The 48143-nt window shown below is 66.5% G+C and carries 36 protein-coding genes and 4 pseudogenes; 24 read left to right on the top strand and 16 right to left on the bottom strand.

Features of this window, described 5'->3' with window-relative positions; translation table 11 throughout:
- The 4 genes and pseudogenes from DL990_RS33005 to DL990_RS32990 all read right to left on the bottom strand — a co-directional run.
- Window positions 1-229 (bottom strand): annotated as a pseudogene (locus DL990_RS33005) (IS256 family transposase); the annotation flags it as partial.
- Between the two features lie 255 nt (window positions 230-484).
- Window positions 485-832, bottom strand: coding sequence for a hypothetical protein (locus tag DL990_RS33000; protein WP_125787177.1), 348 nt, complete (start codon window positions 830-832; stop codon window positions 485-487).
- A 446-nt stretch (window positions 833-1278) separates the two neighbouring features.
- Window positions 1279-1596, bottom strand: coding sequence for a contact-dependent growth inhibition system immunity protein (locus tag DL990_RS32995; protein ID WP_125801024.1), 318 nt, complete (start codon window positions 1594-1596; stop codon window positions 1279-1281).
- Complete coding sequence (locus tag DL990_RS32990; protein ID WP_125801023.1) at window positions 1583-8962, bottom strand: RNase A-like domain-containing protein; 7380 nt, start codon at window positions 8960-8962, stop codon at window positions 1583-1585. The genes DL990_RS32995 and DL990_RS32990 overlap by 14 nt, the downstream gene beginning before the upstream one ends.
- Window positions 8963-9508: 546 nt before the next feature.
- Between DL990_RS32990 and DL990_RS42240 the strand changes: the two genes are divergently transcribed.
- Entirely contained in the window at window positions 9509-9640 is a 132-nt protein-coding gene (locus DL990_RS42240) for a hypothetical protein (protein WP_255431400.1), read from the top strand.
- Window positions 9641-9723: 83 nt separating this feature from the next.
- Here DL990_RS42240 and DL990_RS41575 read toward each other — a convergent pair whose 3' ends face one another.
- From DL990_RS41575 to DL990_RS32970, 3 genes and pseudogenes are all read right to left on the bottom strand, one after another.
- Window positions 9724-11487, bottom strand: coding sequence for a hypothetical protein (locus DL990_RS41575; RefSeq protein WP_199746699.1), 1764 nt, complete (start codon window positions 11485-11487; stop codon window positions 9724-9726).
- A gap of 191 nt (window positions 11488-11678) precedes the next feature.
- Complete coding sequence (locus DL990_RS32980; protein ID WP_233620646.1) at window positions 11679-12455, bottom strand: hypothetical protein; 777 nt, start codon at window positions 12453-12455, stop codon at window positions 11679-11681.
- 255 nt (window positions 12456-12710) lie between these two features.
- Window positions 12711-13594 (bottom strand): annotated as a pseudogene (locus DL990_RS32970) (integrase); the annotation flags it as partial.
- Here DL990_RS32970 and DL990_RS32965 point away from each other — a divergent pair.
- The 8 genes and pseudogenes from DL990_RS32965 to DL990_RS32930 all read left to right on the top strand — a co-directional run.
- A pseudogene (locus DL990_RS32965) lies at window positions 13574-14200 on the top strand (helicase HerA domain-containing protein); the annotation flags it as partial. The pseudogenes DL990_RS32970 and DL990_RS32965 sit on opposite strands and share 21 nt — an antisense overlap.
- Window positions 14201-14900: 700 nt before the next feature.
- Window positions 14901-15383 (top strand): NUDIX hydrolase, encoded by a 483-nt coding sequence (locus tag DL990_RS32960; protein ID WP_125801021.1) that lies wholly within the window; start codon window positions 14901-14903, stop codon window positions 15381-15383.
- A gap of 123 nt (window positions 15384-15506) precedes the next feature.
- Window positions 15507-15764, top strand: coding sequence for an SUKH-3 domain-containing protein (locus DL990_RS32955; RefSeq protein ID WP_125801020.1), 258 nt, complete (start codon window positions 15507-15509; stop codon window positions 15762-15764).
- Between the two features lie 49 nt (window positions 15765-15813).
- Window positions 15814-16440 (top strand): hypothetical protein, encoded by a 627-nt coding sequence (locus DL990_RS32950; RefSeq protein ID WP_125801019.1) that lies wholly within the window; start codon window positions 15814-15816, stop codon window positions 16438-16440.
- 102 nt (window positions 16441-16542) lie between these two features.
- Window positions 16543-17928: pseudogene (locus DL990_RS32945) on the top strand (CHAT domain-containing protein); the annotation flags it as partial.
- A gap of 49 nt (window positions 17929-17977) precedes the next feature.
- Complete coding sequence (locus DL990_RS42235) at window positions 17978-18463, top strand: CHAT domain-containing protein (protein WP_158632677.1); 486 nt, start codon at window positions 17978-17980, stop codon at window positions 18461-18463.
- A 252-nt stretch (window positions 18464-18715) separates the two neighbouring features.
- Window positions 18716-18859, top strand: coding sequence for a hypothetical protein (locus tag DL990_RS41565; protein WP_199746698.1), 144 nt, complete (start codon window positions 18716-18718; stop codon window positions 18857-18859).
- A 262-nt stretch (window positions 18860-19121) separates the two neighbouring features.
- Window positions 19122-19553 carry a hypothetical protein gene (locus tag DL990_RS32930; RefSeq protein WP_125801017.1) on the top strand — a complete coding sequence of 144 codons (432 nt, stop codon included), beginning with the start codon at window positions 19122-19124 and terminating at the stop codon, window positions 19551-19553.
- A 17-nt stretch (window positions 19554-19570) separates the two neighbouring features.
- On the opposite strand, the gene DL990_RS32925 is transcribed toward DL990_RS32930, so the two are convergent.
- Window positions 19571-20728, bottom strand: a complete 1158-nt coding sequence (locus tag DL990_RS32925; RefSeq protein WP_125787167.1) for an NADH:flavin oxidoreductase — start codon at window positions 20726-20728, stop codon at window positions 19571-19573.
- Window positions 20725-21297, bottom strand: a complete 573-nt coding sequence (locus DL990_RS32920; protein ID WP_125787166.1) for a TetR/AcrR family transcriptional regulator — start codon at window positions 21295-21297, stop codon at window positions 20725-20727. The genes DL990_RS32925 and DL990_RS32920 overlap by 4 nt, the downstream gene beginning before the upstream one ends.
- A gap of 83 nt (window positions 21298-21380) precedes the next feature.
- On the opposite strand from DL990_RS32920, the gene DL990_RS32915 reads away from it, so the two are divergent.
- Window positions 21381-22781 carry a DUF4303 domain-containing protein gene (locus tag DL990_RS32915; RefSeq protein ID WP_199746697.1) on the top strand — a complete coding sequence of 467 codons (1401 nt, stop codon included), beginning with the start codon at window positions 21381-21383 and terminating at the stop codon, window positions 22779-22781.
- A gap of 152 nt (window positions 22782-22933) precedes the next feature.
- On the opposite strand, the gene DL990_RS32910 is transcribed toward DL990_RS32915, so the two are convergent.
- Entirely contained in the window at window positions 22934-23920 is a 987-nt protein-coding gene (locus DL990_RS32910; protein ID WP_125787164.1) for a hypothetical protein, read from the bottom strand.
- Window positions 23921-24068: 148 nt separating this feature from the next.
- On the opposite strand from DL990_RS32910, the gene DL990_RS32905 reads away from it, so the two are divergent.
- Window positions 24069-24482: a hypothetical protein gene (locus tag DL990_RS32905; protein WP_125787163.1), complete on the top strand. Its 414-nt coding sequence runs from the start codon at window positions 24069-24071 to the stop codon at window positions 24480-24482.
- A gap of 361 nt (window positions 24483-24843) precedes the next feature.
- Here DL990_RS32905 and DL990_RS32895 read toward each other — a convergent pair whose 3' ends face one another.
- From DL990_RS32895 to DL990_RS32885, 3 genes are all read right to left on the bottom strand, one after another.
- Window positions 24844-28947, bottom strand: a complete 4104-nt coding sequence (locus DL990_RS32895) for a hypothetical protein (protein WP_158632676.1) — start codon at window positions 28945-28947, stop codon at window positions 24844-24846.
- 356 nt (window positions 28948-29303) lie between these two features.
- Window positions 29304-30092 (bottom strand): LLM class flavin-dependent oxidoreductase, encoded by a 789-nt coding sequence (locus DL990_RS32890; RefSeq protein WP_125787161.1) that lies wholly within the window; start codon window positions 30090-30092, stop codon window positions 29304-29306.
- A gap of 43 nt (window positions 30093-30135) precedes the next feature.
- Complete coding sequence (locus tag DL990_RS32885) at window positions 30136-30831, bottom strand: GntR family transcriptional regulator (RefSeq protein WP_125801015.1); 696 nt, start codon at window positions 30829-30831, stop codon at window positions 30136-30138.
- A gap of 84 nt (window positions 30832-30915) precedes the next feature.
- On the opposite strand from DL990_RS32885, the gene DL990_RS32880 reads away from it, so the two are divergent.
- From DL990_RS32880 to DL990_RS32870, 3 genes are read left to right on the top strand one after another with little or no spacing between them, the layout of a single operon-like run.
- Complete coding sequence (locus DL990_RS32880; protein WP_125801014.1) at window positions 30916-31752, top strand: enoyl-CoA hydratase/isomerase family protein; 837 nt, start codon at window positions 30916-30918, stop codon at window positions 31750-31752.
- Window positions 31749-33914, top strand: coding sequence for an acetate--CoA ligase family protein (locus DL990_RS32875; protein WP_158632675.1), 2166 nt, complete (start codon window positions 31749-31751; stop codon window positions 33912-33914). The genes DL990_RS32880 and DL990_RS32875 overlap by 4 nt, the downstream gene beginning before the upstream one ends.
- Before the next feature lie 9 nt (window positions 33915-33923).
- Window positions 33924-35252 carry an MFS transporter gene (locus tag DL990_RS32870; protein ID WP_125787157.1) on the top strand — a complete coding sequence of 443 codons (1329 nt, stop codon included), beginning with the start codon at window positions 33924-33926 and terminating at the stop codon, window positions 35250-35252.
- Window positions 35253-35607: 355 nt separating this feature from the next.
- On the opposite strand, the gene DL990_RS32865 is transcribed toward DL990_RS32870, so the two are convergent.
- Window positions 35608-37368, bottom strand: coding sequence for a pectate lyase (locus DL990_RS32865; RefSeq protein ID WP_125801012.1), 1761 nt, complete (start codon window positions 37366-37368; stop codon window positions 35608-35610).
- Window positions 37369-37537: 169 nt separating this feature from the next.
- Between DL990_RS32865 and DL990_RS32860 the strand changes: the two genes are divergently transcribed.
- The 10 genes from DL990_RS32860 to DL990_RS32810 all read left to right on the top strand — a co-directional run bounded on the left by DL990_RS32860 (window position 37538) and on the right by DL990_RS32810 (window position 47460).
- Window positions 37538-38599 carry a polysaccharide lyase family 1 protein gene (locus DL990_RS32860; RefSeq protein ID WP_233599010.1) on the top strand — a complete coding sequence of 354 codons (1062 nt, stop codon included), beginning with the start codon at window positions 37538-37540 and terminating at the stop codon, window positions 38597-38599.
- Between the two features lie 399 nt (window positions 38600-38998).
- Window positions 38999-39796, top strand: coding sequence for a hypothetical protein (locus tag DL990_RS32855; RefSeq protein WP_233599009.1), 798 nt, complete (start codon window positions 38999-39001; stop codon window positions 39794-39796).
- Window positions 39797-40048: 252 nt separating this feature from the next.
- On the top strand, window positions 40049-40258 hold the full coding sequence (locus tag DL990_RS41340; RefSeq protein ID WP_158632674.1) for a hypothetical protein: 210 nt from the start codon (window positions 40049-40051) through the stop codon (window positions 40256-40258).
- 319 nt (window positions 40259-40577) lie between these two features.
- The gene (locus tag DL990_RS32845) at window positions 40578-41921 is read left to right on the top strand and encodes an MFS transporter (RefSeq protein WP_125801011.1); all 1344 of its coding nucleotides are present in this window, start codon (window positions 40578-40580) and stop codon (window positions 41919-41921) included.
- Window positions 41922-41946: 25 nt separating this feature from the next.
- Window positions 41947-42417 carry a hypothetical protein gene (locus DL990_RS32840; RefSeq protein ID WP_233620644.1) on the top strand — a complete coding sequence of 157 codons (471 nt, stop codon included), beginning with the start codon at window positions 41947-41949 and terminating at the stop codon, window positions 42415-42417.
- Window positions 42418-42788: 371 nt separating this feature from the next.
- Window positions 42789-43748 carry an NAD(P)-dependent oxidoreductase gene (locus DL990_RS32830; RefSeq protein WP_125801010.1) on the top strand — a complete coding sequence of 320 codons (960 nt, stop codon included), beginning with the start codon at window positions 42789-42791 and terminating at the stop codon, window positions 43746-43748.
- A gap of 417 nt (window positions 43749-44165) precedes the next feature.
- The gene (locus tag DL990_RS32825; protein ID WP_125801009.1) at window positions 44166-45236 is read left to right on the top strand and encodes a family 43 glycosylhydrolase; all 1071 of its coding nucleotides are present in this window, start codon (window positions 44166-44168) and stop codon (window positions 45234-45236) included.
- Window positions 45237-45331: 95 nt separating this feature from the next.
- On the top strand, window positions 45332-45622 hold the full coding sequence (locus DL990_RS32820) for a hypothetical protein (RefSeq protein WP_125801008.1): 291 nt from the start codon (window positions 45332-45334) through the stop codon (window positions 45620-45622).
- 272 nt (window positions 45623-45894) lie between these two features.
- Window positions 45895-46647, top strand: a complete 753-nt coding sequence (locus DL990_RS32815; protein WP_125801007.1) for a hypothetical protein — start codon at window positions 45895-45897, stop codon at window positions 46645-46647.
- 228 nt (window positions 46648-46875) lie between these two features.
- Window positions 46876-47460 carry a MepB family protein gene (locus tag DL990_RS32810; protein ID WP_199746696.1) on the top strand — a complete coding sequence of 195 codons (585 nt, stop codon included), beginning with the start codon at window positions 46876-46878 and terminating at the stop codon, window positions 47458-47460.
- A gap of 58 nt (window positions 47461-47518) precedes the next feature.
- Here the strand turns inward: DL990_RS32810 and DL990_RS32805 are convergent, their stop codons facing one another.
- A complete protein-coding gene (locus DL990_RS32805; protein ID WP_125801006.1) occupies window positions 47519-47782 on the bottom strand; it encodes a hypothetical protein in 264 nt (87 codons plus the stop codon).
- Window positions 47770-47967 carry a hypothetical protein gene (locus DL990_RS32800; RefSeq protein ID WP_233599006.1) on the bottom strand — a complete coding sequence of 66 codons (198 nt, stop codon included), beginning with the start codon at window positions 47965-47967 and terminating at the stop codon, window positions 47770-47772. Before DL990_RS32800 ends, DL990_RS32805 begins: the two co-directional genes overlap by 13 nt.
- Between the last annotated feature and the right edge of the window lie 176 nt (window positions 47968-48143).

The following is a 48143-nucleotide window of genomic DNA, read 5'->3' as shown; positions in this document are numbered from 1 at the left end:
CCGGGTCGTGCTTGTCATAGCCGAGGTGATCGGTGATCTCGCCCTCGAGCGCGGACTCCAGCATCAGCTTGGTCAGCTGCTGCAGCACCCCGCCCTCACCGGTCAGCTTCAGCCCGCTGGCCTTGGCACTGCTCAGCAGCTGCGCGACGAGCTGCTCATCCAGGCCGTCCAGGCCGGTCCCTGGCTTCGAGTCCTCGGCGTTCTCCACGCCGGACATCCTGTCGGTCATCAGGTGCACTACCATGATCGGGAGTTACACCGAACGTTTTACAGTCCCGACCGGACCGCCAGAGCATCCATTCCCAGCGATAGCGCTCAGTTCGTAGAACTTGGTGCCGAGGGGGCCATGATCGAGCGGGATGTTCGTAAGCCAGCGCCGGATGTGCCCTTCCGAGTAGGCAAGGTCTGGTCGCGCAAGTACCACCCCGCCGGGCCCAGGAGCCGCCTCGCGAAGGATGGCGTCCGGGTAACCCCACACCATGTACTAGCAGCCGGCGTGGACATGGAAGCGACTGACGGAGAACGGCGACGGGTAGTCGCCGGGTTCTAGCCGAAGGAGAGCAACGTCCTCAGCTGGGTGTTCCTCGATCCCCTGCACCGCAGCTAGCTGCCAAGTGCCGTTTCGATTGAACATAACTGCCGCTTCGCCGACAGTGATCCCCCTCGCAACATGCTTCGCAGTCATCGCGAGTCCCCTCGAGCCCGAGAGGAGAAAGCACGTCCCCAGAAGCTCAACGTACTCCAGCTCGTCTGCCGCCGCGCCCGGCCCGACCTTCGCGATCGGCAGAACGAAGTTCGCAATCGGCTCGTTCGGAGGGATCTCAGTAGTCACCCGCTAGTAATATCACCAACCACCGGCGGAGTGCCGTCGGCGGCGCGCGGGTCGGATCCCGGATTCACCTCAGGCTCGGTGACGCGCAGGACACGCAACGTGTGCAGCGGGGCCGTGATCGCAGCCGGGCGTCGCTACGGCTACCGAACCCTGGCGAACTGGACCCAATCAGACGCCAAGCACCGACCGAGCGGTGATCCAGTCGCGCAGCATCGCCGTCTGCGCAGCGGACGGATGGGAACAGGGACGCACACCTATTGGCGGACGATCGCGTGTCAGGCGGCACCTCCGGGCTGGCGGCTGCTCAGCATCTTCAACGGACGCCGCGAGGTAATACCCATAGCGACACGGCTTGTTGACCAGTTCCGAACCCGCCGCGTCACCGACCACGACCTTCGTCTTCGTCCAGACATAGCCCCGCGCTCCACGGAGGCGCATGGCGCACCCTAGGATTCCCGATCGAGCCGTTGCTTAACCACGTTTCTCATCTGCTCGAACCATTCCAGGTAACTAATTCCGCCCTTGCGGTCCGGCTCGTACATTGCGCCACACTGTTCAAGCCATAGCCTGCGAGCCCCCTCCTCCGTCAAGCCCTCGTGCTTTAGGCTCTCCAATTCCGACAGCAACTCTCGGGAGAAGCCCGAAGGCTCCTCGTCGGCAAACTTCTTCACTACATCAATCGGACTCTCCGCCTCAAGGTCGTAGTCTTCATGAAAATAGCAACGCACTAGATACTCGAGCACAGATACCTCACGGGTTTGCATAGTTTGTGATAATCAAAAAACCTCCAGGCATGCTCGGATCGCGCTTCAGTACAGTAACCACTCCTCTTGCCGGAACAAAGGTTCCTTGACTTCTTGAGTACACCCGGCCCGACGTTCCAGCCGGAAGGTTTGATCCGATCTCAATCCTCATGCTCGTTGTATTATTGAGCCACCATTGTATCGCACCCCAGTTCTCGTTCAGGTTATGCGTCGCGGCACGCTTTGCGGTGTCAAGATCTGGAAAGGTAGATGCATTGGGAATGTTGCGATCGATCAAGTATTGGTCGCTTTTGCCGACGTGTCTCTCGATGGCGTGGCCGCCATTGAGTTCGTCGATGTCGAGGTTGCAGTTGGTCCAGGTTTGCGCAGATCTGGTCCCGTCGCTGCGCGCTTGGCCGCCGTTCGCACACGAGTTTGCGAGCGCTGTGTTGAGCTGCGGTACGGGTGTTGGCCCCTGATGGGTGGAACGTTGTTCCTTCCCTCCCTGGTTCGCTTGCGGGTTGGGTGTGTCCGGATAGCACGCGCTGATGGTGTCGAGCAGGGTGAAGCAGCCGCCCATCGTGGGGGCGAGGGCTTCGCCGAGGCAGTCGACTTCGGTGCCTTGGAGGCCGCAGCCGCCGAGATGTTCTTGTGGTTGCCGGCTTTCGGTATGACCGAGGATATCGTCAGCGGTGGTGCCGACCTGGACTTGCTCGGCTCTGCCGGGGTCGATGGTGGGCATGGCTTCCCACCAGCTCACCGTCATCCATTCCGAGAGGAAGGGCGGTAGTTGCACGACGGCACCGTTGGACCAGTAGATGGTGGTGTGCTGGTAGGTGTCGATGTGCTGGGTGTAGCTGGTGATGCGGTAGCCGGGAACGTAGGTGGTCTTCTCCGGTTCCATCCAGGTGACCGGGACCCGCTTGGTCACCGTCTTGACGATGGTCGGCGGCGGTGGCGGCGGTACCGGGGGCGGCGCGGGCGCGACGATCGGGACGACGTACGGCTTCGCGATGGCAGGGATCTCGACCGGCCGTGCCCCGGTGAACTCGGCTGTGTCGAGCATGTCGATGATGTCAAGTCCGAGCAGTGCCCATCCGACGTATGGGATGGCTCTGCTGCCGAATTTGGCGGGGATCTTCACCCAGGGCGGCAGTCTTGATGCCCATTCGCCTGCGGCTTTGACTCCGCCCCAGATCCAGTTTCCCAGGGCCGCGGCGTCGTCTCCCCAGCTTCCGATCGCGCGGCCGATGTCGTCCAGGACGCCGCCCAGCCCGAGGTCCCATGGCCAGGCGGTGTGACCGGTCGGGTCGATGGTGCTGATGGGGTCGCCGGCGCCGTAGCTGAACCGGTTGGTGCCCGCCGCGGTGTCCTGGCTGAGCGGAACGGTGTCCCGGCTGGTGAATCGGCCGGTGTCGGGGTCGAGCCACCGGGCTCCCATCGACACCCGGCCGGTGCCGGGGTCGGTCCAGTCGCCTTGGAATCCCAGCGTGCTCGGTGGCCCGCTCACCTCACCAGAGCGCCCGTACGGGGTGAACGTCTTGCGGGCGCGGATGTCGCCGGTCGCGGGATCGACGAGCGCGCGGATGTCGCCGTGCGCGTCCGCCCAGGGAATCGTGAGTACTTGAGCAGTCTTGACGCTTGTGGCTTTGCCTTTGAGGTCACGGCCGACTGTCTCCGTCTGAGCTGGATCAGTCGCGGGAACGACCACGGGGTCGTCATTGCCGTCGGCGTAGGCGAAGGCCACGCCGTTGCGGCTCGCCACGCGGTTGAGTGCGTCGTATTCGTACTGTGTGCCGCGGTCGCTGGTCACGCGGTCCAGAGCGTCGAAGACCGTGTCGGTCGCCGAGCTCGTGCCGGAGACCAGTGTGGTGGTTTCGCGGGCGAGGGTGCCGCGCGCTGTATACGTGTATCCGGTGGTTGCCTTCGCGGGGATCTCGCGTGTCGTCTGCTGGTTGCGGGCGTCGAACGTCGAATGTTCGGCCACGGACGGAGTTCCGCCTGCCGGGGTGACGGTGGTGGAGAGGCGGTTGCCCACCTGGTCGAGTTCGTAGGTCTCGGCGGGCGCGCCGTTTCGCGGGTTCCATCCGGTGAGCCGTCCGGCGCGGTCGTAGTCGTAGGTGCCGCCGTAGGCGGCGTCGGCGGTGCTGGACTTGCCGGTGATTTTGTTGTCGCGGTCCAGGGTGTAGGTGAGTGTGTCGACGGTGCCGCTGGGCTTGGCGAGGTTGTCTTTCGAGAGCCTGCCGAAGGCGTCGTACTCGATCTTGCGGCTGGCCACCGCACCGAGTTGCTGGGTGTCGAGTTGCCCGTCCGCGGCGTAGAGGTAGGTCAGAGTGCCGCCGGTGTCCGGGTTCGACTGCGTGCGGACGGTGCCGGTGTCGTAGTAGGTGAAGGCGGTCTTTCCGGTGGCGTCGGTGCGCTCGCTGGTCTGCCCTGCGGCGGTGTAACGGAAGGCCGCCTTTCCGGCAGGTCCGTCGGAGTCGAGCAGCAGTCCCCGGTCGTCGTAACGGAACGTCTGCCGCCCCTTGGGGTGCCCCGCGGAGAGGACACGTCCGGCGAGGTCGTAGGTCACGCTGGTGGTGGCGGTGGGGGTGTTGGGCCCGGTGCCGGTTTCGCCGGTGAGGTTTCCGGCTGGGTCGAAGGTGCGCTGGATGACGATGCCGCCGGGGCGCTGTTCGGTGATGGGCAGGCCGGATGAGTCGTAGGTGATCGCCCTGGTGCGGTCGGACTCAGCCGGGTACGCCGGTGTCGCGGGGTCGATTTCCCGTTCGGGCAGCTGCCAGGGTGTGTAGGTCTGCCAGGTGCTGTTGCCGCGGGCGTCGGTCACGCGGGTGCGGTTCCCTGCGAGGTCGTAGCCGAAGGTGGTGGTCACCGGGGTGCCGGCACTGGGGTGCTCGACGATCGACCGGACGGCGTTGGCCGCGTCGTAGGTTCGCTCGGTGCGGCGCCCCTCGGCCGTGGTGACGGCGATGGGATTGCCAACGGGGTCGTATTCGGTGGTGGCGCCGGGCAGTCGTTCGCCCTTGGCGCCGATGACAGTGGTCGTGGTCCGGCGGCCTGCTTGGTCATAGGTCGTGGTGAGGGTGCGGCCCAGAGCGTCGGTCTGGCGCACGACATTGCCAGCGAAGTCGTATTCGAAGGTCTGGTCCCCGTGGCTGCCGGGGTCGACTCCGGTGACTTCACCGACGGCGTTATGGGTGTAGCGGGTGGTCCTGTTCTCCGGATCTGTCTGGGAAGTCATCCGCCCGGCGTCGTCGAACACAGATGTGGTGCTGTAGCGCAGCGGCGGGCCATCCGGTACGCGCACCACATTGGTCTTCGTGGTGACGTGCCCGAACACGTCGTACTCGAACTCGACGACCGCTCCCGTCGGCCCGGTCATGCGGCTGACGAGGCCACCGGGTGCGTAGGTGAACACGGTGACCGGGACGGCGTCCCCAACCTTGGGTCCCGACTGGGTGGTGAGATTGCCGTAGGGGTCGTAGGCGTAGGTGATCTCACCACCCACGGCGTCGATCTTCTTGGTGATCTGGTTGAGCTGGTTATATTCGTAGCGGACCACACCATCGGTCGGCGGCCCGCCCGCGGGCTGATAGACCGGGCTGTGCAAGGCGACGGTCTGGCCGAGCTTGTCGAATTCGGCGGTAGTGACACCGCCACGAGCGTCGCGCAGATGCTCTTGTTCGCCGAAGGCGTTGTAGCCCCGAGTCGTGATCGGGGCGAGGACCGCCGCGGTCTGGCCATGATTCTCGATTTCGCGTGGTGGCCCTCGTTCCTCCACGACACGGCCCATCTCGTCATAGCGAACAGCGGAGGTGTAAGCCTCCAGCTGCGCACCGGCGACGCCGCGGGGGTCGGTAATGGTGAGCACGCGTCCGTACTCGTCGTAGGTCTTCTTCGTGACGAGATCGCCCGCGCTGGTGACCACCCGGGTCTCGGCGACGCGGCCACCGGCGTCGTAGGTCAGTTTTGTGGTTTGGGCGCGGTCCTTGTCCGATACCGCGATCTGGATGGGCCTCCCCCACAGATCGTTGGTGTGGGTGGTTTTGCGGTTCACTCCTGACGGGTCGAGTACCTGCTCGAGCATCTTCCCGGCCGGAGAGTATTTCCCTGTGGTGGTCCGGGTTCCCGCAGCCGATGTCTCCGAGGTGACATTGCCCAGCGCGTCATAGGAACGCTTCCAAAGTTCGATCTCCCGCTCGGCCGCCTTCGCGGTGGCCGGGACGACCCGGATGGCCCGGATGGGCATTCCGTCCCAGCTGTAGGTGTAGCGCGTGACCCGTCCAGCCGCGTCCATCTCGGAGATCTTGTACCCAGCGGGGTCGTAGCCGTATTTGGCCATGGCCCGGATCACGCCGTCGGTGCTGCGGCGTTCGACGGTGGTCAGGCGTCCTTTCGCGTCGTACAGGTGGACATCGAGATTGCCGTCCGGTCGCCATACGTTCTCCAGTCGACCGCGGTGATACTCGTAGCTGAAACTCGCGTTATTTGGACCGACGCGTTCGGCGAGTTTTCCGTCAGGGTGATAGCGGAAGGTCGTCGTCCGCGTGTAGGGGTCGGCGGCCGCCCGGTCGGGATGCGCGGCACGCCAGCGAGCAGAAGCCGGTGCGTCGACGTTGTTCTCCGACCGCAGCAACCCGTCCGGGTCGAACTCTCGGGTCACGACGCGCTGATGTTCCTCGCCGGTCACCGCGTCGGTGGTCTCCGGATAGACCTCGCCCACGATGTTGTCGGCCGCGTCGTAACGGTACGTGGTCCGGACTCCCTGCGGGAACGCCGCGGAGTACTCGACCTTGGCAGTCATCCGGCCGAGGTTGTCCCGCTCGAATCCGGTACGCGCCCCCGTCACGGTGTTCCGGATCCCGATCACGTCACCCGCGCGGTTGCGGTCGTAGATCACGGTGCCCCCGGCGTTCGTCACGCTGACGAGGAGATCTTCCGGTGCTTCCGTTCCCTGGGTATAGCTGTACCGTTCCACTCCTGCCGGAGCCCCGGTCTCGCGCGCCATGGTCTTCGCGATAAGGAGGCCGTTATGCGCAGCGTACTGATAAGTTTCGGGTTCGTACGGCTTGGTGGCCTGATCATACGGATAGCTCGTGAGCATGGTCCCGTATCGTGGATCGTCCAACGGAACGGTGTAGTTGTACCGGTAATTGGCGCCGACGACATCATCGACTTTCCGGTTCGTCCATCGTGTGGCCACATCACCGTTCGGGTTGGGGATAATGTGCGTGGTATTGAAGTTCTCGTCGAAGAAGGTTTCCAGCCGCCCGGTGTAGGGGCTGTAGTTCCACAAGCGGTACACCACCGTCTGCGGATTCGCGCGGATCGGTGCGTGATGCAGTTCGATGAGCCGGTTGAGTTCGTCGAACAGGTAGGTCTCGTCCTTGCCGTCGAAGGTCTGGACCGTTCTCCCGCCTGAGCGGTTCACATGTTGGAGGTAGTCCGACTGAGCCGGTTCAGAGATCGGCAGGCTGTAGTAGGTAAACGTGGTGCTCTGGTCGGGGTCCGCCGCGGTGTCGACACGGGAGACCTCCGGCGATCCCACGGCGCGGTAGATGACCCGGTCCAGCGGACGGCCGGCCCGCGTCGCGCCACCGATCAGCCGGGCTTGGTCGTCGTAGGCGTACTTTTCGCACCCGACGCCCACCTTGCAGACCTCGGACAGGCGGTCGCACGCCGTGTAGCGATACTCGACGCGGATGGGTGCCTCACCCGGTGCGGGTGCCTCGCCAGTGATGGACTTGATCAGCTCGCGGCTGCGGCAGCCTCCTTCACCACCCGGCGGATACCATTCGACGGACACCTGGCGTCCGGAGTTGAACTGTCCGAGTCCGACGATCCGCCCCTGGTCGTCGCGGGTGATGCTGATCGTCTTGTTGTAGGTCGCGGGACGGACCACGATCTCCTGCAACTGGCCGGAACTCGCACTGAAACGCAGCACCTCGCCATCGCCGGCCTTGACCTCATAGGTCCCCCATACCAGCTTCACTGTGTTGCTGGACCCGGTGTCACCCCGAGCCGCGAAAGTTCCGTCGGGGTTCCTTCCGAATACTTGCTGCCGTCCGTCCGGATACGTGATCGTCAACGACTGTTCCGCCGTGTTCCAGCTGGCCTGGGAATCGAAGAAACTCATCCAGCCGCGGCCCATCGCGCCCACGAGCCCGGCGGTGGTCGCCGCGCTGGAGTAACCCCGGCTCACCCGGAGTTTCGGTGTCGACTCGGTCCGCACCTCCACATCCACGGCTTGGCGCGTGTACATGCCGAATGGCAGCACCGTGCCACGCACCGTGCTGAGGTTCATGCCGCTGCCGACGGTGCGCCACTGGTCCGGCGCGGGCGGCACCACTATGACCGCCATCGCGGGAGTGACGGTGCTCAGGGCACCGTCGGTTACCTCGACCTTCCACCAGAGTGTCTGGTTCCAGCGGGCATATCCGTCCGGCACCTGATACGCCCAGTGATCCTGCCAGCCACTCGTCTCACAGTGCGTTGTCATCGCCTTGTCGGAGCACACCGTGAACAGGTATCGAGGATTGGCGAAGGGATAGGCGTCCGGATCGTTCGCGACCGCGGCCAGAGACGGCGAACGATTCAAGGTGGTTCCGCCATTCGGCGGGCCGAGCACACTGATATTCGGAGCACGGTTCGCGACGTTGTAGAAGACGCTGAGCGAACAGACCCCTTTCTCACTCAGCCAGCCATACCCCTTGACGAACACATCCCAGGCGACGAAATGGCTGCCCGGCTTCAAACCCGCCAGCGGCGCCTCCAGTTCGAGCGCTTGCCCCTGTCTGAACGGAACCGTGATGTCCTGCGAGGGGTTCCCGTCGTACTTCACCCACGGCAACCCGGACGCACCACCCAGGTGATAACTGACGAAAGCCGACCCCGCAGGCAGGTCTCCCGCACCTACCATCGTCAGCCGGAGCTTCACCCGGCCACCGGTGGGCAAGAACGGTTGCACGGTGACGCCCAGGTTCTCCCATTTCAGGTCATAGGGCGGGCCCCCATCGCCGCATGACGGCGCGGCCGCCTGACGCTGCGCCGCCTTCACCTCGACGGGCAGGGCTGCCGCGCCTTCCACCCGCACCGGCGTCAGCTTCTGCCGGACACGGGCCGTAGCCTCGTCGCGTGCCGCCAGCGCGTCATCCACCGACTTCCGCGCTGCAGACCCCGCTGCTGGCAGCTTCGGAGTCTCCTCCGAAGGAACCGAGACCTTCGCCGGATCCACATCGGGCTGATCAGGAACACTGTTGAGCGGCTTATCCACGCCCCCACTGCCCGCAGCCACCGCAGTAGCGACAGGCAATGCCGCCACGACGCCCGCCGTCAGCGACAACACCAGGACAAACCGCAGAAAACACACCAGCGCGCGACGAACCATCGTGCCCTCCCCCTTGAACAACCGTTCTGATCATCGGAGGCACCCCGGCTGCGCTACACACTCAGCCAGCCATTCATCACTCAGCCGTCGGGCGTTCACCTATAGGCGTAGCTATGGAGACAACACGTGCGACGGACACGTGTGGGGGCCGAGAACTGTGTCACATCATGCGACCTGCTGATATTCGTAGATCAGTCCGCCGAGCCCGATCGATCATGCCGACGAACTCGTTCGGCGCCAGTTATCCGGCCGGGAACCTGCCCATGGTCGGGCGGGTGTTGGTCCAATGAGCGATGGGGTTGACTCCCAGAGCCCGCGCGTCCTTCGCTTTGCCGGATAACGAATCCGGGTCCGCGGCGGCAACGACTCGGGTCTTCCTGCTCACCGAGCTGATCACCTGAAGGCCGAGGGCCAGCGCTTCTGCTGTGAGTTCGCAGCGCTGACGGCGCATCGTTCCGGTCAGAACGATCCGGTCACCAGGGCACAGCACAAGCCCTCCGATACCGACCTCTACGACCGGGACCGCGGTCGCTCCACCCGCGTGGGTTGTTCCTCGCGGAGAACCACATCGACCTCATCGACATCGAGGCCGAGAAGGTCGGCTACCGCTTCCAGATCTCATCGTTCTCCCGCGGACACGTGCCCGTCCGCCCAAGCGGCTTGCGCGAGATCTCGTAAGTAGCCGTGGTGCGACTGGATGACCTCCGCCTTGTACAGGCCGAAGTCATGAGCGACGTCGAGCCCTAACACAGAAGACGTGATCAGTCTCGGCCTGCTTCGATTCGCTTAAACAACGTCGTGGCGAGGAGTTGTGTCTGCGTTCTCCACGCGGCGGCAAACGCCTCCCATCTACCGGGCGAATCGCCACAAATCTCGGCGACCTTCGCCGCGAGCCGCGGGCCATAGACAGGGTGGCGCTCAAGGTCGCGCACGGGCATACGCCAAGCGAGCTCGTCGGTCATATGCGCGGACCCAAGGACATGAGCAACAACAACCTCCCGGTTTCTACTGCGGTCACCAAGCAGGTCGGCGAGCACCGCTACCGGGTCTGCCACCGCCGCGAGTTCCTTGTCCGTTGGCAAGGGTTCGACGGATGACACGGATTTCACTGACTGTGCGGCGGGCGGATTTCGGGCAGTGAGGATTTCGGCGCACAGTCGACGTGTGCGGCTGCGAGCAGGTAGCGACTCGTGGATGTCACGAACATGGTCATCCGATAAGCGGTCAAGCAGGAACCGGATATGCGACGACGATGACGCCGCATTTCCCACGATCGCGTCGACAAGTTCGTAGTGGGCAGGCTTCCGCGGGGTCTGGCCATCGACAGAGGCCGCACGTATCAACGCATCTATACAGGCGGACGTTGTAGCAGCGCGAGCGACCGCGACAAGATCAGTCCACTCGCCCGCTCGAGCAACCCGTACTGGATCCCATCCCTCGGCGATCAACCTGGCGACCCTATCGCCTACTTCATCTCGCGCCAACTCCGCGAACCGCGGAAACCGCTTCAAATAGACCACGACCTCATCGGCCTGAGCTGTCTTCAATTCTGGCAGGCACTCAAGCAGTTCGGCATCGTCAAGCTCTTCCGCGGCAAGGAACGCACGTCGAACCCGTGAACCATGCTCGGGATCGCGAAGCAGTTCCTCCCGTCGACTGGACGGCAGTTCACCGATCAGGCCCCTAAGCAGCGAATCCTGGTCACGCCTACTGCCCCAGCCTGGCGCTTCGGACACCTGTTCAGGTGGCGGCGAACCGAGAACCGCTTCAAGAACGCTCGAAGCGACTCGCGTTCTCGCTGGAGCGGACCACCTCTCGGTATCCCACCACAGCTCCGCAGCGTCGTCGTAGGACAGCGCGGCGATCTTATGCACGGCTTCCTTCTCGATGTCCGCCCGGCGCAACGCAGCCGCGAGAACACTGGCCTTGGCCGGAAATCGGTTCAGCAATTCAAGAGCCTCTGCGGCTGTGCAGCAGTCATCCGCGACAAGGTCCGCCGCACCCCACCACTCCACGCCGGCGAGCAGGCGCTGCCGCACCTCAAGGTCGAGGTCTACCCGAGCGAGCAGGGGTTTGATCTCCCGATCCAGCACCCGTCTAGCCGCCTTGTCGATAAGCTGCCGCTTTCCCTCTTCAGGCAGATCCGGCAGTTCGGCCAATCGCCCCCACAGATCACGCAACTCGGCTACGGGCCGATCTTCATCTAGGCGAGGTTCGGGAGGGCTATCGGCGGGTGCAGTAGGCGTCACCACTCTCCGACGCGGGAGGCCGAGAGCTAGCCTGGCCGCAGCCAGGTCGTCGACAACAAAGAGATCTTGACTCCATTCGCCAGGCCAAGCCACAACCAGCAGGTCACGATCTTCAGCGGCACCGAGCATCGCACGTTTGTCCGCATCCGTCTTGGCCTGAGTGACCACGCCGTCCGCACCGACCCGCAACAGCGTCACCGTCCTGGCCAGCCAAGGCAAGGACTCCGCCGAACTCGTCGGCCGTAGACGCGCATCGAAAGCGATCTTTCCCCTCATCTGCGCCATAATAGGGAACTGGGTGGATCAAGCCAGACGTCGTGCGGCAAGAAAATTAGCCTGTGGACATCAATGAGGTTGCGCTATCCGCGATTCGGGTTTGACAGACAGTCGTCGCTCTACAGACCGAGGGGTGACTGGGTGGGCACGGGTTGCACCGCTGGTCGATCCTGCGGACGTCGGTGGAGCGCCTACATCCGTCGATCGAGGCCAGGATCTCTGCCATCGTCATGGACTGTATTCGCGCAGTCCCAGCGGGCGCGGACCGTGCGCATCAGCAGTCGTGAGCGCTCTGCTCCGAGGCCGAAGTGTCGCATCAGGCCTTCCGCCGAGATCGGACGTTGGTGCTCCTCGCGATGACGGCGGTCCACCTCGACGGCTCTCCCTACGAGGTCGTCGTCGAGTTTCGACAAGCTCGACCGCTTCGTAGGCGGCGGGGACGTATCGATCTCCTGAGGCCGCGTGTCCGAGGGAGCTTCAGGCACCGTCGGAGCGAGGCGGTTCGGTGACGGCGCCAGAACTGCAGGTTCTTCTGCAGGCGGCGCCGCGGAGGCCAGCTCACGGAGTAGCGCTGGGCCGACATCGGCCCAGCCGATCAACAGGAGCGGTCCGACCGCATCGAACAGCGCCCGGCCGATCTCCCCCGCGACGAGCGGTTCCGCCACGTTCAAGGCCAACGTGACGACGCTGGAGACCAGCAGCAGACGCCACGCCGGTCGAATCACCTCGGCAGAGGCTCCACGCAACGACAACTGTCGGATCGCGATGAGCAGCGCCAGTACCGACAGGTCCACAGCAGGCGCTACCAGTGGAGCAACCCAGCCAGGCACACCCAGCCGAAGACCGAACGCCAGGACGTTGCCGAACCCGAACAGGAACGTCAGTCCGACGATGACGCCGACGATCACCGTGACCAGCTGCAGAACAGCATCACGCTCAACCGGAAAACCAATAGCTTTGGCAGACACAACGTAACTCCTCGTAACCAGCAATCCAAGATCAACTGGCGATATTCAGGCGACCGGAACGCGCCGCAACGCGTTCGAAGCCGCCCCAACGAGGAGGAACGAGAGACTGTAGACCTGCGAAAACAGAGGAAACGCCTGGTCAGGAGCTGGTTCGATCTTCCCTGACACGGAAGAGGTCACTGGTTCAATCCCAGTATCGCGCACCATCTGTTTTCGCAGGTCAGAAGCCCTGCTCCTCCTCGGAGGGGCGGGGCTTCAGTCGTTCTCAAGACGGCATCCGATGGCCTTGGGAGCGGTCTCGAGCCGCATGTCACCGAACGTGGCATGCAGGTGCGGGAACCACTCCCCCAGCTTCGTCCGCTCACGCGGCGTGAGCGCGACCAATGACCCGACCCAGCGCGTCTCCAGCGCTTGCAGAATCTGCTGGCGCATCAGCGGGGTCACATGGTCGTAGACCCTGGCGATGCCTTCATCTTTTGACCCAATCGTGCTCTGCGTGCGACCTCGGGGATACCGTCCTCGGCCAGCCAGGTGCTGTGACTGTGCCGACCCTCGTGGAAGGTGAACGTCGGCAGGATCGGCTGCACCGCTTCCGCCGACCGCGTGTGCTCTGCATCACTGCCGTCCCAGACCGGGCGCCAATAGCGGTTGCGAAAGTTCGACCGCCGCAACGGCGCACCTTCGGCGCTGCAGAGCACGAACGGAAAGCTGTGCCTGTCCATCAGTTCTTCATAGAAGACCGCGATACTCGGCGGCAACTCCACACTCCGCGTACCTGCTGGGGTCTTGGTCCGGCCCTTCTTCGTTCGGCCGCCCTGTCGCCGCGGTGTCACCGGGCGAGTCGGCCGAGGCCCGAGATCGGCCAGTCTCGAGGTGTCGACCCGGCGACCACCTTTGAAGAGGCGTCCGCCAACCTCCTTTAACGGCTCACGGATCTGGATCGCACGTGCTTCGTTGTCGTACTCGTGCCGCTGCTGACCGACCAGCTCACCCCAGCGGGAACCGGTGTAGAAGTCGAGCAACCCAAGCACGAACCCGGCGAGCCCGAGCCCGCTCTCGTACAGCCGCATCGACGCGCGCAGTGCCTGCACCGGTGTCGCGACGAGGTTCTCGACCTCGAACTCGCCCGAGGTGACCCGACCAGCGTCGCCGCACCGGACGGCGTGCTGTACGGGTTCAACATCGGCAGCCAGGGCCTGGTGCACTGGAACAGGTTCGCCGCGGACAACTACAACAGCGTCGTCCTCGGCCGGTCCGGCGCCGGAAAAAGCTACCTCGTCAAACTCGAAGCGCTCCGATCGCTCTACCGGGGAATCGAAGTCGCGATCATCGACCCGGAAGACGAATACCGCCGATTGTGCGAGGCCATCGGCGGCACCTACATCCGCCTCGGCGACCCCGCGGTCCGCATCAACCCCTTCGACCTGCCGATCGCGACCCGGCCCGACGGACGCCGCACCGCACCGAAGGACGCGCTGACACGACGGATCCTGTTCCTGCACACCGTGATCGGCGTCCTGCTCGGCATGGAACTGTCCGCGCACCAGCGCGCCGTCCTCGACCGGGCGATCCTGGCCACCTACCAGCAAGCCGGGATCACCAGCGATCCCCGGACCTGGAGCCGACAGGCACCACTGCTGCCCGACCTCTCCGCGACCCTGACCGGCACCGGTGACCCGGTCGCGGCCGACCTCGCGTCCCGGCTCCATCCGTCCCCACCAGCGGCGGACGCATCACTCCACTCACACTGCACCTCGTGCAAACACTGCGCGCCAACGGAATGACCGGGAACAGGCTCGGCTGCTTCGCCCACCGACCAGCCAACCCAACCTCCGACCATCCCCAAGGCCGCGCCTGCGACATCATGTTCAATCCCCACAGCCAGCCCTCAGTGGCCGAGGGATCCCAGATCGCAGGCTGGCTCATCGCCCACCAGGCCGGACTCGGCATCCGCTAATCTCATCTGGCAGGGCAGGTACTGGTCAGCTGACACCCCCGACGTGGAGTGCCTACCAATTCAGGGCTTACGGCTGCCCGAACCCGAACAACCTCACCGGCTGCCACTACGACCACATCCACGTCTCGATGTATTAAATGTGCCATATCGCATCTAATGCGGGATTCGTACCGTTGAGATAGATCGCCTGGTCGGTTGAAGCGGTTCACCGTGCTGATGCCAATCGCGATGATGCCTGACCCGCGACGTCCATGTCAGACTCGGCAACATACGCCTTGCCGAGCTCGACAGCCCGCCTGCAACCCACGAAAGACGCCGTCTCCATCTACCACCCTGTGAACTCCACCCAGTCCAGGTTCGCCAGATTGATGTTGCCTAGATGCTCCACCGCTCGGCAGGCACTACCCGGAACGACTGCGACTCGCGGCATGAGCGAGAATTGCCCACCGGAGTGCAATGGAGCAGACCCGGTAGGAGAGGAGCCATCCATGTCTGTTCGCTTGAGCGCAGTCATCAAGGCGCCGAACGGATACCTCCTCGCCCTACGGCAAGACATGCCGGACAGCACCCATCGACATCTTCTGCCCGGCCGCATGGTCGACAACACCGACCGGCCGTTCGAGGACGCATTGCAGCGTGCCCTCCGCGAGCAAACGAACCTCAACACGACCATTGGCGCGCTCATCGACATCGACAAGACTGGCGTTAACGACGAATACGTGTTCATCGCGCACATCGACAGGGCCAACCCGGTTTCAGGGAACTTCCCCGATCGGCTCCCTCCGGCGCCAAGCGGCTGTTCCTGGAACTGCATCGAGCTCACCCCAACCGCCATTCACGGCGCGAACTTCACGCCCAAGGGGATCGGATACCTCCTCGCCGGGCACCTGCGACACGGCCGGCAGCCGTGGGCACTGGCCGATCTCCGATCACGACCGCCCGCCACTCGCCGCCACCATAAGGCGCGCTGAGCCACGAAAGTCCAGCGGCACAGGCGGGCAGTGAAGGGGCCACGCCCGCCTCGCGGCATGACAGGATGGTCGAGCTGAGTCTCGTGGCGCCGAGTCGGTGCGGAGGACGAACGGGCTGGTGACGTGCTTGTGGACCGATTCTCCCCACAGGCGGAACAGGATCTGCGCGCCGCTGGCTGGCGTCCTGGACGGGCTGTGGATGTCGCCGGCTGGCGGCAGCGACTGGAGGCCAGTGGTGAAGTGCGCATGCATCCGGCCGCAGCGGAATTCTTGGCCGAGTTCGGCGGGCTGAACGTAGAGATGGACGGTCAGGACATCTCGGTCGCTGTGGGGCTCGAAAAGTCGTCGCTGCAGCTCAGGCGGCGTATCGGTACTCGTTGACTACTCCTGCGAGGACCGGGGTCCGCAAGAGTCTGCGGGCCTCGAAGTCTTGGATGCGCTCCTCCTCGCCGGGATGGACGGCGGCGGAGCGGTGTTGCTGCACGCCGCCGTCCACCTGCTCGAAACCGTCTGCGCCAAGGGATCCACCAGCCACGCCGATCGGGACGAGTGGCGGTCGCTCCTCGTCACCGCCTATTTGGAGCGGCACGACCGCGAGTCGGATCCAGCGGATCTGAGGCGGGCGGAGCAGCGGCTCGCCACGATCTCGGCTGCACACTCAGGGCTACCGGAAAGACTCTTCCTCGTCGGCGACTCGTTTTACGCGCAGTACAGAACACTGCAGAATCCCGACGATCTCGACGGCGCCATTCACCACTACGAACGAGCGCTGGCAGCCACACCCCAGAGCGACTCGGAACTGGCCGCACGCGCGTATGCCTTGGGAGAGGTCTATCAGCTGCGGTACGACCGATCCGGGCGAGCCGAGGACCTGAACCGCGTCATCGACTCCTGGGATCGGATGCTCACGCGGCTGCCGAGGAAGGACCCGGATCGAGCCGGAATGATCTCCAAGCTGGGTACGGCCTACAGCAGGCGCTATGACCACGCTGGCGCCCTGGCCGATCTGGATCACGCTCTGGAGCTGCTCGAACTGGCGAATTCGACCTTGCAGTAAGGGCATCCCGCCGAGGTCGGCAACTGGTCGGCACTCGGCGTGTCCTACCTCTGGAAGCACGGCCGGTCGGGGGACAAAGCCCATCTCGATCTCGCCATCGAGATGGGCGAACGAGCGGTGGGCCTGTCCACCCCCGCGGCGGCGGACACGCTGAACAATCTCGCGATCACCTATCTGACCATCTATAAGAGTTCCGCATCACCTTCCGACGCCGCACGTGCCATCGAACTCGGCGAACAGGCACTGCCCATCGTCACCGGAACGATCAGGGTGCCGGTCCTGTCGAACCTCGGTCTCACTTACCGGCAGCGATACCGCAACACCGGGATACCCGGTGATCTCGATCGCGCGATCGCCCTCGGTGAGGAGGCACTGGCGTGCACACCGGAGGACCATCCTTCCATCGGGAGCGCCATCGTCAACGTCGCCATCTCGCACCGCCTGCGCTTGGACCAACCAGGTCACACAGGTGACATGAGGTTCCTCTCCACGATTGCGGACAACCTGCGCAGCACCTCCACCTCGCCTCCGCTGGAACAAGTGACCGCCCACTACGCGGTTGGCGGGCTGGCATTGGCGATGAACGCGCTCGACATCGCGGTGGAGTCGCTGGACACAGCGGTGGAACTGTTGCCGTCGGTGGTGCCGCGGCACGCAGGCACGGCCGACCAGGAGGCACGGCTCAGTGAGCACCTCGGCCTGGTCGGAGAGGCGTTCGCCGCCCATTGTGCGGCCGCCGACCCCACGGGGGCGCTGAGGATCGCGGAACTCGGCAGAGGGCTGCTGCTCGGAGCGCAACTCGACGCTCGCGCAGATCTGACCGAACTGGGGGCGGTGCACCCTGGGCTCGCGGAACGGTTCCGGGCACTTCGGAAGAAGCTCGATGCCCCAGAGGGCGATCGGCTTCGCCTGTGGGCCGAGCACGACGAGTTGCTGGGCCGGATCCGCCGTCGGCCGGGCTTCGAGCGGTTCCTCACCGCCGTCCCGTTCGCCGAACTGCGCACCGCGGCCGAGAACGGGCACGTGGTGCTGGTCAACGCCGGCGAAGACCGCGGCGACGCGGTGATCGTGAGCGCGACCGGCGACCCGATCATGATTAGCCTGCCGGGCCTCACGGGCGAAGACGCCCGATCCCGTGCCGGAACGTTGCTGTCGCTCATGCACGGGCGGCCGAGCATGGCCGCGCGACTGCGCAGGCAGCGGGAACTCTCCGCCATCCTCGTCTGGCTGTGGGACAAGGTCGTCGCTCCGGTGCTGGGTGAGCTGCCCACGTCGAACTCGACGCCCAGGGTGTGGTGGCTGCCCATCGGCGTGCTCGGCCTCTTTCCGTTGCACGCCGCCGGACATCCCGGACAGCCCGGCGCGCTTGACGCCGTGGTGTCCTCCTACACCACCACGCTCCGGGCACTCGCACAGACGAGGAAGCGTCCGGCGGCCAAAACCAGACGGCAACTTGTCGTCGGCCTGAAACACACGCCGGGAATGCCCGACCTGCCAGGCCGCAGCAGAGACCGAAGCCTTGGTCGCGCAACAGAAGGTGACCTCACTGCTCCGCGACCGCGACGCCACCACCACCCGAGTGCTGGCAGCGTTGCCGAAGATGACCTGGGCGCACTTCGCCTGCCACGCCACGGCGGACCTGGAAACGCCGTCGCGCGGTGGCCTCCGGCTGCACGACGACCTCCTGTCCGTCTCCGCCATCAGCAGACTTCGGCTCGCTGACGCCGAGCTGGCGTATCTGTCGGCGTGCTCCACCGCCCAGGGCGGCGTGTTGAACGTGAACGAGTCCATTCACCTGGCTTCGGCGTTCCAGTTGGCCGGATTCCGGCACGTCGTGGCCAGCCTGTGGCCGCTCGAAGACAACGCGGCCGGATTCGCGGCACAGTCGTTCTACGACAACATGCCGTCTACAAGTGACGCGGATGACGCCGCCGTCGCTCTGCACCAGGTCGGCCGCGGCCTCCGTAGTCGTCACCCCGATCGCCCGGACCTGTGGGCCCCGTTGATCCACTACGGCCTGTGAGGCGCGGCGGACAGGAAACCCAGTGCGGCGCAGAGTTCTGGCACCCCACAGGGTTTCGCGCGGTGACGATGCCGCTGGATCGAGCGTGGAGTGGCACCGGCCGCTGACCGCGGTGCCGGCGCTCCGCCTGCAAGAAGATCGTGACCAGTATTCCGAGATTTCCAATACCCGACTGCACCATTAGGCACCAGCGACTCCGGCTTCCGCGCCGAGGTCGAAGCCGAGCAGGCACTCACCCGGGGGGAACACCTCGTGGCCATGGCCACCGGCCACGAGCATGACCTGACCGGCCCGGCCGCCGAGGACGCCGCCGCGCGGTTGACGGGCTTCGCCGACCGCACTGGCTTCACCGGCGCCGTGGTCACCGACACCGCACGGCTGCGGCGCGCATCATGACCCGGCACGACCCGCACATCTACCCCAGCTCCTGTATCACCTGCGCGTTCAACCCCGACAAGGCCCTGTGCATGCCCCGCAACGACTCCCGCGGCACCTCGCGCCCCTCCACACTGGACTGCCAGCCCCTGGCCTGCCGCCACGTCGCCCTCACGCCCAGCAACATCGCCGAACTGCTCACCGCCGAAGCCGCTCGCCGCCCGGCCCTGCCGCCACGGCTGCTGGCCGACCTCACCGCCCGACACTGCCGACCGCGTCCACTGTGTACGCCGCGATCGACAGGTATCGCGACGAGGCCGGGCGCTCGCCGAGCACACTCGCGGTCGCCACCCGGCTCGGACTGGCCAACACCACCTTCCGCCGCAACTTCCCCGACATCGTCGCCGAGTTCGCGGTCGCCAAAACAACCGCCGCCGACTCAGCCGTGGCGGCGGACGCGTTCACCGCCCTGCGCAAGGACAACGCCCGGTTACGCCTGGCCAACCAGGAACACCGAGCATCTCGAACTCGCCACCGCCACCCACCCCACTCTCAAAGAGATGATCGGAGCACGCCGGGCGGCCGCGAGGACCACAGCATCGCGCCCGGCTGCCGACTGGGGCCGCAAAGGCACCAGCTGGGGCCGCCGGTGATCAGCGCCGGCACCTATGTGGCCAACATGGGCAAGCTGATCTCCTGGGCCGCGGCCGAATAGGTGCCCCGTCGCCGCGCTCATCGAGGGTCCAGTACGCAGTGCGTCCCGCGGTAGATCGTCGGCATGCACTTGTTGCAGTGCACGCAAAGCGAGCGGGCCCCGGACCGCAGTCGCAGCGGCAGGTCGGGCTCGCGCAGCAGGGCTCGCGCCATCGCGACGAACTCGAAACCGTCCGCCATCGCCTGCTCCATCGTCTCCAGCCGCGTGATCCCGCCGAGCAGGATCAGCGGCAGGTCCAGCGCCTCGCGGAACTGGCGTGCCCGTTCCAGCAGGTATGCCTCCTGGAACGGGTAACTGCGCAGGAAGGTGCCACCGGCCGCCCGGATGCCCCACCGCAGCGGCCGCGGGAACCGCGCGGCGAACTCCCGCACCGGCGCGTCCCCAGTGAACAAGTACATCGGGTTCAGCAGCGAACTGCCCGCCGTCAGCTCCAGCGCGTCGACGGACCCGTCCGCCTCCAGCCACCGCGCGACCCGCACGCTCTCGTCCAGCCAGAATCCGCCCGGCACCCCGTCGTCCATGTTGAGCTTCGCGGTCACCGCGATCCGGTCGCCCGCCACGTCCCGGACCGCCCGCGCGATCTCCAATGCCAGCCTGGCCCGGTTCTCGAGCGATCCGCCGTAGGAATCCCGCCTGCGGTTCAACCGCGGACTGAGGAACGAACTGACCAGATAATTGTGTCCGAAGTGGATTTCGACCGCGTCGAAGCCGGCTTCGATCGCCACTCGCGCCGCTGTCGCGTGTGCGCGCACGACCCGATTCAGATCGTGCTCCGTGGCTGCCTTCGTCATCCGCATCCCCAGCGGATTCGGGAACCGCCCCGGCGCCAGCGCGGGCGACCGGTTCGACGCCGCGTTCGCGACCGGCCCCGCATGCCCGATCTGTGCGCTCACCGCCGCACCCTCGGCGTGCACCGCGTCGGTGAGCCGGCGCAGACCGGGCACCGCCTCCTCGCGCATCCAGATCTGGTGCCGGTCGGTCCGGCCCTCCGGGGACACCGCGCAGTACGCGACCGTCGTCATCCCCACGCCACCGCGGGCCACCCGCCGGTGGAACTCGATCAGCCGATCGGTCACCACGGCGTCCGGGGTCGCTCCCTCGAAGGTCGCGGCTTTGATGATCCGGTTGCGCAGCCGCACCGGGCCCAGCCGCGCGGGCGCGAAGACGCCGGTCATGACCCCGCCAAGCCCGCGGTGAGGAACGCGCGCAGCGTCCCGGCCGGCACCTCGCCCGGCATCTCGCCCGCGAAGAACTGCAGCACCAGGCCGAAGGCGAGCAGCCACCGGTGCGCCGCGCCCGCCTTCGACAGCTCCGGCCGCGCGTCCCGCAACAGCTCGATCCACGGCCCCAGCCCGAACCACCGCGAGGTCCAAGTCGGCTCCTGCCGTCCCAGTACGAACCGTGCCAGCAGCCGCAACCGCAACTGCCCGACCGGGTCCGCCGCCAGCTCGGCGAGGGGAGTCACGACGAGATCGACCAATTCCGCCGCCGTGGGCACCCAACCGCCCCGCCGTCGCTCCGTGATCTCGTCGAGCCGCCGTTGCCACATCGGCGCGAGCCGGGCCTCCAGCAGCGCGGCGATCAAGGCGTCCTTCGAGCCGAAGTGGTAGTGCACGGCCGCCGGATTCATCCCGGCCGCGCTGTTGATCGCGCGGACGGACACCGCGTCGTAACCGGATTCCAGCAACATTCGCTCGGCGACGGTCAGCAGTCGCTCCCGGGTGGTGACGTCGGTGCTGGGCATACCCGCAGCACACCATAATTCCATCATCGAATCAATCACTGATTGAACGTGTCCCCTCATGTCGACGAGCGACTGTCGGGTGGGTGGCCGTCTGCCACGATGACGGCGTGACGGTGAACTTGGATTGGGCCGAGTTCGAACGGACCCTGCGCGAGGGCGTGGTGCAGTCCGTTGTCTCGGCAATGAACGATCATCCCGGCGAGCGGTTCTACGCGGCGGTGCTGGATCACATCTATCGAGAGGAAGACGGTCCGATCGCGCTCCCGTTGGTCGGGATCAACAGTGTCGAGGCGTTGGTTCGTGAGCCCGCCGAGCACCAGGCGGATCTGCGGTGGAGTGCCCCGGACTGGGACCTTTACCACGACGACTGGCTCCCGGAAGGCATGGCCGGACGCTGGGAGAAGGCGCTCACCACGGAGGCGTGCTCCGGGACGACCCGCCATTGGCAGAAGACCTTCGACCGGTACCTGACGATGCTGGTCCGCGTCTGCCGGCAGGCACGGACAACGCTGCGCCGCAACGGCAACACCCACCCGGACTTCGTGGTGGTGCTCCTCGACGACGAATACCGCGGGACGCTGATCAGGCGCGTCTTGAGCACCGGCGAGGTGCGTCGCCACTTTCCCGAACTGGACGAGCGATCGGTCGCGCTGGCCGACGTCGCCGCGCTCCCGCCGGCCGAGCGCGCCGCGTACCTGGCTTCCCTGCTGGGAACGTTCGACGGTCCCCTCGACCCCGACACCGTCGAATCGGCCCTGCGTGATCTCGGCCCGACGGGCTTCCCGGTCCTGATCTCCCTGCTCGGCACGTCGGACCGCGCGTGGCAGGCGGCGAAGCTGTTGGCGGACATCGGCAGTCCCGATGACGGGGTCATCCAGGCGTTGCGAGCCGCGCTGGGGCAGACCGACGGAGCGAACCAGGAGTGGGTCGCGGTAGCACTGTCCCGCGTCGGTCGCCTCGACATTGTTCTCGACCAGGTCGAAAGGCTTCCAGCGGACGTGGTGGTCAGTGCTGTCGCCGCGCCGTACACCAGCTTCCGCGACGACGCGGTCACCCCGCTGATGCTGGACTATCAGCCCCTGACGGGCTTCATCGAGCGTTGGCCGGAATACGTGCCTGCGCTGGGGCGGCGGCTCGCGCCCGGGCAAGGATACTGTGACATCGCGGCAGACGAGGTGGACGCCGCGGTTGCCGGCTTGACCTCGCCACACGTCATCGTTCGCCAGCACGCCGTGCAGGTCCTCGGCCAACGCCGGCTCGGTCGGCACGTCGGCCGGCGGGTGTTGCCGCTGCTCTGCCAGACCATCCGGCTGGACCAGGACGCATCCGTACGGCGCTTGGCGGTTCTGTCGCTGCTGTGGTGGCGGAGAGATTCCCGTCACCTGGCGGACGTGGTCCGCGAGGCATCGGAGGACCCGGCGGCGGAGGTACGTGAAGTAGCCGCGTATTGGCTACGCGAACAGCGCGCAGACGAGCCGATCTGACCGTAAGGCCCGCGTGACAACAGCTATCCACTATTTCGCCTGGCAAGCTCGACAGACTGTAACGGCGGCGATCTGGATTAGGCCCGTGTCCTGTCATGCCGCGAGGAGCGCTTTCCGTGGCTTCCCGCTCATGCCGATGAGCGTTCGGGGAATCAGCTTTCCGGGAGATCCCCGGGATAGGTAGCGATCAACGACTCCATCACTTCGATGGGTAGTGCCGGGTTGGCGGCCGCGTGTCGGGCCAGGTCCGGGTCGTTCACAAGGTCGATCAGGGCGCGGGTCGGCAGGTTCGGGTGTTCCGCGGCCCACTGCCGCGCGGTGTCGTCGCCGAGGCACAGCAGAAGGGTCTCAGCGCGAGTGTTCGGGTGTTCGGCGACCGCGCGGTACACCCGCCGTGCGGTGGCGTGGCACGCCATGTGGTGCAGCAGCTCAGGGTCGCAGTTGGGGTTCGTCGCCAACCTCCGGAACAGGCTCGGGCCGTGCCGCGCGGCAAGTGCCCGTAGCCGGTTCGCGGACAGCGCGGGATGCGGGGCGATCCCTTTGACAACATGGATATCGTCGTCTGCCACGAGCAGTTCGAAGACGTCTGAGGGCAGCGCGGTTCGCTGAGCGACCAGCATCCGGGCTCGTGGAGACGGTGACGCTACGAGAAGACGCAGCTCCTCGTCGGTCGCCGCCATGACGCGGGGCAACAGGACCGGCCCAATCCTGGTCGACTCGACCACGAGCATGAGCACGTCCAGCGGAACCGACGGGTTGTGCGCCACGCCCCGCCGTACGTCCGCGGACACGTCGTTCGCCAGCTCGCGCACGATCGGCTCCGCCACCACGGGATTGGCGGCCAGGCCTGCGCGGACACCGGGGATGTGATCGGCCGCCAGCCGTTGCTGAGCGTCAAGAGGCAGATCCGGCCGCTCGGCGAGTGTCCATCGAATCGCCATGTTGTCGTGGTCCAGCAGCGCGGTCACGTCGTCCAGCGAGGTGGCTGGATCAGCTGCCTGCTCGATATCAGTGTCGACGTGCCAGATGGTGTCGCGCGGTGGTGCCGTGGGCCGGGCGGGCAGGCGGGCACGCAGGTGATCGGGCAAAGCCGGGTTCGCTGTCAAGCCGAGCACGATGTCTCGGGTTCGTTCGTCCACTCCACACTCCGCCCGGTCGCCACGGTCGCGGGTCCGCCTGATGCGGATCAGGCCAGGTTACGACAATTGTCGTGTGGTGCGGACGGGTTATCGAACATACGTGGACCGTCATCCCGATGGCACGAGGTCGTTCCGGCAGGATGGCGCCATGTCAGAACACGGGTACCTGCCGAACGAGTTGTTGGGCAGGCTGGTCGGGTCGCGGCTGTACTCGGTGAACTTCGTGTATGACTACGTCCAGCTGCACTTCGACCGACCCGGCGGCGATCTGCCCATCCTGACCTGCGACGCCATGCCGACCGTCACCGTCGTCAACGGCACGTACACCGACGGCAGGCCCGGCTACGCCGACGCGCTACGGTCCCTGATCACCGCAACTGTGGTCTCCACCGAGGAAGCCACCGGTACGGGACTGAGCGTCGAACTCGACACGGGCAGTCTCGCCCTGCACCCGACGCTAGCCGAACTCACCGGACCCGAGATCGCAAACCTGACCGGCTTCACCGACGGCCAATGGATGTGCTGGCGCCCAGGCGAGGACTCCTTCGAAGACCTTGCCTGAATCGGCCACTTCACCAGCGCACACCACGAGCATCTGTGGACACCGCACCATCGGTACTGGACAAACATCCGCTTCCGCCGCAGTGCGGGCTGCGGGGTGGTGAACGCACGGTCCCAGGCCGCATCGGGCGCGAGGATCTCCCGCTATGGGGCAACTTCGGTATAGAGGACGCGCAGGGAGTTGAGCGCGCCCTCGTGCAAAGCGGGGCCGTCGGTTGACACCGCGTCACTGGGCGAATGCGGTGCATGCCAATGTCAGGAAGACTTTCCCGGCAGACGCGCCCGGTCGGCGCGGATCGCACCCAAAGGTGGTCGGTCCCGCGCTCCGTGACCGCTGGAGTTGAGCCAGGTCGACCCCTGTCTCAGGAACACGGCGGACTGTACGACAGCTCAGCCGACACGAACTTGTCCCACATCTCGCGAGTGAGTGTGTTCCCCGTGATGGCGCAGATGCTGTGCATGGCGTGGGGCACGGTCATGTCCCACAGCCGCACGGTGTGGTCATGGCTGCCGGTGGCGAGGATCGCGCCATCGGGGCTGAACGCCACCGTGTTGACGTCGGCCTGGTGTCCGGTGAGCGGCTGACCCAACTGCGTCCGGTCGGCTGTCCGCCAGAGTCGCACGGTGTTGTCGCCGCTGCCGCTGGCCACCGTGTGTCCATCTGGGCTGAACGCCACCCCCAAGACGGGGTTGGTATGGCCGACAAGGGGTTCGCCGAGCAGTGTGGCGTGAGCAGGATCGGTGACGTCCCACAGCCGCATCTGCTCGTCGTCGCTGCCGCTGGCCAATGTCCGCCCATCCGGGCTGAACACGACCCGGCGTATATCGTCCTGGTGCCCTTTGAGGGGGCCGGCCAGCAGCGTGGGCTTGGCCGGATCAGAAATGTTCCACAACCACACCGCGACGTCGCTGTATTCGGTGCCCGTCGCCAGAGTTCTTCCGTTTGGGCTGAACGCCACCGCCAAGGCGTTGGCGTCCGGCCCGATCACGATCTGGGCCAGCAGCACGGGTTTAGCCGGGTCGGCGACGTTCCACAACCGCGCGGTGTTCTCGTCCTTCACATCGCCGCCGGTGACCAGGATGCGGCCATCCGGGCTGAACGCCATCGACCGGACGCCGTCGGCATGCCCGGTGATCGGCGCGCCGATGGGCGCCGCGCGGGCGGGATCGGTGACGTCCCACAGCCGCACGGTCTGGTCGCCGCCGCCGGTGGCCAGCACGCGGCCATCCGGGCTGAACGCCAAGGCGTTGATGTCGTCTTGGTGGCCGGTGAGCGGCTGGCCCAGCTGCCGCCGATCGGCCAGTGTCCACAACCGAACGGCCCGGTCGCCGCCGCCGGTAGCCAGGATGCGCCCGTCCGGGCTGAACGCCAACGCGTTGACTTCCCTCGTATGTCCTTTTAGGACAGTGTCGGGTATGTTCCACAGCCTTACCGCCCGGTCGCCGCTGGCGGTGGCCAAGGTGCGGCCATCCGGGCTGAACGCCATCGACCGGACGCCGTCGGCATGCCCGGTGATCGGCGCGCCGATGGGCGCCGCGCGGGCGGGATCGGTGACGTCCCACAGCCGCACGGTGTAGTCATCGCCGCCGGTGGCCAGCGTCCGCCCGTCGGGCCCGAACGCCAACGACCGGATTGCGCTGGCATGCCCCGTGATCGGCAGGCCCAGGACCACCGGGCGAGCCGGGTCGGCAACGTTCCACAGCCGCACTGTCCGGTCGTTGCTCGCACTGGCCAGCGTCCGTCCATCTGGACTGAACGCCACCGAATGGACAGCCCCGGTGTGTCCGGTCAACGGTCGCCCGAAGGGTCTAGCTCGGTCCGGCGCGGCGATGTCCCACAGTCGCATTGTCCGGTCATCGCCGCCGGTAGCCAGAGTCCGGCCATCAGGACTGAACACCACGGAGTTGATGGTGTCGGTGTGCCTGGCCATCGGTGGGCCGAGTGCCGTGGGCTGAGCGAGATCGGTGACGTTCCACAGCCGCACGGTCCGATCGTCGCCCGCGCTGGCCAGCGTCCGCCCGTCAGGACTGAACGCCAACGACCGGATCGTCTTGGTGTGCCCCGTAATCGGCAGGCCGAGCGCCTCAGGGCCGGCTGGGTTGGTGACGTTCCACAGCCGCACTGTGTTGTCAGCGCCGCCAGTGCCCAGAGTGCGCCCGTCCGGGCTGAACGCCAGCGCACGGGTTGCTTCGCCGTGACTGATGGTTTCGTTCAGTAGCACCGGGTGGGCCAGATCGGCGACGTTCCACAACCGCACGAGCCTGTCACCGCTGCCGCTGCCGGTGGCCAGCGTTCGCCCATCGGGACTGAACGCCACCACACTGACGTCCTTGGCGCCCGAGGGCAACGTGGCGGACAGCGGCGCGTTCGCGTCGACGATCAAGTGGGTGCTCGTGTCCAGATCGGCCGGGCGCATGCGGTGGGCGACGAGATCGAGTTGGGCCGCCAACGACACGTCAATGTTCCGTATCCGGTTCGCCTCGGCGGTGACCTTGTTGAAGATCGCGGCGTCACGTTGTTCCTGGGCGATGTCGCGTTGCTGGAAGGCGTAGGCAGCGGCACTGGACGCGACAAGGCCAAGAACGGCCAGCATGGTGACCGCGGTTCGACGAACTCTGGCCCGCCGGCTTTTGTGTCGGATCGACGCGCTGAGGAAGGCCGCTCCGAGCGGCGTGAGGGCGGCGCGGTGCTCACTCCTGGACTGCCACCCCCTTGCGCTGGCCAGCCGATCGCCGCGATACAGCGATCCGACCGGTTTCCCTTCTCTCTCCCATTGTTCGGCGGCCTCGATCAACTGCTGCCGGATGACCTGATCGTTGCGGCCGGTCTCGATCCAGGTGCCGAGCTGCGGCCACGCCCGCAGCAACACTTCGTGGGAAAGCTCGACGGCGTTGTCGTCCAGCGTGACCAGACGTTTTTCGATCAGCCAGCCGAGAACTGTCTCGGCGGCCCGCGGTGCGTCGAAACCCTTGACAAGGTCGGCCGGATCCGCGCGCCGCCTGACAGGCGGCGCGTCGTGCCTGACCGCGACCAAGTGCATGAGGATGTGCTGGAAAATCACGCGCTGCTCGGCCGTGGAACAACGCGCGTAGGCCTCGTCCGCGGTAGCCACTATCGCGCCTTGGATCCGCCCGGCCCGGTCATAATCCGCCAAGGTCAGCTTGTCGCCCGTGCGCCGTTGCCAGGTGACGGCCAATGCGTGGGCCAGCAGTGGGAGCCCACCCGCATCCGTCCCGATCTCGTGCAGGAGGATCTCGACCAGACCCGGTTCGACGTCGACGCCGATCTGCCGAGCAGGCCGCTCGATGGCCGCTCGCAATCCGGCCGGAGTCATCGCCTGGAGGTTGAACTGGCTTGCCGGCAGGAACGTTGCGAGCTGATCGTCAGCGAGGCAGTGGTCGTAGAAGTCGCCCCGCACCCCGAGAACCGCACGCATCGCGATCAGTGCGGCGATGAAACACCGCCGCTCGGCCTCGCCGGCGCACAGGGTGAACACCTCTTCGAACTGATCCACCACGATGACAGTCCCGTCAGGCAGCATGCTCGCCAGGACGGCAGGATCAGATCTGACTGCCGAGAGCACGCCATCCACGCTTCCGTCGATGAGCTGCGCGACCTGCTGTGCCAGTGTCTCGCAGGGCTCCTTTGCCGGGGTGAGCAACAGCCATGGGCGCCCGCTGTTGGCCACCGCGGTTATCACGCCTGCTCGAAGCAGCGACGACTTGCCGACACCGGACGGTGCGACGACGAAGACCGGCCCGCTGCGGTGATCGATCTTGTCCATCAACACCGACAAGGTCGCCTCGCGGCCGAAGAACCAACGCGCTTGGTCAGGTTGAAACGCACGCAGACCCGGATAGGGGCAGACATCCTCCGGCCACTCCGCCTGGCTGACGTCGGGCGGGTACGGGTCGTCCGGCAGGCAGATCCACCCCACCGTCTTCGTTTCCTTGACCTGGATGCGTTTGGGCCGATAGCGGGTCTCATCAGCAGCGCTGTGCCAGACCACTTCACGGAACAACCAGTCGGAGGTGATCACCGCGAGCACGCCGGCCGACCCGGCGAGGGCGTCCTTCAACGGCGACGCGTCGAGCAACCGGAACGTGTGGTTGATCGCGACGCCGGTCGCGCCGTGCGCGTCGAGCAGAACTTCCCCAGCGTGCACCGCCATCCTCAGCCGGATCTGCTCGCCGGTTCCGTACGCCCGGTTGTGCCTGTTCAACGCGTTCACCAGGCGACCGGGCACCTGCTCGACGAACAGTTGCTTCGGAATATCCGGCGGTGCCAGAAGAAGCACACCGTCACCCCGGTCTTCGCGATGGCAGGCGCTCCAGTGCGAGCCGAGCGCATGAGCCAAGGCCGCATAGACGGCGTTGCGCACATTCCTCTGTTCCAGGTTCTTCCGGCCGCTGAATTGCTCCACGTCCACAACCAGAACAGTGCGATGCAGCGCATCAGGCGACACGAAACCTCCCCCGATCACGTCACTCAGCCAAAGATTGCCGCCATAGTCCCCGCAGCCGCACATAGCTTGACGAGCTTTCACTCATTCGCGTGAACCGATCGACATTCAACGGGGCGGATAGAGACGGGCTATCTCCTGGATCGTGTCGGTCATGTGGACGATGAGTTGCGCGGGCGCGATGACCTGACGTGTGGTCCGAGGCGCAGCAGGGTGGTGACGGGCGTGCGGCACGTTTCTGGCGGGATGGTGGTTTGCTGCCGGCCGTCCGGGTCGGCGGGCGTGCGGGTGGACAATGACGGCCGGGCGGCTTTCCGGCCGAGGACTGCGGGCAGCGCGGCGGCTCCGTAGGGCGGCTTTCAGCGGGACAGCGCGGCGATGAGCGGGCCCGGGTCGGGGTGCTGCGACGTGCCTTGCAGGATGACGGTGGTGGCACCGGCGGCAGCCAGCTCGGCGATCAGAGCGCGGGCAACGTCGCCAAGGGCGGGCACGTTCGGTTCGATCTCCGCGAAGGTGACGACCCGCGGCGCCGGCCGTCCCGCGGCCCGTGCGGCCTCCGTGGCGCGGGCTGTCTCCGATGCGACGTACTCGGGGGTGGCGAGCGGGGAGTCCAGGAGCACGCCGTCGCCCACTTCACCCGCCAGTGCGACGGTCTTCGGCCCCCGCGCGCCGATGATGAGGGGCGGGACTTGCGACGGCGGCCAGTCCAGTGTCACCGCGTCGAGGTTCACGTAGCGTCCGGTCACGCTGACGGTCTCGCCGTGCAGCAGCCGCCGGACGGCGTCGGCGTGCTCGCGCAACAACGTCATCGGCGACGCGGCCCGAGCGCCGACCTGCGCCATCCAGTCGAGCACCCCGTGCCCGACGGCCGGGACGAACCGGCCGGGGAACATCCGCGCCAGCGTGGCGATCTCCATGGCGGCGACGGCGGGATTGCGCAGCGGCACCGGCATCAGTCCGATCCCGACGGTGAGCCGCTCGCTCCACGCCAGCGCGGCCGAGGCACTGGTGAGACCACCTTCGAGGAAACAGTCCTCCCACAGCCACAACTCGTCGATACCTGCATTGTCGGCAGCGACGACGGTCTCCCGCAGCTCCTCCGGCGGCGATTGCGGACGGAACACCACACCAACACGAACCTCGGCCATGGTCTCTACGCTAGCCCCGTCTCAGCTCGCCCGCCCCGGCGTCTTATCGCGGCTGCTCGTTGGCGAGCATGCTGTGCAGCCATTCGTGGAAGCGCCGCTCGATGTGCTGCAGTGCGGTCTGGGCCGCTGCCGCGTCGCGGGCGAGGCAGGCAGCGGTGAAAGCCTCGAACTCACGGCCGAATTCGACACCGCTACCGGTGACGACGTGACGCGCGTAGCGGAGGTAACGCTGCTGGCGCCTCCGCCACGCCATGGCTTCCTCGTAGAGGAGGGCCCGATCGGCCCGTCGGTAGACGAGATCGCGCAGCTGGAAAGACGACTCGACCAACGCCTCCTCGTCCGCGGCCCGGACGGCGTACTCGCGCGCTTGTGACAGCCGGGTGATCTTGTCGAGGTCCTCCTCGGTGAGCTTCGGGACGCCGATCTCGATCAAGCGCCGCTCCAGGGCCCCGCAGACCGTCATCACGACTTCGCCGTCCTCTTCCGTCAGCGGCGCGACGCGGCTGCCGAGCCGAGGATGCGAGACGACCAAGCCCTCGGCCTCCAGTCGCCGCAGCGCCTGCCGGGCAGGAGTGAGGCTGACACCGGCCCGGTCGGCGATCGCCGCCATCCGCAGCCGCGTCCCCGGCGTCAGCCGAAGCTGCACGATGTCGTCGCGGAGGGCGTTGACCACCGCTTCCTCCACCGATTGGACCTCGACCCGGGTCGTGTCGAGCGGGTCTTGTGCAGCACGGGTCATGTCGCCTACCGTACCTCACGTGATTTTTGATCAAAAATCAAAAGTTCGGTGCGGCTCTCCCGCACCAGTCGTAGGAGCGTGACCATGACGCGAGTTCTCGTCACCCGGCGTGACCAGGTGACCCATCTCAGTCTCAACCGTCCGGAGCGGCTCAACGTGCTCGATCCAGCTGTCTACGCGGAGCTGTTCGCCGCACTCGACGCCGCGTATTCCGATCCCGAGGTCCGCGCGATCGTGCTGTCCGGGGCCGGTGAGCACTTCTGTGCGGGGTTCGATCTGGGCGCCTCCGATGACATGGCGGTGCAGGAGCCGGTGTGGGCGCAATGGGAAGGCATGACCAGGCAGCGCGCGGCGATGGCGACGATCGGTGACTCGCCGAAGCCGATCGTCGCGGCCGTGCGGGGCTATTGCCTGGGCGGTGGATTCGAGCTGGCGAACTACTGCGACTTCATCGTCGCTGCCGAGAACACGGTCTTCGGCGAGCCTGAGGTCCGGTTCTCCCTCGTGGCTCATCCGCGATTGCTGTACTTCGTGCCGCTGCGCAAAGCGAAGGAGATCCAACTGCTGGGCGAGACATTCGGTGCGGCCGACGCCGAACGCCTGGGCCTGGTCAACGAGGTCGTACCCGCGGAGGAGCTCGAAGACCGCGCAATGGCCTTCGCGCGACGGCTGAGCCGCGTTCCGGCCGAGACCTTCCGCCACACCAAGACGATCATGAGCCGGGTACTGGAAATGCAGGGAATGGGTGTCGTCGAAAGCATGATCTCCAGCGACTTCATCGTCAGCAAATTGACGGAAACGGCGGACCGCGCCCGATTCCGCGAGCTCCGCGAAACACAGGGGCTGCGCGCGGCGCTGGCATGGTCGCGCTCCAAGGACAGCGCAGGGCCGGAAGCCTCGCAGCCGAGCGTGACGCGGTGAAGGGCGGCATCGACGGCACCCAGTGGGAATCGTTCACGGCGCCTCGCCGGATCGCGGTGGTGGGGGCGTCGCCCCGGCCAGGCCCGCTGAACTTCGCGCAACGGCTGTCCCGTAACAACGCCCACCTCGGGTTCACTGGCGCGACCTATTTCGTCAACCCCCGCCACGACTCGATCTTCGGCCGGCCCTGCTATCCCGATCTGCGGGCCCTGCCCGACAAGCCGGACGTGTGCCTGATCAACACCCCCGCACGGCAGGTACTGGGCGCGGTGGACGACGGCATCGCCGCCGGCGTCCGATCGTTCGTCGTGCACTCCGGCGGATTCGGCGAGACCGGTGCCGAAGGCCACGGCCTGCAAGCCGACTTGCTCGCACTGTGCGGCGAGACGGGGACCGCGCTGATCGGTCCGAACTGTCTCGGGATGTACCACTCGCGCGGGCCGGTCGCCCTCTACGGCGCCGACATCCCGCCCGGAATCCGCCGGGGCGGGCTGGCCGTGCTGTCCGGCAGCGGCTCCGTCTCGGTCAGCATGATGCAGCTGGGCCAGGCCGTCGGCCTGCACAGCATCGTCTCGACCGGCAACGAAGCCGTCACCACCGCCGAGGACATCCTCGAACACCTCGTCGAGGACCCCGACGTCACCGTCGTCGCCATGTTCGTCGAAGCCCTGCGCCGGCCGGACAAGTTCCGCACCCTCGCGCGCCGCGCCAACGCCCTCGGCAAACCCATTGTCGCCCTCAAAGCGGGAACATCGGAAAAGGGCGCCGCCGCGGCGGGCAGCCACACCGGGGCGATGGTCGGTACCGGAGCCGCCTATCGAGCCCTGTTCGACGACCTCAACGTCATCGCGGTCGACGACTTCGAAGAACTGCGCGAGACGGTCCGGGCGCTCGAGGCCCTCGGTGGGCAAGGCCCGACGGGCCCCGGCGTGGCGGTCGCCGGGATGTCGGGCGGGAAACTCTCGGTCGTCGTCGATCTTGCCGAGCGCCTCGGGATGCCCATCGCTTCGCTGGCGCCCGAGACCATCCACCGGCTCAACGACGCGTTGGCCCTACCTGTGGAAACCAGCGCCCACAACCCTGTCGACGTCGGCGCCGGCTTCCGCTCCGGGAAACCGGGCACCGAGAACCTCGCCGACTGCGTGCGAATCCTGGCGTCGGACCCCGTTGTCGGACTGGTGCTGGTCCAGCAAAGTCTCAGCGGCAGCGGCCACTCGAACACGTTGGAACGGAGCTGGGCGAGCGCGGTCGCCGACGCGGCCGCGGACGTCGCGGAGCCGGTCGTCATCGCCTCCGAGTTTCCGGTTCCGCCCGAGCACGGCGAACCGGATTCTCAGCGCCGGTCGCCCGCTGGATCCGTCCCCGTGCTCAGCGGCCTGCGGCCCGCGTTGTGCGCGGTTCGCGCGCTCACCTGGTGGCATCGCAGGGCGAACCGCCCGTGGACGCCGCCGGCGACCACGGGCCCGACCGTGGATCCCGCGGCGCTCCTCGATCGGCTCCACGATCGGCACGGGCTGCTCACCCCCGCCGAGACCGAACGGATCCTCGCCGCCTACGGCCTGCCCGTCGTGCCCACCAGCCACATCTCGGCAGAAGCCGAGCTCGACACACTCGACCTCGAATTCCCTGTTGTCGCGAAGGTGGTTTCGCCGGACATCGCGCACAAGAGCGACATCGGCGGCGTCGTTCTCGGCATCGCTTCCCCGGCCGAACTGCGCGCGGCCTACCGCCGCATCAACGACAACGTCCGGAATGCCCGCCCGGATGCCCGTGTCACCGGCGTCCTGGTCGCTCCCCACCTCGACCACGGCATCGAGCTGTTCATGGGCAGCCGCGTCGAACCCGGACTCGGCGCCACAGTCGCCGTCGGGCTCGGCGGGACCCTGGTCGAACTGCTCGGCCACCCCAGCGTCCTGACCGCCCCGCTCGACCACGCCACCGCTCACGAGGCGATCACCCGGATGACCGGCGCGAAGATCCTGGACGGATTCCGCGGCGGGCCCACCGCGGATGTCGGCGGCCTCGCCACGACCCTGTGCCGGCTGGGCCGGCTCACCAGCGACCTCGCCGACCGCCTCGTCGACGTCGACCTCAATCCGATCATCGTCACCCACAGCCATCGCGGCGGCCTCGTCGCGGATGCCAGAATCGTCCTCGACTAGGAGGCACCGATGTCCTCAACGGCGCACGACATCGACACCAAACGATCCCGGGTCGTCACCGCGATCGCGATCGGCAACTTCATCGAGTGGTTCGAATTCGGCCTCTACGGTTACTTCGCGGTGAGCATCTCGACGACGTTCTTCTCCGGAACATCCGAGGGAACGGCGCTCGTCTCGACGTTCATGCTGTTCGGGATCGCGTTCGTCAGCCGCCCGATCGGTGCCATCCTGTTCGGCCGCTACGGCGACCGCGCCGGCCGCCGGGGCGCCCTGTCGATCTCCATCATCGGCATGTCGATCGCCACCGCCCTCATCGGCGCGATCCCCGGCGACAAGACCTTCGGCCTGCTCGCCCCCGCGCTGCTGCTCGTGATGCGCCTGGCCCAAGGCTTCTTCGCCGGCGCGGAAATGGGTGGAGCCGTCACCGCTCTGGCCGAGTACGCGCCACCCGGACGCCGAGGCTTCTACTCGGGCTGGAACGGCTTCACCCAACTCGTCGCCCAGGTGTTCGCCGCGCTCATCGGGACACTTCTGAGCAGCGTCCTCACCCCGGCGGCGCTCAACGGATGGGGCTGGCGCCTCCCGTTCCTCGTGGCCCTGCCGCTGGGCCTCGTCGGCCTGTACATGCGCACGAAACTGGCGGAATCGCCCGAATTCACCAGCGCGGGACGGGCAGGCCAGACCACTCACAGCCCCGTCCGCGACGTGCTGCGTCTGCATTGGCGAGCGCTGCTGAAAGTCTGCGGCCTGACCGTCGGACTCACCACGACCACCTACATGCTGGTCGGCTTCTTCCCGTCCTACTTGGTCAAAACCGCCGGGCTGACGTCGCGGCAGATGTTCACCGCGATGCTGATCGGCTTGACCGTCGCCGCCGTCCTCGTCCCGATCTGGGCCCGGCTGTCCGACGCCTACGGCCGCAAGCCCTTCCTCGTCGGCGGTGCGCTCGCGGTCACCGTGCTGACCATCCCGGTGTTCCACCTCGCCGGCAGCGGCAGCTTCACGTCGGCCCTCACCGCCTTGGTGATCGTCGCCGTTCTTCTGTCACCGATGTTGGCCGTGCAAGGCATCGCCGCGGCCGAACTGTTCCCGACCGCCGTCCGCTACACCGGCGTCTCGATCGGCATCAGCGTCATCATCTCCCTCATGGGCGGATCCACACCCTTGATACTCCAAGCCCTCGTGCAGGCCACTGGCAGCAGCATCGTCCCGGCCGTCTACATCACCACCGCGGCCGCGCTCTCCCTGATCGCCGCGCTCACGCTCAAGAACAAAGCAGAGCCAGCCACCACGCAGATCCAGCCTGGAACCACCACGACCGCACCGATGTCCCCCTGAAACACCGCGCGGCCGCGGTCGAGGTGCGCCCCGCCTCGACCGCGCCGCGCGACCCCTTGCTGCGGACCGGTTGAGAGGTAAGGCAACGTGGCGCGGGGGTCGTGAGTGTTTTGGGTAGCGGCCGGTCCGTGAAGGCCCCCTTGCCTCGGCTCAGCCGAGGAAACCCGCCCTTTCACACCCTCCCCCAGTACATGAAGGCCCCCATCCTTGCGCCAGGCGCAAGCAAGGGGGCCATCACGTACTTCACAGGCCACGCGAAGGTATCGCCGTGCGTGCATTGCAACAAGTGCATGCCGACGATCTACCGCGGGACGCACTGCGTACTGGAGGCTTGATGAGCGCGGTGCCGGGGCACCTATTCGGCCGCGGCCCAGGAGATCAGCTTGCCCATGTTGGCCACATAGGTGCCGGCGCTGATCACCGGCGGCCGCTCCATCGGCCGGTACGGCGGCTCCTCGGGCGGAGTGAGTGGATCGTAGGGCGAAGTGTCATACAGGTCGCCCACGTGCTTGCTCATGAACACCTTTCCGACGTAAGGCGTAGCCGGGGAGGGACCGTGATACGGGTTGGTGATCGCGTCCGCCGGGGTCAGCCAGTAGTCGTTGCCGCCGAGTCCGTCGGCCAGCGCCGTCGCCTCCGCGTCCGACACGACCGGCAGCTGTGACGGCGCGCCGAGGAAGAGGTCGGTGAGCTGAGGCTCGCGCGGGGTGAAGTAGCGAGGGAGCGGGACCGAGACGCCGCTGAGCGGTGAGCGTGCCTTCAGGTCGGCGACCTGCGCCGGAGTGAGCGCGCGCAGTTGCTCGTAGGTGGCGCGCAGAGCGGCGGTGTCGATCACGCGGCCGCCGGAATAATGGCTCAGCGTCGCGCGGTGGTCGTTGTCGGTGTAGTAGGCGCCGTTGCGGACGTTCGAGCCGAAGCGGTGGACGAACCGCGCCCGGTTGGTCTCCAGATCCACGAAGGTGGGATGGGTTCGCCCGGCCAGCAACGGGTTCTCGGCATGCTGCCGCGCGGTGAGCGGGCAGCTGTCCAGCCACGCAATGGCTTCGGGAACACGGTCGAGGAACCCTCGATCGCCGGTGAGCCGGAAGTAGTGGAACAGCTGCTGCACATTGGTCTGTGTGGTGTGCGTGGCCAGGGCGCGGGGTTCGTAGGATCGCGCACCCGCCGGAGCACCCGCCGGCCTGCCGCCCGACGCACTGGTCAGGTGCTGCAACGCCCAGCCCGCCTGCGGCCCTGGCTGCTGCAGGCGACGCAGGCAGTCCATCGCGCGCCGGATCGGCTCGGCCAGCCCTGGCTTGTCCAAAGTGGACATGCACATCAGCAGGAACTTGATGTTCTCACCGAGGACGTCGTCGTTGAAGGTGACGTGGCCGGTGTAGTCACCATCCTCCATGCCGTGCCGGATGTCGGCGGGTAGCCACGGCGGCAGCACCTCGGGCCACGGCGTGTCTTTCACAGCCCCCGCGAACCGGGGGAAACGCTGCGGCCAGCCGCCGTCGGCGATCCCTCCGCGGATCTGCGCCTTCACCACGAAGCGCAGAGCGCGATCGAGTGCCGCGTGGAATCGGTGATCGCCGCGTTCCAGGTAGAGACGCAGGATGAGCTGAGCGGCGGAGGACGTGCCGGCGTCGTCGAAAGTCGCATTGCCGTAATAGTGCTGGAACTCCTCCAGTCGCCAACCGTTCGCACCGACGGTGTCGTACCACTTGCGCAGCGACTTCGTACCCGCGAAGTCGTGCACGTAGTTCCAGCCGCCGACCGGCAACTGGGCGGCAACCAAGGCGAGACCGGTGCGCGAGGCGGCGCGGTAAAAGGATTCGACACCAGTGGCGTGGTAAGCGTCGAGCAGACTGTGCCCGATCGACGGCGTTCCCGGCGGCTGTACCCAGCACATGGTCCGGTTGGCCGCCATCTCACCCCAGCTCTGGGACCGGTCTGGCAGGTAGCTCCAGACATAGGCACCGCGATAGGAGAGCTGTTCGTCGAAGAACGCCGAGGCCCGGCGCATGGCCGCCGGAATTCCCGGCACGGCGTGAACGGCCTGGTGTCCGCCCGCGAGAACGGCCACCGGCACAGCGGTGGCGAGGAGTCCGAAGCTGCGGCGCGTAAGGATCATGATCACATCTCGATTCACATATCTGAACGACGTCCACACTTGTAAACGCATCGTGATAGCTGGGAGCGCTCCCGTCAAGCCGGATCGTCCGCCTGGAGCAATATCGGTGAATCGCTGTGCGGCTGGCCTCAGGATTCATCAGTGTGAACCGGGAATCGACGATCGAGGGTTGACGCGACGCCGATTCGTTGGTCTCCTGTTCTCGACGTTTCGTCAGCGGATCCGCATCAATCCTCTTAGGACATTCCGTTTTCATCGACCGCAAGGAGGCGGCGTGATGAATTTGCGTCCTTTTCGATTTCTTTCGATTCTGACCTTGACTGTAATCACTTCGACGACCGTGGTGACCACCGGCGCCAACGCGGAACTCTCCGCACAGGCGGCACCGATCGGCTGGGCGAGCCAGAACGGCGGCACCCCCGGCGGCGGTGGTGCGCCGCCGATCACGGTGACCTCGGCGTCCGCGTTGAGCTCGGCGGTCAGCGGAACCGCGGCGGCGGTGGTGCGGGTCTCCGGCACCATTTCCTGCTCCGGCATGCTCAAGGTGGGGTCCAACAAATCCATTCTTGGCAATGCCGGCGCGACGATCGACGGCTGCGGCCTGACCTTGAGCGGATCCAAGAACGTGGTGATCCAGAACCTGTCCTTCCGGGACTGGGACGACGACGCGATCAACATCGAAAAGGCCTCGACCAACGTGGTCGTCGACCACAACACGTTCACCAACGGATACGACGGCGCCGTCGACATCAAGCGTGCTTCGGATTACATCACCGTGTCCTGGAACCGCGTGCACGGGCACAACAAATCGATGCTGCTCGGACACAGTGACGACAACGGAAGCCAGGATATCGGCAAGTTGCGGGTGACCTATCACCACAATTACTTCGATGGCTCGGGGACGCGGCATCCGCGTGTGCGGTTCGCCAATCCGGTGCACGTGTTCAACAACTACTATCGAGACAACGAATACGGTGTCGCGTCCACCTGCAACGGTGGCGTACTGGTCGAGAACAACCATTTCGACAACGTCGACGAACCAACACTGGTCGGTTACGCGGGTTCACCGGCCGGTGCCCTGGTGCAACGCGGGAACCTCTTCACCGGATCCGGTTCACCGCAGGCGAGCGGAACGGTGGCCAAAATTCCGTACTCCTACAGCCTCGAGTCCGCGAGCACGGTGAAGGGCAGTGTGACCGCGGGAGCAGGAGCGGGCAAAATCCTGCCCTGACCGGCCGCCGCCCGGAGTCGGCAAGCGCCGGGCGGTCACGCTCAACCGGAAACCAACAGCTCTGGCAGATACGAAGTAACTCTTAGATCGATCTTCCATGACACGGAAGAGGTCACTGTTCGATCCCAGTATCGCGCATCATTTGTTTTCGCAGGTCAGAAGCCCCGCCCCGCCTCGGAGGGGCGGGGCTTCAGTCGTTCAATGGCGATGAAATGGCGATGGCCCTCGGAGCCGTCTCCCACCGCCGTCACGGAAGGCTGCGGCCCGCCTCCATCCGAAGCGCTGACCGGCAAGCGGCAGTTTCGGCGCGCGGGGGTCACAACCGCACCACATTCTGTGACACTTTGACGGGCTGTGTCCCGCAGTGACAGCGCGAGAAGGGAATCTGCTGTGTCCGGAATGCTCAACAGACGCAAGGCACTCGCTCTCGGTGGTGGTGCCGCACTCGGCGTCCTGGCCGCCGGTACCGACACGGCTTCCGCCGCGACGGGATGGATCCGGCTGCCGATCGTCACCGCCAACATCGGCCGCGACAACCTCGGGGCGCGCGAGGCCGCGATCGACGCCGTCCGCAACTGTGACCCCCTGGTGCGGCCTCTGGTCGGCTGGCAGGAAATCAACGAGGGCGACACCGGTGAGCCCGCGATGATCGACCACTACTTCGGGCCGCTGTACAACAACGCGTTCCTGCGGCACAACTCGTCGTTCCGGATCCCGATCTCGATCCCGCAGCCGTGGGAGGTGGCGAGCGCGAAGACCACGTATGTGCACGGCGGCATCAGCGGGGTGACCCCGCCGCGCTGGATCAACGAGGTCGTGGTGCGCCACCAGAGCCACCCGACGCTCCAGTTCGCGCTGATCAACTCGCACTACATCGCGAACGCGTACAACGGCGACCAGCGCACCGACCTGCGCGACGAGTGGAACGAGCACAAGAGAATCCACGCCAGTCGCGTGCTCGCGCACCACAACGTCGGGCGCCTGGTCTTCTGGACCGCGGATACCAACAACCCGAACTACTACAAGGCCACCAGCCTGGACGCGGAGCGCCGGTGCTTCGGCACCGGGATCGACCGCATCAACTGGCTGGCAGGCAATGGCGTCGTCCAGGAGCAGTTCATCGACACCAAGACTGTGGACATGCGCGTGGACGGGCATGACGCCCGGGTCGCCGTCTTCCAGGTCCGCCTGGCCTGACGGCACGCACGGGCCGGGCGCCGCACCGCCCGGCCCGTGCCATGGCCGAGCTCTCGAAGGAGCAGAACCCTCATCCGCGGCGAGCCGGCCTAACGGACCACGCGCGTCACACTGTCGGAAAGCCATCGTCCCGAACAGGCTCACCAACCGCTGTCCGGAAAACGGGTCGGCGGACGACCGTCCATTGTTGCGGATCGCCGGCATGGACCTGATCACCGTCGATTCGGCCGCCGCCGCTCCGAAGCCGGCGCAGTGAGCGCCGCGACGCACCGACGGGACCCGGCGACGAACTCGGGCTTCCGCGACATGATCGACGAGCCGTTCGCCGGTGTCGGCGCGAGCCTGTACGCCGAGCAGGAAAGGACCGGCGCGGAGCCGAGTCTGCGCCGGGCCCGGTTCTGCGTCCGGTCCAGCTCGGCGACGTACTCGGCGGCGACCTCGCTGGAGATGCGGTCGACGTAGCCGCGCGCCGCCATGGCGCGAGCATATTCGAGGGCGGTGACCGGCGCCGATACCGTGCCGCACCATCGGCAGCGCCGCTTCGACATTCGACGAGCAGGACCCGAGTGTCAGCCCGCGGATGTCGTCGTCGGCACCGGCCTTCGGGATGCGTTCGAGGATGTCGTCGGCGTACGACGCCACATTCCCCAACAGTTCGACGGTGACCCTTTTTGTTTGCGCGATCCCGCCACCGCGGTCTATCTTCCTCCATGTCCGATAAGTATTCCACTGTGTTCGCATATCGGACGCCGTTATCCGGCCGACTCGACGAGGAGCGAAAGTGACGAACGTGCCCGCCTCGCACGAAACGGCCGATCCGAGGTCCGGTGTCAGCCGGTCGGCGTTCAGGCGGGTACTGGCGGGCAGTACCGCCGGCGCGGTGCTGGAGTGGTACGACTTCGCGCTCTACGGAATCCTGGCGGCCACCGTGCTCGGGCCGCTGTTCTTCCCCGGTGGCGACGGGTTCGCCCAGTTGCTGCTCGCGCTGGCGACGCAAGGACTCGGTTTCGTCGCGCGACCGATCGGCGGCATCGTCTTCGGGCATCTCGGCGATCGACTCGGCCGCAAACCCATGCTGGTGACCACTTTCCTGCTTCTCGGGCTGTCGACCTCCGCGATCGGGCTGCTCCCCACCTACTCTCAGGCGGGCATCGGGGCGACGATCTCGCTGGTCGCGCTCAGGCTGATCCAGGGTTTCGCCCTCGGCGTCGCGTTCGGCGCGGCGGTGCTGATGGTCAGCGAGTACGGAAGCCCGAAGCGGCGCGGCTTCTGGTCGGCGTGGCCGCAGGCGGGAGCGCCGCTGGGCACGGTGCTGGCCACGGCCGTGGTCGGCGGGATCGCCTTGGTACTGCCCGAAAACGCCTTCGACCAATGGGGGTGGCGCGTCGGTTTCCTGTTCGCGATCCCGCTTCTGGTCATCGGTTTCTGGATCCGGCGGCGCATCGACGAGTCGCCGGTGTTCCAGGAGGCGCAGGCACGGGCCACGGCATCCGCGGACGCCGTCCGGGAGCGGTCGAGCATCCTCGAGACACTCGCCCACCCCGGTCCCGTCCTCCGCGGTCTCGGCGTGCGGCTGGGCGAGAACGTGGCCTTCTACGTCTACACCGTCTTCGTGGTCGCCTATGCCACGAAGACCTTCGGCTACGACAAGTCCGACGTCCTCCTCGCCGTGGCCGTCGGGTCACTGCTGCAGTTCGCGGGGATGCTGGCCGGCGGCTACTGGTCGGACCTCGTCGGACGGCGTATCGCCATGCTGGTCCCGGCGGCGGGCCTCGCGGTGTGGGCACCGGTCTTCTTCGCCGTCGTCCAAGCCGGCAATCTGCCTCTGCTCTATCTCGGCGTCGGTGTCGGCGCGGCATTGCACGGACTCCTGGCCGGACCGGAAGCCGCCTGGATCGCCGAACTCTTCCCGACCCGCCGCCGTTTCGCCGGTGCTTCCCTGGTGTTCCAAGGCTCTTCGATCATCGCCGGCGCGCCCGCGCCCCTCATCGCCGTGTGGCTGGCCGAAAAACAGGGCCCCACGGCGGTCGTGCTGTACCTTGTCGGCACGATCGCCGTCACCCTCGTCGCTCTGCTCCTCAGCGCCGAAACCCGGGGCACCGACCTGAATTCCGACAGCCGGTGACGGTGAGCACCTTGTGGAGGCCGGCGTGGTGAAGGAGCCGCTGTACCGCCGCGTGAACACCCGGGCCAGGTCCGTCCACCACGACCACGGCGGCGACTACCGACATCAGCGCAACACGAAAAACGAACGCTTCTCCGACCTGACGCGCGGGTCCATGGGACGACGGGAACGCCGGGGCCTGGACTACACGCCGTTGTTCCGGTTCCTGCTCGGCAAGATCGGCGCGGACTGGGACGAGGTGCGCGACGAGGCCGCCGCCCGGCTCGACTCCGCCGACCCGATCCATTGGCTGGTCGCTCGGCAGCCGCACGAACGACGCGAATACGTGCGGATCGGCGAAGCCAGTTACTACAGCGGCCTCTACGTGGACGACGACAACCGGTTGCAGGTCGTCAACCCCGAACTGGGTGCCGGCGATCTGGAGCCGACCTGCCCATGCTGCACCCATACCTTCAACGGCGTCCGGTTCACCCGGAAGTACCGGCCACCGCGGTGATCGCCACAGCTGGTTCGCCGGCGCGGGTGCGTCACCGTGTCCGGTGTGGACGGTGGTGTCCTCGGGCAAGGCGAAAAGCCGTTCCCTGATCGAGGACATGACCGTCGGGAAGCTCTGACCCCGGCTGAGAGGACGAGCTCAGGCCGTGCTCAGACGAAGGAGGGATCGTTCCGCTGATCACCGTCCCGCCGAGAATCCGTGTCGCCGCATACATCCCGGAAGGCGGCCCTGCGGGAAGTCGTCGAGGAAACCGGGTTGGGCGGCGTCACGATCGTCCGGGCGTTGACGACCGAGGACAAACCCCACCCGATGCCCGGCATGACGACAACGCCTCTCAGCGCACTCACCGCGACCGATGAAAGGACAGTCCCATGAAGGTCCTGGCAGTAGGCGGAACCGGCTTCATCGGACAGCACATCGTGCGTGAACTACTGGCACACGGGCACGACGTCACGGTGCTGGTCCGCACGCCACCCACGAACCTCCCCGCCGCCGTGACAGTCCAACTCGGCGACCTCACCGATCTGTCCGAAGATCGGCTCGACACGATCGTCGCCGGGCACACGGGCATCGTCGTCGCATCGGCCGCCGCCGTCGCCGCACCGCGCGGCGTCGACATCACCGCGTTCTTCCATGACACCAACGTCGCACCCGTGGTCAGGTTGCTCACCGCCGGCTGCCGGGCGCAGTGTGACCGCGCTGTCATCCTCGGCAGTTTCTATGCGACCTTGCAGCGCGAACAGCCGGCACTCCGCCTGGCTGAACTCAGCCCCTACATCGCCAGCAGAATCGAACAAGCTGAGCACGCACGCGCCGCGGTCAACGCGGAAACTTCCGTGGCCGTTCTCGAACTCCCTTACGTCGCAGGCACGACCCCCGGCCGGCAATCACCTCTCGAACCCATGCTGCACAGCATGTCCATCGGCAACGCGGGCATACTCGCCTACCCCGGCACCACCGCAGTCGTCACCGTCACCCAAGTCGCGCAAGCAGTCGTAGCGGCGCTGGACCGTCGCGCCAACGGCGACTATCCGATCGTCACCGCGAACATCCCCTGGGCCGACCTCTTCACCCGCCTCGCAACCGCTGCCGGCCACCCTCCGAAACGCATCTGGAAGCTCCGCCCAAGCGCCATCCGACTTCTGATCCGCACGGAAGGCATCAGACAACGCCGCCACGGATTAACCATCGGTTTCGACCCGACACAATGGAGCAACCTGCACGCCGCCACCATGGCCCTCGACCCGGACATCGCCCGAGCAGAACTCGGCGTCGAGCCCGACGACCTCACCGAAGCCCTCCGAACGCCACCCCGGCATCATGAGCCATGATGACCACAACCTGATCCGCACCGGACGCTGATCTGACGGTCTGCCTGCCCATCGCGGCAACGTCGAGGGCGTGAGCCGGGACGGGCGTGTCGTCTGCTGGTAGCGGCCGAAGCGCGGGTCGGCCCAGTCTGCGTAGGCGTGGCGGCCCGTACACCAGGGCGGCAGGTCGAACGGCACCGCCGGATAGGCCGTACGGACGCATCGACCGGCAGTTTCGGCGCTTTCAGTCGCATTGGCGATTGGGGTCACATAGTTTGCAACTGGCGCACTTGTCCGTCCACAAGTAACCGGGAGAGCAACCGGTCACCCCGGTGAATCGTGCTCGACATCGAGGCGGCAGGGCTTGCCGCCTCGACCGTGGTGGCCGGGTGCTCCTCCTGACCGACACCACTCTCCTTGCCCAGTAAAGGATTCAGCATGCGCAAGTGGACCAGATTACTTGTGGCGGGCGTGCTCGCCGCGACCGCCGCGACAGCTGTCATGGCGGTCAATACGGCCGGTGCGGCCGACGGTGTCTCGACCGCGGCCGCCGAGTCGAAGTTCCCACTCGCCGACCCGGACACCGTCCAGGCGAAGGACGGCACGTACGTCACTTACGGCACCACGGTCGGCGCCGGTGTCGGCGCCCGGTGCGGCGTGACCGGCAAACTGTTCGTGCCGGTGCTCGTGCACGGCTCCGGCAACACCGTCGGTGTGGGCACCTGCGCGTCGGCCGATGCACTGCCCAACGGGCCGGGTAGCTGGGCGGAGGGCAACATCTGGGCGCCCGGCGTCGTCCGCTTCGGCGACACCTACTACATGTACTACACCGCGTCCAAGCGGGGTACCGGCCAGAAATGCCTCGGCCGCGCCGTCTCGGGCAGTGCACGGGGGCCGTTCACCAATCCCGTCGAGTGGGCGTGCCCGGGCAGCGGCCGCTGGGCCATCGACGCGAACCCGTTCGTCTCGGGCAGCGCCATGTACGTCGCCTACCGGGACGACGCGATCACCTCGTACCCGGAGACCGGCATCTCTGTCGTGCGCACCCATTCCAACGGCATGGCGGACTGGGCCACCCGCCGGGACGCGTTGAAGAGCACCGACATCGGCTGGGAGACCACCCGGATGAGCGGCGGCACGCACGTGATCGAGAACCCGTCGATGTTCAAGTCCGCCGACGGTTACTGGTACCTGGCCTACTCCGGCAACAACTGGGACAGCGCACGGTATTCGACCGGCATCGCCAGGTGCGGCACCGGCCCGATCCCGTCGACGCGCTGCACACCACGGCAGAACGGGGCCGAGCGGCCGTACTTCGGGTACACCGGCACCGGGGGCCTCAACCCCTACCGCGGCCTGCCCGGCAACCACCCCGGCCCGGGCGGTATGGACTTCTTCCAGGCGGCCAACGGCCAGTACCACGCGGTCTACCACTGGTGGAACGGCAGCAGCCGGTTCCCGATCGTGGCGACGGTCCTCCGCAACGACGGCGGCTTCTACCTCAGTTAAGCGCCCCTGATCCGGACGTCTCACCAGGCGTTCGCTGAAAGGGCTTTCACCACACCCGGCTTGTCGGGAACGGCGCGTTCATCACGCCCACCACCATGAACGCGCCGTTCACCCACGTCGGCCAGGACCGCCGCCTCCACAGCCGGTCGGCCGGTGACCAGGCCGAGCGCACCGCCGATCGAGGACACGACCGCCGGGCCCAGGATCCCGGCTCTTCCAGCTTTCGCTGCCGTGTTTCGACCCCGTGCCGCAGCAAGACGGTCAAGCTGATCACCAGCACGATGGTGGTGAGCACGAAACTCCACAGCACCCCGGGTGACCGCGCGGCCAGGTTGCCGGCCACGATCGCGCCGGTCAGCGGCAAGGTCGGCGTGCGCGTCCGGTAGCCGGGTGAGAACGGCTCGCCGAACCTCCTCGGCGGGCTCCTTCAGTGTCCGCCGCCGCGACGGGCGGACGCCTCCATCTCGGCGACGACGCTTTCGACCTCGGCCAGATCTCCCCTGGTGCGCCGGATGCCGGGGCGACGACTCCGGCATCGAGCTCGACGGTGACGCAGTAGGGTCTTTGACGACCCGGCCGGTACGGGGCGGGCGCTTCGACAAGGTCACCTCTCCGAGCCGGGTCGCCCCGAACTGCCCGACCGAGGAAGAGTTGACCCGTGAGCATCCCGGAGAGCCCGAACTGGGCCGAATTCGCCGTGAACCTGGGCGAACTGCTGTACGAGTTGCCGCCGACGGCGAAACTGGTCATGCACGCGGAGGGCAACCGCTTCGTTCAATTCTCGGCGGAGCAGGACCCGCAGTACCCCGACCTCGTCACCGATATCTACGCGGGGCTGGTGAGCAACGAGTTCGTCGACGAGCGGTGGCGAATGTCGCCCGCCGACCACGAGAACCTGGTCGCGGCCGGATGGACGCCGCCGAACGACGGCCTTCCTGAATGGAACAGGAGCGTCTTCGCGGGCGGCCCGGAAGGCTGCACCGAACTGGCACGGCAGGTCACCACGGCACTACAGACCGCGCTGCGAGTCGCGCGGCCGGCCGACCTGGTGGTCGACGGCTGGGTCGACCGGTCCGACCGCGCCCTCACCGTGACCGGATTGGGGCTGGGGCCGGGAAAGATCAGCGAGAGCAACGCACGCGCCATGGTCCACTACCACCTTCGACGGGAGCAGCTCGGCGGCTCGACCAAGGGGATCAAGGCCTTCCGGATGGACACCGGCTGGGTGCTGCACTACCCGCCAGGCACCCCTGCTCCCGGCGAACCGGACGACTTCGGCGACCGGAACTTCTACGTCTCCGACGACCACCTCATCGAACGCCGCCCCCTCGACGCGGTCCCCGCCACGTTCCAGGCAGACTTCGAACAGCGCTACCGAACCCGCAACGGCCTCCGCCCTGATGCCGGTTAGGCCCAGAATCCAGAGCACCCGGCCACGTCGGTGAAACCCGAGGAGCTCGAACAGGGCAACAAGTCGGTGCCAAGATCTTGCGCGGCAACGGCAACTGCGCAAGAAACCTTGACAGAACGGCGACAGGACGCCGCATCAGACGTGCCCGCGGCCTCGATGTCACCATACGTGAGGCTGCCTCGAATTTACTCTCTGCCAAGGAGTGTGTTCTTGAAGGATCTTCCAGGTGTGACCATCGACGAGACCGGCGACGGTACCACTCATCGATGGGCCACCGATCCGGCACTTGGCGACGTTCCCGTTCAACTGGTCGAGTCGGTTCGTGAAGTGTTCGAAGATTCAGGACTCGTAGTGACTCGTCCCGCCGTCCGGGAAGTCGAGAGTGCGGAATACGGCGCATGTCGACTTGCTGTCGACGATCGGAGTATCGCGTTCCGTGTCGCCAAAACAACGCCCACCAAGGTCGGACAGTTCGTGACGATGTGGACGAGAGCCGATCCGGACAGTGAGATCGCACCGTTCGATACCAGTGACTCGATCAGCTCGGCCGTGATCGCGGTCTTCAACAAGGATCATCGCGGGCTCTTCATATTCAACAGCCGGGAACTGGTGCGTCGCGGCATCATGTCGGCCGAGGGAAAGGGCGGCAAACGTGCGATGAGAGTCTACGCGCCTTGGGTTCAGGTGGAGTCCAAGCAGGCGGTTCGGACCAAGCGATGGCAGGTCGAACGGTTTGTTCAGATACAGCCCCGGATTCCGTTCACCCCGGATCTACTGCGACAGCTTCTGCAGCAGGATTGCCCAGACCTGTAGTGCTCCTCGCGAGACGAACACCAGGTTCGTCGGGCAGGGCGGGCACAGTGCGCCCAGCTCAGGTCCGTCGCACATGGAGGACGGCTTGCCAGCGGGCTTCGATCTCCGTCTGTGAGGTGAGGGGGCGGAGGTCGGGATCGAACATCGATCCGAACTCCTGCCGTGTGGTCGTCCACGGGATCCCCGCCGCGTCGTCCAGGATCCGCATGAGGGTCAGCGGAGACAGCCGAAACGTTTCGTGTGCCCGGAGGAACTCGATCAGCTCGACGAGGTCACATCCACGCTGGACCATCCGGTCGACCGCGCCCGCTACGGAGTCCACGTGCCCAGCCTACGCCGCCAGACGGGTGGCTGATCCGCTCGCGGGTTCTCGAGGATCGTGGTGGCGATGTCGGCGAACTGGTCGAGTTCTTCGGGCGTGAGCCGGTCGATGACAAGGCGCCGGACCTCCTTGGCGTGACTGGGCGCGGCCTGCTTGAGCGCGGTGAGACCTTTCGCCGTGATCACCGCCTCCATGCCACGCGAGCCGCATCGTTCCCGCGTGACCAAATGCTCCACCACTGCATGGCTTCGGCTGGCCACCAGCACGTCGGCGAATGGGCATCCGCGGACTACGCTGCCGTGGTATCCGCGCCGGCGAAAGCGGGAAAGAGCAAGGCGGCGGCGAAAGCCACACCGGCCGG

It is taken from the genome of Amycolatopsis sp. WAC 01416 (assembly GCF_003947485.1).
Lineage (GTDB): Bacteria > Actinomycetota > Actinomycetes > Mycobacteriales > Pseudonocardiaceae > Amycolatopsis.
This window is presented reverse-complemented; position numbering and strand designations above follow the sequence as displayed.

Coding starts and splice junctions, on each gene's coding strand:
- DL990_RS32995 (WP_125801024.1), bottom strand. CDS start 1,596: ATGCAAACCCGTGAGGTATCTGTGCTCGAGTATCTAGTGCGTTGCTAT.
- DL990_RS32990 (WP_125801023.1), bottom strand. CDS start 8,962: ATGGTTCGTCGCGCGCTGGTGTGTTTTCTGCGGTTTGTCCTGGTGTTG.
- DL990_RS41575 (WP_199746699.1), bottom strand. CDS start 11,487: ATGAGGGGAAAGATCGCTTTCGATGCGCGTCTACGGCCGACGAGTTCG.
- DL990_RS32960 (WP_125801021.1), top strand. CDS start 14,901: ATGTCTGTTCGCTTGAGCGCAGTCATCAAGGCGCCGAACGGATACCTC.
- DL990_RS32925 (WP_125787167.1), bottom strand. CDS start 20,728: ATGACCGGCGTCTTCGCGCCCGCGCGGCTGGGCCCGGTGCGGCTGCGC.
- DL990_RS32920 (WP_125787166.1), bottom strand. CDS start 21,297: ATGCCCAGCACCGACGTCACCACCCGGGAGCGACTGCTGACCGTCGCC.
- DL990_RS32905 (WP_125787163.1), top strand. CDS start 24,069: ATGTCAGAACACGGGTACCTGCCGAACGAGTTGTTGGGCAGGCTGGTC.
- DL990_RS32890 (WP_125787161.1), bottom strand. CDS start 30,092: ATGGCCGAGGTTCGTGTTGGTGTGGTGTTCCGTCCGCAATCGCCGCCG.
- DL990_RS32885 (WP_125801015.1), bottom strand. CDS start 30,831: ATGACCCGTGCTGCACAAGACCCGCTCGACACGACCCGGGTCGAGGTC.
- DL990_RS32880 (WP_125801014.1), top strand. CDS start 30,916: ATGACGCGAGTTCTCGTCACCCGGCGTGACCAGGTGACCCATCTCAGT.
- DL990_RS32870 (WP_125787157.1), top strand. CDS start 33,924: ATGTCCTCAACGGCGCACGACATCGACACCAAACGATCCCGGGTCGTC.
- DL990_RS32865 (WP_125801012.1), bottom strand. CDS start 37,368: ATGATCCTTACGCGCCGCAGCTTCGGACTCCTCGCCACCGCTGTGCCG.
- DL990_RS32855 (WP_233599009.1), top strand. CDS start 38,999: ATGCTCAACAGACGCAAGGCACTCGCTCTCGGTGGTGGTGCCGCACTC.
- DL990_RS32830 (WP_125801010.1), top strand. CDS start 42,789: ATGAAGGTCCTGGCAGTAGGCGGAACCGGCTTCATCGGACAGCACATC.
- DL990_RS32825 (WP_125801009.1), top strand. CDS start 44,166: ATGCGCAAGTGGACCAGATTACTTGTGGCGGGCGTGCTCGCCGCGACC.
- DL990_RS32820 (WP_125801008.1), top strand. CDS start 45,332: ATGAACGCGCCGTTCACCCACGTCGGCCAGGACCGCCGCCTCCACAGC.